The sequence below is a fragment of the Nocardioides cavernaquae genome, from assembly GCF_003600895.1.
Taxonomy (GTDB): Bacteria; Actinomycetota; Actinomycetes; order Propionibacteriales; family Nocardioidaceae; genus Nocardioides; species Nocardioides cavernaquae.
The window spans coordinates 1-55,541 of the sequence record NZ_QYRP01000002.1; the positions used below are offsets into that span (position 1 = coordinate 1).

At 69.7% G+C, this 55,541-nt stretch carries 58 protein-coding genes (1 of these 58 running past the window's edge); 31 read left to right on the plus strand and 27 right to left on the minus strand.

All coding sequences use genetic code 11. The features are described 5' to 3' along the window. The 4 genes from ftsL to mraZ form a co-directional block, all read right to left on the minus strand. On the minus strand, positions 1 to 721 hold a 721-nt coding region (ftsL, locus tag D4739_RS00055), incomplete at its 3' end, for a cell division protein FtsL (RefSeq protein ID WP_120058511.1). After that, the gene (rsmH, locus tag D4739_RS00060) at positions 718 to 1,677 is read right to left on the minus strand and encodes a 16S rRNA (cytosine(1402)-N(4))-methyltransferase RsmH (protein WP_120058513.1); all 960 of its coding nucleotides are present in this window, start codon (positions 1,675 to 1,677) and stop codon (positions 718 to 720) included. The genes rsmH and ftsL, both read right to left, overlap by 4 nt. Positions 1,678 to 1,685: 8 nt before the next feature. After that, entirely contained in the window at positions 1,686 to 1,832 is a 147-nt protein-coding gene (locus tag D4739_RS16715; RefSeq protein ID WP_182920237.1) for a hypothetical protein, read from the minus strand. Positions 1,833 to 2,017: 185 nt separating this feature from the next. Continuing rightward, complete coding sequence (gene mraZ / locus D4739_RS00065) at positions 2,018 to 2,446, minus strand: division/cell wall cluster transcriptional repressor MraZ (protein ID WP_120058515.1); 429 nt, start codon at positions 2,444 to 2,446, stop codon at positions 2,018 to 2,020. A gap of 205 nt (positions 2,447 to 2,651) precedes the next feature. On the opposite strand from mraZ, the gene D4739_RS00070 reads away from it, so the two are divergent. The 3 genes from D4739_RS00070 to D4739_RS00080 are packed head-to-tail and all read left to right on the plus strand — an operon-like array spanning position 2,652 to position 7,148. Beyond that, the gene (locus tag D4739_RS00070) at positions 2,652 to 3,626 is read left to right on the plus strand and encodes an AAA family ATPase (protein WP_238473439.1); all 975 of its coding nucleotides are present in this window, start codon (positions 2,652 to 2,654) and stop codon (positions 3,624 to 3,626) included. A 10-nt stretch (positions 3,627 to 3,636) separates the two neighbouring features. Then, positions 3,637 to 4,881: a DUF58 domain-containing protein gene (locus D4739_RS00075; RefSeq protein ID WP_120058519.1), complete on the plus strand. Its 1,245-nt coding sequence runs from the start codon at positions 3,637 to 3,639 to the stop codon at positions 4,879 to 4,881. Beyond that, positions 4,878 to 7,148: a transglutaminase TgpA family protein gene (locus D4739_RS00080; RefSeq protein WP_120058521.1), complete on the plus strand. Its 2,271-nt coding sequence runs from the start codon at positions 4,878 to 4,880 to the stop codon at positions 7,146 to 7,148. Before D4739_RS00075 ends, D4739_RS00080 begins: the two co-directional genes overlap by 4 nt. Positions 7,149 to 7,169: 21 nt before the next feature. Here D4739_RS00080 and D4739_RS00085 read toward each other — a convergent pair whose 3' ends face one another. The 3 genes from D4739_RS00085 to D4739_RS00095 all read right to left on the minus strand — a co-directional run bounded on the left by D4739_RS00085 (position 7,170) and on the right by D4739_RS00095 (position 8,846). After that, positions 7,170 to 7,511, minus strand: coding sequence for a DUF3040 domain-containing protein (locus D4739_RS00085; protein WP_120058524.1), 342 nt, complete (start codon positions 7,509 to 7,511; stop codon positions 7,170 to 7,172). A 104-nt stretch (positions 7,512 to 7,615) separates the two neighbouring features. Beyond that, positions 7,616 to 8,386, minus strand: coding sequence for a methyltransferase domain-containing protein (locus tag D4739_RS00090; RefSeq protein ID WP_120058526.1), 771 nt, complete (start codon positions 8,384 to 8,386; stop codon positions 7,616 to 7,618). Positions 8,387 to 8,411: 25 nt separating this feature from the next. Continuing rightward, positions 8,412 to 8,846 carry an SAV_6107 family HEPN domain-containing protein gene (locus D4739_RS00095; protein ID WP_120058529.1) on the minus strand — a complete coding sequence of 145 codons (435 nt, stop codon included), beginning with the start codon at positions 8,844 to 8,846 and terminating at the stop codon, positions 8,412 to 8,414. Positions 8,847 to 8,982: 136 nt separating this feature from the next. Here D4739_RS00095 and D4739_RS00100 point away from each other — a divergent pair, with 136 nt between their 5' ends. The 4 genes from D4739_RS00100 to D4739_RS00115 are packed head-to-tail and all read left to right on the plus strand — an operon-like array spanning position 8,983 to position 11,749. Further along, on the plus strand, positions 8,983 to 9,453 hold the full coding sequence (locus tag D4739_RS00100; RefSeq protein WP_120058531.1) for a YbaK/EbsC family protein: 471 nt from the start codon (positions 8,983 to 8,985) through the stop codon (positions 9,451 to 9,453). Further along, positions 9,454 to 9,813, plus strand: coding sequence for an ArsC/Spx/MgsR family protein (locus D4739_RS00105; RefSeq protein WP_238473440.1), 360 nt, complete (start codon positions 9,454 to 9,456; stop codon positions 9,811 to 9,813). A gap of 21 nt (positions 9,814 to 9,834) precedes the next feature. After that, positions 9,835 to 10,428, plus strand: a complete 594-nt coding sequence (locus tag D4739_RS00110) for a DUF4126 domain-containing protein (protein WP_120058533.1) — start codon at positions 9,835 to 9,837, stop codon at positions 10,426 to 10,428. Between the two features lie 16 nt (positions 10,429 to 10,444). After that, entirely contained in the window at positions 10,445 to 11,749 is a 1,305-nt protein-coding gene (locus D4739_RS00115; protein WP_120058535.1) for a phytoene desaturase family protein, read from the plus strand. Positions 11,750 to 11,759: 10 nt separating this feature from the next. On the opposite strand, the gene metF is transcribed toward D4739_RS00115, so the two are convergent. After that, positions 11,760 to 12,641, minus strand: coding sequence for a methylenetetrahydrofolate reductase [NAD(P)H] (gene metF / locus D4739_RS00120; protein WP_120058537.1), 882 nt, complete (start codon positions 12,639 to 12,641; stop codon positions 11,760 to 11,762). Between the two features lie 76 nt (positions 12,642 to 12,717). Here metF and D4739_RS00125 point away from each other — a divergent pair, with 76 nt between their 5' ends. After that, positions 12,718 to 13,815 carry a polyprenyl synthetase family protein gene (locus D4739_RS00125; RefSeq protein WP_238473441.1) on the plus strand — a complete coding sequence of 366 codons (1,098 nt, stop codon included), beginning with the start codon at positions 12,718 to 12,720 and terminating at the stop codon, positions 13,813 to 13,815. Positions 13,816 to 13,910: 95 nt separating this feature from the next. Here D4739_RS00125 and D4739_RS00130 read toward each other — a convergent pair whose 3' ends face one another. The 3 genes from D4739_RS00130 to D4739_RS00140 are packed head-to-tail and all read right to left on the minus strand — an operon-like array spanning position 13,911 to position 15,224. Next, entirely contained in the window at positions 13,911 to 14,345 is a 435-nt protein-coding gene (locus tag D4739_RS00130) for a barstar family protein (RefSeq protein ID WP_120058539.1), read from the minus strand. Then, positions 14,342 to 14,833, minus strand: coding sequence for a guanyl-specific ribonuclease (locus tag D4739_RS00135; RefSeq protein ID WP_120058541.1), 492 nt, complete (start codon positions 14,831 to 14,833; stop codon positions 14,342 to 14,344). The genes D4739_RS00130 and D4739_RS00135 overlap by 4 nt, the downstream gene beginning before the upstream one ends. Before the next feature lie 16 nt (positions 14,834 to 14,849). Further along, positions 14,850 to 15,224 (minus strand): Rv2175c family DNA-binding protein, encoded by a 375-nt coding sequence (locus D4739_RS00140; RefSeq protein WP_238473442.1) that lies wholly within the window; start codon positions 15,222 to 15,224, stop codon positions 14,850 to 14,852. 206 nt (positions 15,225 to 15,430) lie between these two features. Here D4739_RS00140 and D4739_RS00145 point away from each other — a divergent pair, with 206 nt between their 5' ends. From D4739_RS00145 to D4739_RS00170, 6 genes are all read left to right on the plus strand, one after another. Then, positions 15,431 to 16,255, plus strand: a complete 825-nt coding sequence (locus D4739_RS00145; protein ID WP_120058546.1) for a transglycosylase SLT domain-containing protein — start codon at positions 15,431 to 15,433, stop codon at positions 16,253 to 16,255. 56 nt (positions 16,256 to 16,311) lie between these two features. Next, a complete protein-coding gene (gene pknB / locus D4739_RS00150) occupies positions 16,312 to 18,282 on the plus strand; it encodes a Stk1 family PASTA domain-containing Ser/Thr kinase (RefSeq protein ID WP_120058548.1) in 1,971 nt (656 codons plus the stop codon). A gap of 14 nt (positions 18,283 to 18,296) precedes the next feature. Further along, positions 18,297 to 19,199, plus strand: a complete 903-nt coding sequence (locus D4739_RS00155; protein WP_120058550.1) for a deoxyribonuclease IV — start codon at positions 18,297 to 18,299, stop codon at positions 19,197 to 19,199. Between the two features lie 112 nt (positions 19,200 to 19,311). Further along, positions 19,312 to 19,824, plus strand: a complete 513-nt coding sequence (locus D4739_RS00160; RefSeq protein WP_182920238.1) for an SRPBCC family protein — start codon at positions 19,312 to 19,314, stop codon at positions 19,822 to 19,824. 56 nt (positions 19,825 to 19,880) lie between these two features. Then, a complete protein-coding gene (gene aroF, locus D4739_RS00165) occupies positions 19,881 to 20,930 on the plus strand; it encodes a 3-deoxy-7-phosphoheptulonate synthase (protein WP_120058554.1) in 1,050 nt (349 codons plus the stop codon). Between the two features lie 4 nt (positions 20,931 to 20,934). After that, positions 20,935 to 21,825, plus strand: a complete 891-nt coding sequence (locus D4739_RS00170) for a zinc ribbon domain-containing protein (protein WP_182920239.1) — start codon at positions 20,935 to 20,937, stop codon at positions 21,823 to 21,825. Positions 21,826 to 21,837: 12 nt separating this feature from the next. Here the strand turns inward: D4739_RS00170 and D4739_RS00175 are convergent, their stop codons facing one another. The 3 genes from D4739_RS00175 to D4739_RS00185 are packed head-to-tail and all read right to left on the minus strand — an operon-like array spanning position 21,838 to position 24,976. Further along, the gene (locus D4739_RS00175) at positions 21,838 to 23,196 is read right to left on the minus strand and encodes a class II 3-deoxy-7-phosphoheptulonate synthase (protein ID WP_338016249.1); all 1,359 of its coding nucleotides are present in this window, start codon (positions 23,194 to 23,196) and stop codon (positions 21,838 to 21,840) included. Positions 23,197 to 23,222: 26 nt separating this feature from the next. Then, entirely contained in the window at positions 23,223 to 24,308 is a 1,086-nt protein-coding gene (locus D4739_RS00180) for an S-adenosylmethionine:tRNA ribosyltransferase-isomerase (RefSeq protein ID WP_120058560.1), read from the minus strand. Further along, entirely contained in the window at positions 24,305 to 24,976 is a 672-nt protein-coding gene (locus D4739_RS00185; RefSeq protein ID WP_120058562.1) for an SDR family NAD(P)-dependent oxidoreductase, read from the minus strand. The genes D4739_RS00180 and D4739_RS00185 overlap by 4 nt, the downstream gene beginning before the upstream one ends. Before the next feature lie 82 nt (positions 24,977 to 25,058). Here D4739_RS00185 and soxR point away from each other — a divergent pair, with 82 nt between their 5' ends. Beyond that, on the plus strand, positions 25,059 to 25,535 hold the full coding sequence (soxR, locus tag D4739_RS00190; protein ID WP_120058564.1) for a redox-sensitive transcriptional activator SoxR: 477 nt from the start codon (positions 25,059 to 25,061) through the stop codon (positions 25,533 to 25,535). 4 nt (positions 25,536 to 25,539) lie between these two features. Here the strand turns inward: soxR and D4739_RS00195 are convergent, their stop codons facing one another. Next, positions 25,540 to 27,003, minus strand: a complete 1,464-nt coding sequence (locus D4739_RS00195) for an APC family permease (RefSeq protein WP_120058566.1) — start codon at positions 27,001 to 27,003, stop codon at positions 25,540 to 25,542. Positions 27,004 to 27,089: 86 nt separating this feature from the next. On the opposite strand from D4739_RS00195, the gene D4739_RS00200 reads away from it, so the two are divergent. The 4 genes from D4739_RS00200 to D4739_RS00215 all read left to right on the plus strand — a co-directional run bounded on the left by D4739_RS00200 (position 27,090) and on the right by D4739_RS00215 (position 32,418). After that, entirely contained in the window at positions 27,090 to 28,439 is a 1,350-nt protein-coding gene (locus tag D4739_RS00200; RefSeq protein ID WP_120058569.1) for a MurL-like N-terminal domain-containing, read from the plus strand. Then, positions 28,426 to 29,742, plus strand: a complete 1,317-nt coding sequence (gene murD, locus D4739_RS00205) for a UDP-N-acetylmuramoyl-L-alanine--D-glutamate ligase (protein ID WP_182920240.1) — start codon at positions 28,426 to 28,428, stop codon at positions 29,740 to 29,742. The genes D4739_RS00200 and murD overlap by 14 nt, the downstream gene beginning before the upstream one ends. 117 nt (positions 29,743 to 29,859) lie before the next feature. After that, positions 29,860 to 30,498, plus strand: a complete 639-nt coding sequence (locus tag D4739_RS00210; RefSeq protein WP_120058574.1) for a hypothetical protein — start codon at positions 29,860 to 29,862, stop codon at positions 30,496 to 30,498. A 264-nt stretch (positions 30,499 to 30,762) separates the two neighbouring features. Next, on the plus strand, positions 30,763 to 32,418 hold the full coding sequence (locus tag D4739_RS00215; RefSeq protein WP_120058576.1) for a hypothetical protein: 1,656 nt from the start codon (positions 30,763 to 30,765) through the stop codon (positions 32,416 to 32,418). 62 nt (positions 32,419 to 32,480) lie between these two features. Here the strand turns inward: D4739_RS00215 and D4739_RS00220 are convergent, their stop codons facing one another. Further along, positions 32,481 to 33,716: a hypothetical protein gene (locus D4739_RS00220; protein WP_147384740.1), complete on the minus strand. Its 1,236-nt coding sequence runs from the start codon at positions 33,714 to 33,716 to the stop codon at positions 32,481 to 32,483. Continuing rightward, a complete protein-coding gene (locus D4739_RS00225; protein ID WP_120058580.1) occupies positions 33,709 to 34,221 on the minus strand; it encodes a SigE family RNA polymerase sigma factor in 513 nt (170 codons plus the stop codon). Before D4739_RS00225 ends, D4739_RS00220 begins: the two co-directional genes overlap by 8 nt. 204 nt (positions 34,222 to 34,425) lie before the next feature. Here D4739_RS00225 and D4739_RS00230 point away from each other — a divergent pair, with 204 nt between their 5' ends. After that, positions 34,426 to 34,662, plus strand: a complete 237-nt coding sequence (locus tag D4739_RS00230; protein ID WP_147384741.1) for a hypothetical protein — start codon at positions 34,426 to 34,428, stop codon at positions 34,660 to 34,662. Positions 34,663 to 34,782: 120 nt separating this feature from the next. Then, positions 34,783 to 36,246, plus strand: a complete 1,464-nt coding sequence (gene glpK, locus D4739_RS00235) for a glycerol kinase GlpK (protein ID WP_120058584.1) — start codon at positions 34,783 to 34,785, stop codon at positions 36,244 to 36,246. A gap of 6 nt (positions 36,247 to 36,252) precedes the next feature. Here glpK and D4739_RS00240 read toward each other — a convergent pair whose 3' ends face one another. From D4739_RS00240 to D4739_RS00260, 5 genes are read right to left on the minus strand one after another with little or no spacing between them, the layout of a single operon-like run. Then, on the minus strand, positions 36,253 to 37,113 hold the full coding sequence (locus D4739_RS00240) for a hypothetical protein (protein ID WP_238473444.1): 861 nt from the start codon (positions 37,111 to 37,113) through the stop codon (positions 36,253 to 36,255). Next, positions 37,113 to 37,760 carry a response regulator gene (locus tag D4739_RS00245; RefSeq protein WP_120058589.1) on the minus strand — a complete coding sequence of 216 codons (648 nt, stop codon included), beginning with the start codon at positions 37,758 to 37,760 and terminating at the stop codon, positions 37,113 to 37,115. The genes D4739_RS00240 and D4739_RS00245 overlap by 1 nt, the downstream gene beginning before the upstream one ends. A gap of 19 nt (positions 37,761 to 37,779) precedes the next feature. After that, entirely contained in the window at positions 37,780 to 38,292 is a 513-nt protein-coding gene (locus D4739_RS00250) for a flavin reductase family protein (RefSeq protein WP_120058591.1), read from the minus strand. A 9-nt stretch (positions 38,293 to 38,301) separates the two neighbouring features. Beyond that, positions 38,302 to 39,441, minus strand: coding sequence for a MacS family sensor histidine kinase (macS, locus tag D4739_RS00255; RefSeq protein WP_238473445.1), 1,140 nt, complete (start codon positions 39,439 to 39,441; stop codon positions 38,302 to 38,304). Continuing rightward, positions 39,419 to 40,135: a lysophospholipid acyltransferase family protein gene (locus D4739_RS00260; protein ID WP_120058595.1), complete on the minus strand. Its 717-nt coding sequence runs from the start codon at positions 40,133 to 40,135 to the stop codon at positions 39,419 to 39,421. The genes macS and D4739_RS00260 overlap by 23 nt, the downstream gene beginning before the upstream one ends. A 112-nt stretch (positions 40,136 to 40,247) precedes the next feature. Here D4739_RS00260 and D4739_RS00265 point away from each other — a divergent pair, with 112 nt between their 5' ends. Next, positions 40,248 to 41,018 (plus strand): alpha/beta hydrolase, encoded by a 771-nt coding sequence (locus tag D4739_RS00265; RefSeq protein WP_120058597.1) that lies wholly within the window; start codon positions 40,248 to 40,250, stop codon positions 41,016 to 41,018. Next, positions 41,018 to 41,437 (plus strand): hypothetical protein, encoded by a 420-nt coding sequence (locus D4739_RS00270; protein WP_120058599.1) that lies wholly within the window; start codon positions 41,018 to 41,020, stop codon positions 41,435 to 41,437. The genes D4739_RS00265 and D4739_RS00270 overlap by 1 nt, the downstream gene beginning before the upstream one ends. Here the strand turns inward: D4739_RS00270 and D4739_RS00275 are convergent. Next, positions 41,434 to 42,498 (minus strand): ROK family protein, encoded by a 1,065-nt coding sequence (locus D4739_RS00275; RefSeq protein WP_120058601.1) that lies wholly within the window; start codon positions 42,496 to 42,498, stop codon positions 41,434 to 41,436. The genes D4739_RS00270 and D4739_RS00275 overlap by 4 nt on opposite strands. 161 nt (positions 42,499 to 42,659) lie before the next feature. Between D4739_RS00275 and D4739_RS00280 the strand changes: the two genes are divergently transcribed. Together D4739_RS00280 and D4739_RS00285 are read left to right on the plus strand one after the other, a co-directional pair. Continuing rightward, a complete protein-coding gene (locus D4739_RS00280; protein ID WP_120058603.1) occupies positions 42,660 to 43,076 on the plus strand; it encodes a TadE/TadG family type IV pilus assembly protein in 417 nt (138 codons plus the stop codon). Next, positions 43,064 to 44,761: a pilus assembly protein TadG-related protein gene (locus D4739_RS00285; protein ID WP_120058606.1), complete on the plus strand. Its 1,698-nt coding sequence runs from the start codon at positions 43,064 to 43,066 to the stop codon at positions 44,759 to 44,761. The genes D4739_RS00280 and D4739_RS00285 overlap by 13 nt, the downstream gene beginning before the upstream one ends. Before the next feature lie 10 nt (positions 44,762 to 44,771). On the opposite strand, the gene D4739_RS00290 is transcribed toward D4739_RS00285, so the two are convergent. The 4 genes from D4739_RS00290 to D4739_RS00305 are packed head-to-tail and all read right to left on the minus strand — an operon-like array spanning position 44,772 to position 47,803. Further along, positions 44,772 to 45,713 (minus strand): ROK family glucokinase, encoded by a 942-nt coding sequence (locus D4739_RS00290; protein WP_120058608.1) that lies wholly within the window; start codon positions 45,711 to 45,713, stop codon positions 44,772 to 44,774. Then, complete coding sequence (locus D4739_RS00295) at positions 45,710 to 46,177, minus strand: hypothetical protein (protein WP_120058609.1); 468 nt, start codon at positions 46,175 to 46,177, stop codon at positions 45,710 to 45,712. Before D4739_RS00295 ends, D4739_RS00290 begins: the two co-directional genes overlap by 4 nt. Beyond that, positions 46,174 to 47,355 carry an ArsA family ATPase gene (locus D4739_RS00300; RefSeq protein WP_120058612.1) on the minus strand — a complete coding sequence of 394 codons (1,182 nt, stop codon included), beginning with the start codon at positions 47,353 to 47,355 and terminating at the stop codon, positions 46,174 to 46,176. Before D4739_RS00300 ends, D4739_RS00295 begins: the two co-directional genes overlap by 4 nt. A gap of 13 nt (positions 47,356 to 47,368) precedes the next feature. Beyond that, entirely contained in the window at positions 47,369 to 47,803 is a 435-nt protein-coding gene (locus D4739_RS00305; RefSeq protein WP_120058614.1) for an SRPBCC family protein, read from the minus strand. Between the two features lie 127 nt (positions 47,804 to 47,930). Between D4739_RS00305 and D4739_RS00310 the strand changes: the two genes are divergently transcribed. From D4739_RS00310 to D4739_RS00335, 6 genes are all read left to right on the plus strand, one after another. Next, entirely contained in the window at positions 47,931 to 49,730 is a 1,800-nt protein-coding gene (locus D4739_RS00310) for an AMP-dependent synthetase/ligase (protein WP_120058616.1), read from the plus strand. Positions 49,731 to 49,951: 221 nt separating this feature from the next. Next, positions 49,952 to 50,689: a Flp pilus assembly protein CpaB gene (cpaB, locus tag D4739_RS00315; RefSeq protein ID WP_120058618.1), complete on the plus strand. Its 738-nt coding sequence runs from the start codon at positions 49,952 to 49,954 to the stop codon at positions 50,687 to 50,689. Positions 50,690 to 50,696: 7 nt separating this feature from the next. Next, positions 50,697 to 51,887, plus strand: a complete 1,191-nt coding sequence (locus D4739_RS00320; protein WP_120058621.1) for a CpaE/TadZ family protein — start codon at positions 50,697 to 50,699, stop codon at positions 51,885 to 51,887. Continuing rightward, on the plus strand, positions 51,884 to 53,380 hold the full coding sequence (locus tag D4739_RS00325) for a TadA family conjugal transfer-associated ATPase (protein WP_120058623.1): 1,497 nt from the start codon (positions 51,884 to 51,886) through the stop codon (positions 53,378 to 53,380). The genes D4739_RS00320 and D4739_RS00325 overlap by 4 nt, the downstream gene beginning before the upstream one ends. Next, positions 53,380 to 55,302: a type II secretion system F family protein gene (locus tag D4739_RS00330; protein ID WP_120058625.1), complete on the plus strand. Its 1,923-nt coding sequence runs from the start codon at positions 53,380 to 53,382 to the stop codon at positions 55,300 to 55,302. The genes D4739_RS00325 and D4739_RS00330 overlap by 1 nt, the downstream gene beginning before the upstream one ends. A gap of 1 nt (position 55,303) precedes the next feature. After that, positions 55,304 to 55,541: the 5' end (the start) of a type II secretion system F family protein gene (locus tag D4739_RS00335; RefSeq protein WP_120058627.1), read on the plus strand. Its footprint extends 683 nt past the window's final position; 238 of the gene's 921 nt are visible here — the first part of the coding sequence; the start codon lies at positions 55,304 to 55,306; the stop codon falls past the right edge of the window.

Consider the following 55,541-nt stretch of genomic DNA (forward strand, 5'->3'; position numbering starts at 1 on the left):
GCTCCCCCGCGACCCGGTCCCCGCGGGCCCTGGGACGGGCCATCGGCGGAGGCTCTGCCCGGAGACCGGGCGGGGCGGCGCGGTGCGGGTCGACACGTGAGTCCTTCGGAAGGGTCGATGGGCCCAACAGGTCAGTTGCCGGAACTCCATTAGACCGGGCGCCACGGGTCGTTGCGGTCTGCCCGGAGGGCGTGTCGCCGGTGTTCTGGGTGGTGTTCGTCGCGGTCTGCTTCGCCGCGGCATCGACCGGCTTGAGCTTCACGACCGTGCGCTCGGGAACGAGCGAGTCCGGGCGACGCGGCGCCGGCGGGCGTACGTCGAGGGCCTGGGACGGCTCGCCACAGCTCGGGGTCAGCTTGTTGGTGCCGAGGTAGAGGAAGCGGGGGCAGGCCGGCACCACCATGCCGAGCTTCATCGCCCGCTCGCCGATGCGCTGCGGGTCGCGGAGCTCGTCGAGGTCCGCCTGGAGCGACTGCTCCTGCGAGCGGAGGTCCGCGGCCTGCAGCTCGAGGTCCTCGGCGGTGAACGAGTTCTGCTGCATGGTCGTGTTGAACATCAGCAGACCGACGACGCCGGCCAGCAGGATCATGCTGACCAGCATCACGAAGGGCACCTTCGGTGCCCGCACCCGACTGCGCGGCACCACCCGCAGGCGGGCACGCTCGACGGCCTCCTCCGCAATCCTCTGGACGCGGATGCGGGACTGCTGCGGGGTGCTCACGAGAGGGCTCCTTCACGGACGCGCTCGACGGCGCGGAGGCGAACGCTGGCGGCTCGGGGGTTTTCGGTCAGCTCGGGCTCGACGGCCTTCTCGGCACCGCGCGTGCGGTTGACGAAGACCGGCTGACGGTCGGCGGGGACCACCGGCATGTCGTGGGGTACGTCGAGGCGGGTCACGGCGGTGAAGGCCTGCTTCACCAGCCGGTCCTCGAGCGAGTGGTAGGACTCGACGACGACGCGGCCACCGACCGCCACCGCCTTGAGAGAGGCCGGGATGGCGCGACGCAGGACGTCGATCTCGTCGTTGACCTCGATGCGGAGCGCCTGGAAGGTGCGCTTGGCGGGGTGCCCGCCGGTGCGCCGCGCGGGCGCCGGGATCTCGGCGTACAGGAGCTCGACGAGGCGACCCGAGCGGGTCCACGGCTCCTTCTCGCGCTCGGCGACGATCGCGCGGGCGATCTTGCGCGCGAACTTCTCCTCGCCGTACCACTGCAGGATCCGGGCGATCTCCTCCACGGGGTACGTGTTCAGGATGTCCGCTGCGGTCATGCCCGTGCCGTCGTTCATACGCATGTCGAGCGGAGCGTCCTCGGCGTAGGCGAAGCCCCGCTCGCGGACGTCGAGCTGCATGGAGGAGACACCGAGGTCGAACAGGACGCCCTGCACGGACGGCAGTCCGAGGTCCGCGATCACGTCGAGGATCTCGTCGTACACCGCGTGGACGCCGGTGAACCGGTCACCGAAGGGAGCCAGGCGCTCCCCCGCCATCCGCAGCGCGTTGGGGTCGCGGTCGATGCCGATGACACGGGCGTTCGGGCACGCGCTCAGCACAGCCTCGCTGTGGCCGCCGAGGCCGAGCGTGCAGTCGACGAGCACGGAGCCGGGCTGCTCGAGGGAAGGCGCCAGCAGCGCGACGACCCGGTCGAGGAGGACGGGGACGTGGCGGGGAGAGGTCATGGTGCGGACTACCCCTGCCCGCCGCTGGCGATGATCAGGAGCAACGCGAGGCTGCAGACGACTGACAAACCTGCCGAGAGCGCCATCACGGCCAGGACCTCGCGGGCCTGCTCGCGTACCCGCGGTGCGGGTGCGTCCGTGACGTTGGTGCTCATCTCGACCCTTCAGGTGCGGGGCGACGAGTCGCCCCATGACGTGATGCCGATTCGCCGGACCAGGTCCCTGCCCACTCCCGTGGTGGGGGAAGTCGTCGCCTGGAACCGGGGAAGGTGCCCCAGGGGACGGACAGGAGTGGGCACGAGACCTCGTCCTGCGAATCAGCTTTGGTGTTGTTGGTGGATCAGATCCCCGGGAAGACCTCATCCGAGAGCTCGGAGAACTTCTGCTCCTGCTCCTCGGAGTAGGTCGCCCAGGACGTCGGGTCCCAGATCTCGATCCGGTTCATCGCGCCGATCACCATGACGTCCTTCTCGAGGGACGCGTAGTCCCTCAGGACGGACGGGATGGAGATCCGGCCCTGCTTGTCGGGGATCTCCTGCGACGCGGCCGCGAACAGCATGCGGACGTAGTCACGAGCTCCCTTGTTGGTGACTGGCGCCTCGCGGAGCCGGTCGGTCATGCCTGCGAAGTCCGACATCGACCAGACGGTGAGGCAGCGCTCCTGACCACGAGTCACCACGAGCCCCTCCGCCAGCTGATCCCGGAACTTGGCCGGAAGGAAGAGACGCCCCTTGTCATCGAGCTTGGGGGTGTAGGTGCCGAAGAACATCTCGCCGCACCCCTTTCCCCCACTCTTCCTCCACTGCGCTCCACTTTACTCCACTACCCACCACCGTCAACCATCTGAGGCGCAATTTGCTCCCTTTTTCAGGGAGTAGCCGTTGCCGATGGAGCCGCACGGCGGGAGGTGTCGATTCGGACGCACTTTTCGAAGCGCTCTCCGGCTCCCTTCGGCGCGGCGCTACGGTGGCCTCGTGGCAGTGGAGACAGGCGACCTCGAGACGCTCACGCGTGTCACGGGACGGGTTCGCCAGAACATCGAGCGCGTGATCGAAGGCAAGCCCGACGTGGTCGGGACGGCACTCGTCGTGCTGCTCGCCGAGGGGCACTTGCTGATCGAGGACGTGCCCGGCGTCGGCAAGACGATGCTCGCCAAGGCGCTGGCCCGTTCGATCGAGGGCAGCGTCAAGCGCATCCAGTTCACGCCCGACCTGCTCCCCTCCGACGTCACAGGGGTCAGCGTCTTCAACCCCGACACCCGGACCTTCGAGTTCCATCCGGGCGTTGTCTTCGCCAATGTCGTGGTGGGCGACGAGATCAACCGCGCCTCACCGAAGACGCAGTCCGCGCTGCTCGAGTGCATGGAGGAGCGCCAGGTCACCGTCGACGGCAACACCGTCGAGCTCGAGTCTCCGTTCCTCGTCATCGCCACCCAGAACCCGATCGAGATGGAGGGCACCTACGCCCTCCCCGAGGCGCAGCGCGACCGCTTCATGTGCCGGGTCTCGATGGGCTATCCCCCACTCGCCGCCGAGCTCGCGATGCTCGACAGCCACACACGCCGCAACCCGCTCGACGACCTCGAGCCGGTCACCGACGCCGCCGAGCTCCGGAAGCTCGTGCACATCGTCGGCTCGGTCCACGTCTCTGACGCCGTTGCCCGCTACGCCGTGGCCCTGACCACTGCCACACGCACCAGCCCCGACCTCGTGCTCGGCGCATCACCCCGCGCGACACTCCACCTGGTCCGCGCGGCGAAGGCCCACGCCGCGCTGCAGGGGCGCTCCTTCGTCCTGCCCGACGACGTGCTCGACCTCGCACCCCTGGTGCTGACCCACCGCCTCATCCCCAACGTCGAGGCGTCGCTGTCCGGGCGCACTCCGGCGTCGATCCTGAGCGGCATCGTGTCCCGGGTTCCCGTCCCGGCCAGCAGCACCTCCCACGGCTGAGGGCAGCACCATGCGCAGCGGGCTCGGCGCCCTCACGACTCGGGGTCGCACGCTCCTGGCCGGCGGGATCACCGCCCTGTTCTGTGGCATCGCCCTGGGCCAGGTCGCACTGAGCCGGGTGGGGCTGCTCCTCGTCGTACTTCCCGTGGCGAGCGCTGCGCTGATCGGCCTCAGTCGCTACCGGCTCTCGCTGGCCCGCGCCGTGGAGCCCCGACAGGTTGCCGCAGGCCAGTCGTCCCTCGTCACCCTCGAGATCAGCAATGCAGGGCGCGCCCTGCTCGGCACGGTGCGGCTGGAGGACCAGGTGCCGTGGGCGCTCGGCTCGCGCCCCCGCTTCGTGCTCGGCGGACTGACTCGCGCCTGGGAGCGCCGGGTGGACTACACGGTGCGGTCCGACGTGCGTGGGCGCTTCGTCCTCGGGCCGATGACCGCCCGCGTCACCGATCCGTTCGGGCTGGTGGAGCTCTCCCGGTCCTTCCAGACCCAGGCGGAGCTGATCGTGACGCCGACGGTCGTCCGCCTGCCGATGACGGGCCTGAGCGGAGCGTGGACCGGCGCCGGCGACAACCGGCCCCGCGCCTTCGCGAGCGGCAGCGCTGAGGACGTCACCGTTCGGGAGTACCGCCACGGCGATGCGCTCCGCCGCGTCCACTGGCGCAGCAGTGCCCGCACCGGCGAGCTGATGGTGCGCCGCGAGGAGCAGCCCTGGCAGTCGCGGGCCACGGTCTTGCTGGACAACCGGGTCTCCGCACACCGGGGCCACGGCGCCGCGTCGTCACTCGAGACGGCCGTCTCGATGGCAGCCTCGATCGTCACGCACCTGGCCGAGCGCGGCTTCACCGTCCGCCTGGTCACGGCCGACGGGGCGAACGCAGCCCGCAGCGATGCGTGGCACGAGCGGAGCTCCGGCCCGGACACGCGCCGGCTCCTCGAGGAGCTGGCCGTCGTGGACGGCGTACGCCGCGGGGTGCTGGAGACCAGCTGGGTCGCTGACACCGCGCGCACGGGGATGCTCATCGCCGTGCTCGGCGAGGTGACCGAGCACGACCGTGCAGCCCTGCACCGGATGGTCCACCACTCCGAGTCTCCCCTCGCGATCGCGCTCGACGTCGACGGGTGGCTCGGCCGGCCGGCCGCCGACCCGGCACTGTCGCTACGCACCCTGGGCTGGCGGGCCGTTGCCGCAGGCCCCGGGGTCTCACTCCCGCAGCTCTGGCAGGACCTTGCCTCCGCACCCACCCGGCGCAGCTCATGAGGCGTGCCGGAGCACAGCCGCTCCTGACCGCTCTCACCGCGCTCACCTCGTGGGTCATCCTCGTTGCGTGGGAACGGCTCAGCGAGCTGCCGGGCGACCTGCTCGGACAGGTCTTCATCGGCATCGCCCTCATCGCCGCCACCGGCGCCCTGCTCCGCCTCGCCTCCCTGTCCTGGCTCGTGGTGCTCAGCGGCCAGCTGCTGGTTGCGCTGCTCGTGGTCCATGGCTTCTGGGGCTCCGGCGGGTTGCCGACGCCGACCTCGGTCCGGGCTGCCGTCGAGGCGGTCGCAAGCGCCGTCGACTCCGCGGGCACCTACCGAGCGCCGGTCGGCGACGACGTTCCGACGATCCTCCCGCTGCTGCTGGGCGGTGCCCTGGCCGTCCACCTGGTCGTCGACCTGGTGGCCGTCACCCTCGGCCGCGTGGCGGTGGCCGGGCTGCCGTTGCTGATGGCCTACACGGTGCCGGTGAGCATCCTCGGGACCCCGACCGCCTGGCCCGCCTTCGTGATCGGCGGTGCGTGCTTCCTGGGAATGCTCTTCGCTGACGAGCGCGGCCGGCTCGAGCGGTGGGGCCGCCGGATCGAGACCGGCGACCGACCACGCGGCGGAGCGCTGATCGGCGCCGCGGCGCTGACGGCGGCAGTCCTCGTCTCCGCAGTCCTTCCCAGCCAGCCCACGCTGACCCTTCCCGGGTTCGGCACCGGCAACTCCGGCCCGGTCCGGATCACCGACCCGATCGCCGACCTCAAGCGCGACCTCGTGCTCGGGGCGGACATCCCACTGCTCCGGGTGAAGGTGACCTCAGGGCCCAGCACCCCCGCCCCGTCCTACGTCCGGCTCACCGTGCTCGACGAGTTCGACGGGAAGTCATGGCGACCCGGCGACCACCCGCGGCCACAGAGCCAGTCGGCGACGGGCGAGATCCCGCTGCTCGGCCTTGACCCGAGCCAGCCCGGTGAGACCATCGGGTGGCAGGTGAGCGTCACCGAACGCCTCGCGTCCTCGTGGCTCCCGACCCCGCGCTACCTCCGCTCGATCGAAGCCGGCTCCGACTGGCGCTACGGCGCGGACACCCTCGACTTCCGCGCCGTCGACGACGTGACCACGGCTGGACTCTCCTATCCCCTGACCGAGTTCCGTCCCACCCTGACCGCCGACCAGCTCGCGGCGGCGGGTCCGGCGCCCGACCAGATCCAGGACGACTACACCCGGCTCCCGCGCGCCGCCGACAGCCTTCGCACCGTGGCGGAGCGGGAGACCCGGGGAGCGTCGACGGACTACGACCGCGGGGTGGCGTTGCAGCGGTTCTTCCAGTCGGAGTTCACCTACTCGACCCGGATCGCGCCCGGCAACGGGCTCGCCGCCCTGGAGCACTTCCTCAGCCCGGACGGCCGCGAGGGCTACTGCGAGCAGTTCGCTGCGGCAATGGCGGTGCTCGCCCGAGAGCTGGACATCCCTGCCCGCGTCTCCGTGGGGTTCCTGTCCGGCGACCGCACGACCACCGACACCTATGAGTTCAGCAGCCACGACCTGCACGCGTGGCCGGAGCTCTACATCGCAGGTGCCGGGTGGGTGATGTTCGAGCCGACGCCCACCTCGCACACCGTCGCCGTTCCCGGCTACACCCGCCCCACCGCGCAGCCGTCGAGCGGGCCCTCTGCGACTGCCACCCCGTCGACCGTTCGGCCGTCCATCTCGGCCGGCACGAAGCCACGCCCCGAGACCGGGTCGTCCGGGCAGGACACCTCCAGCGAGCTCCTCACGACCTGGCTTCCGGCAGTCGGCGTCGGCGCGTTCGCCCTGCTCCTGCTCGGAGCGCTGCCACGGGCACTGCGTCGCCGCCGCCGGGCCCGTCGGATGGCAGCAGCGACCCCCGAGGAGATGTGGGCCGAGCTCCGCGACACCGCTATCGACCTCGGCGTGCCGTGGCCCGAGGAACGGTCACCCCGCGCCACTGGTCTCGCGCTCGCCGGCACCGTCAACTCGGTGCCCGAAGCCCCGGCCGCGCTGCGACGACTGGTGACCACGCTCGAGACCGCGCGCTACGCGCCGGCCGGGGAGCAGCCACCGCTCGACGACCAGCTCGCCGTGGACACCGAAACCTGCCTCGAGGCGTTGCGCGACGGCGCATCGCCGGCAGCACAACGCCGGGCTCGCTGGTGGCCACGCTCACTGCACCGGCGTACGACGCGCAGCGGCGCACGCGTCAGGCAGGAACATGCTTCGGGCGTGGTCGATCAACTCGACCCGCCGGCAGACGCCTGAGGAGACGGCGCCTGAGGAGACTCAGTCCTCGTGGCGGTGGCGCCAGCGGTCCATGCGGTCGTGGAGCGAACCCTGGTCATGCGCCGACGGGGTCGGGCGGGCGCGCAGCGCAGAGAGCGCATAGGTCGCGCTGAGCAGCATGACCACAAAGCCCAGGACAGCAACCGGGATGAGCTCGGTCACCGCCCCCGTCATCAGCAGGGCGACTCCACCGAGGAACGCGACCCCGGCCAGCAGTGCACGCTGACGAGCGGCCCGACGAAACGAGCTGCCACGCAAGGTGGACGCAAACTTCGGGTCCTCTTCGGTGAGTGCGCGCTCCATCTGCTCGAGCAGGCGAAGCTCCTCCTCCGACAGTGGCATGGCTCCTCCTCACCTGGGCCGCACGGATGATCTGCCATCAGTCTAGGCAGCCGTTCTCGCCGGTGGTAGCCGCCGGTCCGGAAATTTCGTGAATGTCTCGCGAATCAGTGCGTTGCGAGCACGTGGATCTGTGTTGCCAGAGGCAGGTACTCCGGTCTTTCGGCGACCGCTTGCTCGAGCTCGAGGAGCGCGTCAGCTGCCCCGACCTCGGCGTCGAGGACGGCGCCAGGAACCAGATCGGTGAAGACCCGCACCGCATGCTGAGCGGTCACCGCGAACCCAGCCGCGTCGAGCAGCGCGACGATCTCGGCAGCCGTCCAGCGGCGCCCGGTGCCACGCCCTCGCGCCGGCACCTCACCCGGACCACCGTCGAGGAGGGTCAGCGCCTGGCCGAAGTGGCCGGCCATCGCGCGGGCCAGGACGGCCGCATGGCGCTGCGCGACGAGCAGGCTGAGCGTGCCGCCCGGTCGCAGGACGGTGGCGATGGTCGCCAACGCGGCAGCCGGGTCATCGCTGACCTCCAGCACCCCGTGGCACAGCACGACATCGACACTGGCGCCCGGCACGAGCTCCAGCAACGTGGAGAGGTCGCCCTGCTGGGCAGTCACCCGCTCCGCAACGCCTTGCTCCTGCGCGCGTCGGCCAAGTGCGGCCAAGGCGTCCGGGCTCGGGTCGACCACGCGAACGTGATGCCCCAGCTCGGCGACCCGGACAGCGAAGCCACCCGTGCCACCGCCGATGTCGAGCACCGTTGCTCCGGGCTGGCCTGCCAGAACGGCGTCGAGAGCGTTCCACACCACTGTCGTGCGTGCGGCCGCACGGCGTTCGCCGGGTCGCTCGCGCTCGCTGCCTGCCACTCCACCGGTGCCTGCCATGGATCCCACCCTAGTAGGACAGAGATCAGGCGCCCGCGCGAAGCGCGGGCCGGAACACGATCTCCTCCTCGACCGGCAGGTGCGGCGCCAGGCCCAGCGCCTGCTCGATCACGGAGAGGAAGCGGTCTGCGTCACGCACGAGGTCGTCCGCATCCCGCTCGGACACCGCACGACGCGAACCCGCCTCGGCTGCCGCGCGCTTGGACGCACCCGCGGCGAAGAACGCGGACCACTCCGTCAGCTCGGGCGCCACCTCCGCGAGCAGGACCCAGGCGTTCTTCTGGCGCCGGCGCTTGGGGTCCGGGTGGGCCCGGGCGGCGAGCAGTGCCGCCGCGGCGCGCAACGCAGCGACATGGGCGTGGGCGTAGCGGGTCGGGACGTCACTCGTCGTGATCGCTTCACGCAGCGACTCGGCAGCGCGCTCGAGGTAGGCGTGCGTCGTCGCGGGCAACAGCATCATCGGGAATCTCCTTCGGTCGTCGACCCGCCTGATCGAACAGTTGTTCGAACAAGAGGAACGCTACACCTGCCCTCCGACAACAGGACAACCTCGACCGCGTGCCCTGGGGAAAACTGGTCCGACTAGGGTCGAGGGCATGGACGAGCACCCCTCGATCACGAGTTTTCGCGCTGAACTGGAGCGTCTCGGCGGCACCGGCGAGGTGATCGTCCTCCCCGAATCCGCGCACACGGCAGCCCTGGCCGCCGCCGCGCTCGGCTGCGAGGTCGGTGCCATCGCGAACAGCCTGCTGTTCTCCAGCGACAACGAGCCCGTCCTGGTCCTCACCAGTGGCGCACACCGGGTGGACACGACCGCGACGGCCGCGCGCATCGCCGTACCGAAGCTGAAGCGGGCTGACGCCGACTTCGTCCGCAACCACACCGGGCAGGTGATCGGCGGCGTGTCCCCCATCGCGCACCCCAGCCCGATCCCGACCTGGGTCGACATCTGGCTGCAGAAGCATCCCGTCCTGTGGGCAGCGGCCGGACACCCGTCGGCGGTCTTCTCCACGACCTACGACGAGCTCCTCCGCCTGACCGGCGGCACCGCGATCGAGGTGGACTGAATGATCGAGATCTGGCTCAACCCTGCCTGCTCCAAGTGCCGCACGGCCGTCAGCGAGCTCGACGCCACCGGCGCGGACTACACCGTCCGGCGCTATCTCGACGAGCCGCCGACCGCCGCCGAGCTCGAGGATGTCCTTGCCCGCCTGGGCGTGGACCCGTGGCACATCGCGAGGACGGGCGACGCGAAGGGGCTCGGCGTGACGCTCCCACCCAGGGACGAGGCGCACCGCGGCGACTGGCTGGCGCTGATGGTGCACAACCCGCGCCTGATCCAGCGCCCGATCATCACCGCAGGCGACGGCACGACCGTGGTCGGGCGCGACGCCGAAAGCCTGGCAAAGGTCATCGCCGCAGGCTGAGCCGCCCGTTAGATTCAGCGCGTGGAAAGTCTTGCGCTCGTCTTCTCCAGCGGCTGGGCCAGCGGCGTCAACAGCTACCTCGTTCTCCTCGTGCTGGGGCTCGCGGAGCGATTCGGGACGTTCGGCCAGCTCCCCGACGTCCTGGGACGCTGGGAGGTGCTCGCCGCGGCCGGGTTCATGTTCGCCATGGAGTTCGTCGCGGACAAGATCCCCTACGTCGACTCGACCTGGGACGCGATCTCCACAGCGATCCGCCCCACCGTCGGCGCAGTGGTCGGTGTCCTGCTCGCCGGCGACGCCGACAGCCTGAACCAGGCCGTCGCGGGTGTCGTCGGAGGCAGCTCCGCGCTCGCCGCCCACAGCGTGAAGGCCGGCACCCGGCTGGCGATCAACGCCTCCCCGGAGCCGGCCACCAACATCCTGGCCAGCCTCGCCGAGGACTCGGCGGTCTTCGTCGTGATGCTCTTCGCCCTGCACCACCCCTACATCGCCGCGTCGATCGCCGCGACGCTGCTGGTGATCGGACTGGTCGTCCTCTACTACGCGATCAAGCTGATCCGGCGTGGCTGGCGGAGGTGGAAGCGGACGGACCGCCGTCCATCCGCCTACGCCTGACCCCTAGGGTGCGCTCATGGCACGTATTGCAGTGATCGGCGGCGGGTTCGGCGGACTCGCCTCCGCAGCCCGGCTGGCCAAGCTCGGCCACGACATCACCCTCCTCGAACGCGGCAAGCACCTCGGCGGTGCCGTCAGCACGATCGAGTCCGAGGGCTTCACGTGGGATGCCGGCCCGACCTCGACGCTCCTGCCTGCCGTGATCCGGGACCTGTTCCGCAAGTCGGGCCGACCCCTCGAGAAGGAGCTCGACCTCGTCCCCCAGGACGTCGTGCGCGAGCACTGGTTCGAGGACGGCACCACCGTCGCGCTGCGCGGCGGCTCACGCGGAGTGCAGTACGACGCGTTCGAGGAGCTCGCCCCCGGCCTCGGCGACGCCTGGTGCGAGCACGTGTCGTCGTACGCCGATGACTGGGAGCTGCTGCGCCGGGAGTACCTCGAGCGACCCTGGCGTCCCGAGTTGGCCGACAAGGCGACCGCCGCCCGGATCTTCACCCGCGAGACCCTGGCCAGGCGCCTGCGCCGCACCCTCCGCGAGGAGCGGTTGAGGCTGGTCGCGGCCCACCCCTTCGTGGCCGACGGGCATGACATCCGCAACGTGCCGGCGTGGATGGGCATGCAGGCCTACGTCGAGCAGAACTTCGGCGCCTGGACCGTGCCCGGCGGCATGGCGGGGCTCTCGACTGCACTCGCCGATCGCCTGGAGACGCGCAAGGTCGACGTCCAGCTCGACACCGGGGTCCGCGACATCGTGGTCCGCGACGGGCGCGCAGTCGCTGTCGCGACCGATGCCGGAGAGGTGGACGCCGACTTCGTGGTCTGCGCGATCGACCCGCGCACACTGCCCGTCCTCAAGCAGCACGTCATGCGCACGATGCCCGCGATGCCCCCAGTGGTGGTCCACCTCGGGCTCACCGGCGACGACATCCCGGAGCTCGGCCCCGAGACCGTCTTCCACGGCGACCCGACCCTGGTGGTCCGCACCGGCGGCACCGCTCCCGAGGGCGGTCAGGCGTGGACGATCCAGGGTCGCGGCAAGCTCGCCGAGGACGTCGTCCTCGCCCTGTCCCGCAAGGGCGTCAACGTCCGCCCCCACGTCGAGGTGCGCATCGACCGCTCACCCCTCGTGCAGGTCGAGCAGAACGGCAGCTCACCGTTCGGCGTGCTCTGGCAGGGCCGTGACACGCTCCGTCACCGCCTCGGCCCGACCACCCCGATCCCGGGCGTGTACGCCGCCGGCGCACACGCCACCCCGGGTTCGGGACTCCCCTATGTCGGGTTGTCCGCGAGCCTGGTCGCCCAGGAGATCGGCCCCGCCTGACCCGGAAGGGTCAGGACAGACCGAGCGCCTCGAAGATCTCGCGCGTCGCCTTGGAGCGGTTCAGCGTGTAGAAGTGCAGGCCGGGCGCACCACCGTCGAGCAGGTCGCGGCACAGCTGGATGGCGAGCTCGATGCCCTTGGCGCGGATGTCGGCAGGCTCCTGCAGGCCGGCGAAGGCGTCGACCACGTGTGCGGGCACCGAGGTGCCGATCAGCTCGCCCTGCTTGGCGATCGCGTTGAGGTTCAGGATCGGCATGATGCCGGGCAGGATCGGCATGTCGACGCCGTGCTCGCGGACCCGCTCCACCAGCGCGAAGTAGTCGCTGGCGTCGAAGAACATCTGCGTGACGGCGAACTCGGCACCGGCACGGGCCTTGTCGACCAGCACCTCTGCGTCGTGCTCGAGCGACTCGGCGGACGGGTGGCCCTCCGGGAACGCCGCGACGCCGACGCTGAAGCCGCCTCGCGAGGCGGCGAGCTGGACCAGCTCGACGGCATGCTGGAAACCGCCCTCGGTCGGCGTCCACTCGGCGCGGGGACCCTCCTTGGGGTCGCCGCGCAGGGCCAGCACGTTGGTCACGCCGGCAGAGGCGTAGGCGCCGAGGATCTCGTCGAGGTCGTCCTTCGTGTGTCCCACGCAGGTCAGGTGCGCCATCGGGAGCAGCGAGGTCTCCCGGACGATGCGACCGGTGATGTCGACGGTGCGGTCACGAGTCGAGCCGCCGGCGCCGTATGTCACCGAGACGAAGGTCGGCGCGTAGGCCTCGAGGTCGCGGATGGCCTGCCACAACTGGACCTCGCCCGCCTCGTCCTTCGGCGGGAAGAATTCAAATGAGAACGAACGCTCCCCCGAGCGAATGCGCGCCCCGATGCTGTTGCTGCCCTGGGTCATGACTCCATCGTAAGGAGTCCGGTCGGTGCTTCCGGGCCGATGTCCAGCAATCCGCGTCGATCGTTAGGCTCGGTGCGTGACCTCCGCCCTGCCAGCTGACCGGACCCCGTTCGACGCGGCCCTCTTCCGGGATTCCGTGCAGACGGTCCTCGATGCCTTCCTCGAGGAGCAGTCCGAGCGCCTCGCCGAGCTCGGCGCCGACGCAACCGCCCTGATCGCCGAAGCGCGGGTCGCGGTGAGCGGGGGCAAGCGCCTTCGCGCCGCGTTCTGCCACGCCGGCTACCGGGCCATCCAGCCTGCCAATGCAGGCACCGCGGAGGAGCTCGCGCTGCTGCGCGCCTGCGCCGCCCTCGAGCTGCTCCACGCGAGTGCCCTGGTGCACGACGACTTCATGGATGCCTCCGACACGCGCCGCGGCCGGCCCGCGACCCACCGCGTCTTCGAGGCGTCACACCGCGAGGCCGGCTGGGCCGGCGACCCGGTGCAGTACGGCGCGGCCGCAGCGATCCTGCTCGGCGACCTCCTGCTGACCTGGGCCGACGAGATGCTCCGCCGCTGCGGCCTCCCCCTCGAGCGCGTGTCCGCTGCCCTCGACGTCTTCGACCTGTGCCGTTCCGAAGTGGTGGCCGGCCAGTTCCTCGACGTGTCCGTCCAGGCGCGTGGTCGGGCCGACGTGGCCACCGCGATGACCGTGCTGCGCTACAAGTCCGCGAAGTACTCCGTCGAGCGACCGCTGCACATCGGGGCCGCGCTCGCCGGCGCCACCCCGGAGCAGCTCACCGCCCTCACCGACTTCGGGCTGCCGCTGGGCGAGGCGTTCCAGCTGCGCGACGACCAGCTCGGTGTCTTCGGCGACCCGGCGCTCACGGGCAAGCCCGCGGGCGACGACCTCGTCGAGGGCAAGCGCACCGTGCTCGTGGCACTCGCGCTCGATGCCGCTCCCGCGGCCGAGGCCGAGCTGCTGGACGGCGCCCTGGGCAGCGAGCTCTCCCCCGAGCAGGTCGACGAGCTGCGTCGCATCATCAGCTCCTCGGGAGCCGACCAGCAGGTCGAGGAGATGATCGAGGCGCTCGCCGCCCAGTCACTCGAGGCGCTCGACCGGTCGCCGGTCGACGAGTCCGCGAAGGGCACGCTGCGCGACCTCGCGGCCGCGGCCACGCGGCGTACGACCTGACCTGACTCCGCCGCAACTGGTCTCACGTGGCAGGTTCGCAGCGCGAAGAGCTGCCGATTCAGACCAGTTGCGGTCGCGTTGCTCGGTCGAGTTGCTCAGTCGAGCGAGGAGACGGACTGGAGGTCCGGGCCGTCGCCCCGCAGCAGCACGACGAACGGCGCCTCGTCGGGTGCTTCCGCCCGCTCGCGCAGGACCTGGAGCGCGAGGTTGAAACCGCGCTCGTCGGCGTGGGCGAAGGGGCCCCACCCTTCCCAGAGCACGACCGTGCCTTCCACGCGCTCGGAGGGCAGGTCGGCCAGGCAGTCGGCGAGGGCGTCGAGGTTGTGGCCGTAGTAGGCAGGGAGGGCCAGGGCTTCCCCGATGCGCTGGAGGAAGTCCGCCTTGGAGTCGGTCGGCCAGGCGTCGAGCAGCGCGAACCGCCAGCCGGCGTGCTCGACCGTGTGACCGACATCGGAGGCATCGAACGCAGCGTGCCACCGGAAGACGCCGGGCTGTTGGCGCCGGGCCAGGAGAGCAGCGAGTCCGCTCATCGGGCGATCCTCTCGAAGGAGGCGTAGTGGTCTCCGGTCCAGTAGTACTCCCCCGGGCCGCCGGTCACAATGCGTCGCGCTCCGCGGTCGTCCTCGCCCGGGGTCGGCACGGTGTACTCGTGGTAGTAGCCGCGGTCGTGGTCCGGCAGGATCCCCTCGCGGTTCTGGAACACCACGCCGTCCCGCTCCTCCGGGAACGGGCCGTCGGAGTCGATCAGCTCGAGCGTCTCGCCTGCCTCGTCGGGCAGCTCCGCGACCGACACCCAGGGCAGCCCCGACTCCCGGTCCGTGCCGGACGACCCGCGGTCGGTGGTGGTCGACGCGCTCTCCGGCCGATCCGGCACCGGCGCGGCCGAGTCGCGGTTCTGGAACCACCAGAAGGCGAGAGCGACGACGGCCACGAGGATCGCAGCGATCCACTGCGACCGCGTGCGCGGGAGACGCGTCGGGAAGCCGGCGGGGAGTCCGTTGCGCGATGGACGGGCCATGTCAGATCGGCACGCCTCAGTGGGCCAGGACCTGGGCCCGGCGCTTGACCTCGGAGCCGCGGTTCTCGCGGAGCGCGTCGATCGGGCGCCCGGGCAGGTCGAGATCGGTGAAGATCCACTCGATGGCCTCGCGGTCGTCCCAGCCACCGTCGTGGAAGATCGTCAGGAGACCCGGGAGGCCCTTGACGACCAGGCCGTCCTGGATGAACTCCGCAGGCACGCGCTGGCCGGCACCCTCACTCGGGACCGCCGCGGCGAGCTCGTGCTCGCGGATCATCGTGCGCACCTTGTTCACGCTCACACCGAGGGCCTTGGCGGCCTCGGACCAGTCGAACCAGTCGGTCACAAGGGTGGCGAGATCGGGCGCGGGGGTGGGGGAAACGTCGTTCACACCCCTACTCTCCCACTCCCACTGCTTTTCGCGAGAACCCGTGGACGCGGCGCCGAATGGAAAGGCGGTCTCCCCGAAAGTTCACCTGCGCCCCTTGAGTCACATCAGCACCACGGGTTACGGTCGACAGGTTGCGTGGCCGCCTTCCCCAGGGGATCTACTCGGAGATTCCCGGCTCCGCGCGGCATGACGGAGGGAAAGGTCCGATGACCTCCACCCGAGTTCGAAGCCTGACAGCCACCCTGACAACCACCCTGGCCACCGGACTGATCGCCACCGGACTGACCCTCGCCACCTCCCCCGCAGGGGCCGCGCCGGCATTAGCGGCGGCGCCCACCACGGACACCGGCTTCCCCGGCCCACGCAACCTCGTGGGCCACGTCGTACGCCCTGGTGAGACCGCCAGCGGGCTCGCGGTGAGGTACCACGCGTGGACCGCGGAGCTGATCCGCTACAACCACCTCGGCTCGACCGGGACGCTGTATGCCGGCCAGCGGATCACCATCCCGGTCGTCCCGGAGTCGCTCCGCGACAGCGCAACGACCAAGCCGGCGAGCAAGCCGAAGAGCAAGCCGGACAAGGCTCCCCAGGCGACGAAGCGGACCTGGCGGCACGCCGATCCTTCCCGTGCGGCGGTGCGCAGAGAGATCATCCGGACCGCGCGGGCGCACGGGGTCGACCCGCGGCTCGCCCTGGCGGTCTCGTGGCAGGAGTCCGGCTGGCAGATGCACCACGTCAGCCACGCCGACGCCATCGGCGCGATGCAGGTGCTGCCCGGCACCGGCACCTGGATGAGCCTGTACGCCGACCGGCCGCTGGAGCTGACCCGCCTCGAGGACAACGTGCTCGCCGGGATCCTGCTCCTGGACTTCCTCGACGACAACACCAGCAGCACCCGGAACCAGGTCGCGGCGTACTACCAGGGGCTCCGGGCGGTGCGTGAGCGCGGTCTCTACGACGAAACCCAGGCGTACGTCGCGAACGTGTTCGCGATCCGTGACCAGATCGCACGCGGGTGGAACCCCGCCTGAGGAATTGGGCGGCGCGCCGGACACCGCCAGGGGCCAGTGGCCCGCGGATCCGTACCATGGCCCCCGTGGACTCACGAGACGAACGGGACTCCAGCGACCCGTTGATCGGGCGTCTGCTGGACGGCCGATACCGCGTCGGCGCGCGCATTGCGCGCGGCGGGATGGCATCGGTCTACGAGGCGATGGACGTCCGTCTCGATCGGGTCGTGGCGGTCAAGGTGATGCATCCCGGGATGGGAGACGACGGCGACTTCGCCGCGCGCTTCGTCCGCGAAGCCCGCGCCGCCGCCCGCCTCTCGCACCCCCACGTCGTCGCGGTCCACGACCAGGGCGACGACCACGGCACGGTCTTCCTGGTCATGGAGTACATCCCCGGCCACACCCTCCGTGACGTGATCCGCAGCGAGTCGCCGATGGCGCCGGGCAAGGCGCTCGCGCTGCTCGAGCCGGTCCTCTCGGCGCTCGCCGCGGCGCACCGCGCGGGCCTGATCCACCGCGACATCAAGCCCGAGAACGTGCTGATCGCCGACGATGGCCGCGTGAAGGTCGCTGACTTCGGCCTCGCCAAGGCGGTCAGCGCCGACACGCAGCACACCGCGACCGGCGGCGTGCTGATCGGCACCGTCTCCTACCTCGCTCCCGAGCTGGTCGTCGACGGCCGCGCGGACGCACGTGCCGACGTCTATGCCGCCGGCGTGGTGCTCTACGAGCTGCTCACCGGTCGCAAGCCGCACGAGGGCGAGTCCCCGATCCAGGTGGCCTACAAGCACGTCCACGAGGACATCCCGGCGCCTTCCGCGCTGGTCCGCGGCGGGCTCCCGGCGTACGTCGATGCGCTGGTCGCCCGGGCGACCGCCCGTGATCGCTCGCTGCGTCCGGCCGATGCGCAGGTCCTGCTCCACCAGCTGCACCGGGTCAAGCACGCGGTCGACGCGGGCATCACGGACGACCCCGACCTCCTCGACGACCTCGCCCTGCCCGTCGCATCCGTCTACGAGGAGGAGCAGTTCGGCTCCACCTCGGAGATCCCGGTGCCGGCCGCGCCCGCTGCGGCGTACGACGACTACGAGTCCACCGGTGAGTACGACGAGCCGGCGACTGCGCTCGTGGCGACCCACCAGCCGAACTCGTGGGAGCGCGACCGCCCCCGGCGCAGTGCGGTCTTCCTGATCGGCGGGCTCGTGCTCGCCCTGGCGATCGCGCTCGGTGCCTGGTGGTTCGGGTTCGCCCGCTACACGAGCACCCCGGGGGTCATCGAGCTCCAGGTTGCGCAGGCCCAGGCGAAGATCGAGGACGCCGGTCTCGAGTTCGACGTGGCCCGCGAGGCCTACGACGAGAACGTCCCGGCCGGCAGCGTCATCTCGACCGACCCCGGAGCCGGTGAGCGGATCCTGCCCGGCGACACGGTCGAGGCCGTCGTCTCCAAGGGCAAGGAGCGCTACCAGGTGCCCGACCTCAAGGAGATGACGGAGGACGCGGCCCAGGCCGCGCTCATCGAGGCCAGGCTCACCTTCGGTCGATCCGTCCCGAAGTACCACGCGAAGGTCCCCGAGGGCCAGGTCATCACGACCACACCGGCCGCGGGTGAGTGGCTCAAGCGCAGCACTGCCGTCGACCTGGTGATCAGCCGTGGCCCGCGCCCGATCAAGATCACCGACTTCACGGGCAAGGACGCCAAGACCGCGGTGAAGTGGTTCAAGGACCGCCACCTCAAGACCGCGGTCACCGAGGAGTTCTCCGACGAGGTCGAGAAGGGCAAGGTCATCTCGCAGGACCCCAAGGACGGCGAGCTGTTCCGTGACGACACGGTCAACCTGGTCGTCTCCAAGGGGCCGGAGCTGGTCGAGATCCCCCGCCTCCGCGCGATGGGCGTCGAGGCGGCCCGCGACCGGCTCGAGGCGCTCGGGCTGAAGGTCAGCGAGAAGCACGCCGACATGTACCTCGGCCTCGGCTACGTCTCCTCCGTCTCCCCCGGCGAGGGCGAGTCCGTGCCCAAGGGCAGCACCGTCACGCTCTACCTCGTCTGATCGGACCCACCCACATGACTTCTCCCGAGATCTCGCGACCCATCGGGTCGCACGTCCCCGTCGGCAAGGGGCTCGTCGCCGGCGCCCTCACCACCGCGCGCGAGCTCGGCTACGAGACGCTCCAGGTCTTCGTCGGCAACCCGCGCGGCTGGGCGCTCTCGGCCGGCAAGCCCGCCGAGGACAAGGAGTTCCGGCGCCAGCTCGAGGCTGGTCCTCATGGCGGCACGCGGGCGTTCATCCACGCGCCGTACCTCGTGAACCTCGGCTCCCCCACCCCCGCGACGTACGAGAACTCGATCGCGGTCGTCGCCCACAACCTCAAGCGGGCCGCCGAGATCGGCGCCGAAGGCGTCGTCGTGCACACCGGGTCGTTCGTCGACCCGTCCGACTCCTCCGAGAAGTACGACGCGGCGATGCGCCAGGTCCGCGAGGGACTGCTGCCGCTCCTCGACGCTCTGGGCGACTCCGACGACGCGCCCTGGCTGCTGCTCGAGCCGACCGCCGGCCAGGGCCGCTCGCTCTGTGCGGGGGTCGAGGACCTGATCCCCTACCTCGGCGCGCTCGACCTCCACCCGAAGGCCGGCGTCTGCCTCGACACCTGCCACGTGTTCGCGGCCGGAGCTCCGCTCGACGAGGTCGGCGGGGCGACCGCAACCCTCGACCGCATCGTCGAGATCGGTGGGCCCGACCGGCTCCGGCTGATCCACGCCAACGACTCGATGGATGTCCGCGGCGCGTTCAAGGACCGTCACCAGCGGATCGGCGAGGGGCACATCGGCGCGGGCGCGTTCCGCGAGCTGTTCGCCCACCCGGCCACCGAAGGTGTGCCGTTCATCCTCGAGACGCCGGGCTCGCGCGAGGACCCGGCCGACCTGCACCTGCTCCAGCAGCTCCGCGCCGAGGCGCTCTCCCGATAGTCCTCACCACCTGGACCCTTTCGCGGCGAGATAGGGGTCCTCCTGTTGTGGACTGTCGGAGGGCGGAGCACGATGGAGGGCGCGGGGGTTCCGCACCCAAGGGAGGCCTGTCGTGACAGGTCATGTCATCCATCTCAACACCACCATCGACGCCAGCCCGGAGACCATCTGGGGAGTCCTCACCGATCTCCCCCACACGGCCGAGATCCTGAGCAGCGTGAAGTCGGCAGAGCTCATCACCGACGGCGAGTACGACGTCGGGACCACGTGGCGCGAGGAACGCAACTTCTTCGGCCACCACGGTGAGGAGGAGCTGCACGTCATCGAGTCCGAGCCGCCGAGTCGCACGCTCCACGAGACCCGGCTGCGCCACGACCGGATCCGCACGGCGTACCTGATCGAGCGCACCGCTGACGGCACCGCGAGCAGGTTGCTGATCACGGCCACGATGGACGTCTCCGGACGGACCAAGAGCGAGCTGATGCGCTGGAACGTGCTCGGCCGTCACAGCTTCGAGTCGACGCGCCGGATGCTGATCCGCGACCTCGAGGACATCCGGATCGAGGCCGAAAAGCGCGAGGGGCGGCCGCAGGAAGCCGACAAGGGCAAGCACCGGGCAAGCTGAGTCCGCCTGACGACAAGGCCCGCGGCGGCGAGAAAGCTGCGGGCTAGGATCCGTGCATGGTTGTGGTGATGGCCCCCGGGGCGACGGATGCGGAGATCGCTCACGTCGTTGCCCGCGTGGCGAGCGTGGGCGGCAACGCCAGCGTCTCCAAGGGCATCGAGCGCACCATCATCGGCCTGGTCGGTGACATCGACTCGTTCCACGGCCTGAACCTCCGCGCCCTGGCTGGAGTCGCGGACGTCCACCGGATCTCCGACCCCTACAAGCTGGTCAGCCGGCAGCACCACGCCGAGCGTTCGACCGTGTGGGTCGGCCCGGCCAGCCACCAGGTCCCGATCGGGCCGGAGACGTTCACCTTCATCGCCGGCCCGTGCGCTGTGGAGACCGCCGAGCAGACCATCGAGGCCGCTCGCATGGCGCAGGGTGCCGGCGCCACGATCCTGCGCGGCGGTGCCTTCAAGCCCCGCACCTCGCCGTACGCCTTCCAGGGACTCGGGGTGAAGGGCCTCGAGATCCTGGCCGACGTCCGCGAGGCGACCGGCATGCCGATCGTCACCGAGGTCGTCGACGCGCGTGACGTCGCCGTGGTCGCGGAGTTCGCGGACATGCTGCAGATCGGCACACGCAACGCCGCCAACTTCGGGCTGCTGCAGAAGGTCGGCGAGGCCGGCAAGCCGGTGCTCCTCAAGCGCGGCATGACCGCGACGATCGAGGAGTGGCTCATGGCTGCGGAGTACATCGCCCAGAGCGGCAACCTCGACATCGTGCTCTGCGAGCGCGGCATCCGGACCTTCGAGCCGTCGACCCGCAACACCCTCGACATCTCGGCGATCCCGGTCGTGCAGGCCACCAGCCACCTGCCGATCATCGTGGACCCGTCGCACGCCGGCGGCCGCAAGGACCTCGTGGTGCCGCTGTCGAAGGCCGCCATCGGCGTCGGTGCCGATGGTGTCATCGTCGACGTGCACCCCAACCCGGAAGAGGCGCTGTGCGACGGCCCGCAGGCGCTGCTCGGCAACGACCTGCGTGAGCTGGCCCAGGCCGTACGCCGCCTCCCGGCCGCGGTTGGCCGTGTCGATGCCCGTGAGCGGGAGCGCCGCGCCTGACCGCGTGGATGTGACGACGATGAAGTACTGCCAGCGCTGCGGGGCCGAGCTCGACCTCGGTCGGTTCTGCATCAACTGCGGTGCACCCGTCGACCCATCGACACCCGCACCTGCTCCGGTCGAGGCCCCGCCGGTCTACGGACCGGCGACGACGTACGTCCTGCCCGACCGGACGGTGCCGCCTGCCGCGACCCCCCGGGTCGGTTCGGCCGGTCGCCGCCGGAGCCCGGGACGGGCCAGCGGTCCCGGTGCCGCGGTGTGGATCTTCCTGCTGGTTGGACTGCTCCTCGCCATCCTGCTCGGCAGCTGCCTCGCTCTGCGGACCAGCGGATCCGATGGTTCCGCAGCACCCACCGCGGAGCCCAGCAAGACTCCGGAGCCGAGTGACCCGACGTCCGCCACGCCGACGGGCGTCGAGACCGGCCGTGCCGGCACCGATCTGGCTGTGGTCGCGAAGGCCTCCGCGCCCCGTCCGATGAGCGCCAGCCGGGACCTCGCCGGCAACCGGGTCTCCTACCCGGCCAGCAACATGCTCGACAACGACCGCGCCACGGCATACCGGCTCACCGGCGACGGGAGCGGCACCGTGATCCGGTTCGACCTCGGCAAGGACCGGGTGGTGACCGCGGTCGGGCTGATCAACGGCTACGCCAAGGTCGACGGTGCCACCGACTGGTACCCCCGCAACCGGCGCATCCTCAGCGTCGAGTGGCGCTTCGACGACGGCACCGTCGTCACGCAACGGCTCGTGGACACGCCTGACCTGCAGACGATCCAGGTGGACCCGGAGACGACCGGCTCGGTGCAGCTGCGGATCGTCGACGTGTCGAGGCCGGGGCGCCGGGGCGGCAAGAACACGACCGCCATCAGCGACGTGCTCCTGCTCGGCTCCTGATCCCGGTTTCGGTCAGTCCGTCTTCGGGCAGCGCGCCGCGGAGAGCATCTCCGCGACGAGGAACGCCATCTCGAGGCTCTGCACGCGGTTGAGGCGCGGGTCGCAGACCGACTCGTAGCGGTTGGAGAGGTCGTCGGCCGACAGCTCCTCGCCGCCACCGACGCACTCGGTCACGTCGTCACCCGTGAGCTCGACGTGCAGGCCACCGGGCCAGGTGCCGAGAGCCGCGTGGACGTCGAAGAAGCCCTGGACCTCGTCGATCACGTCGTCGAAGCTGCGGGTCTTGTAACCCGAGGAGGCCTCGAAAGTGTTGCCGTGCATCGGGTCGCAGATCCACGCGACCTGGAGCCCCTCGGCCTGCACCTTCTCGATCAGCGGCGGCAGGCCCTCACGGATCTTGCTCGCGCCGAAGCGGGTGATGAAGGTCAGGCGGCCCGGCTCGTTCTCCGGGTTGAGCTTGCGTGCCAGGGCGATCGCGTCGTCGGGCGTGGTGCTCGGGCCGAGCTTCACGCCGATCGGGTTCTTGATCTTGCTCAGCAGCTCGACGTGGGCACCGTCGATCTGACGGGTGCGCTCACCGATCCACACCATGTGCGCGGAGACGTCGTAGGGCTCCTGGGTGCGGCTGTCGATGCGGGTCAGGGCGTGTTCGTACTCAAGGACGAGCGCCTCGTGGCTCGAGTGCACGTCGGCCCGGTGGAACTCGTCCGGGTCGGCGCCGATCGCCTGCATGAAGGTCAGCGCGCGCTCGATCTCGCTGGCCAGCTTCTCGTAGCGGCGACCCACCGGCGAAGAGCGGACGAAGTCGGTGTTCCAGGTGTGCACCTGGCGCAGGTCGGCGTAGCCACCCGTGGTGAACGCACGCACGAGGTTCAGCGTGGCGGCGGAGTTGTTGTAGACGTCGACCAGGCGCTGCGGGTCCGGGATCCGCGACTCCTCGGTGAAGTCGTAGCCGTTGACGGCGTCGCCGCGGTAGGCCGGAAGCGTCACGCCATTGCGGGTCTCGAAGTCGGAGCTGCGCGGCTTGGCGTACTGACCGGCGATGCGGCCGACCTTCACGACCGGCACGGACGCGGCGTACGTCAGGACGACCGCCATCTGCAGCAGCACGCGGAGCTTGTTGCGGACGTTGTCGGCGGTGACGCCGGCGAACGTCTCGGCGCAGTCGCCACCCTGGAGGATGAAGGCCTCGCCGCGGACGACGGCCGCGATCTTCTCCTTGAGCTCGTCGCACTCGCCGGCAAAGACGAGCGGCGGCGCGGTGCGCAGGCGCTCGACCGCGGCGTCGACGGCGGCACGGTCGGGGTACGTCGGCTGCTGGGCCGCGCCCATCGAGTGCAGGGAAGCAAGATCAGGGATCGAGGGTGTCACCTGCCTAGGGTACGCGGGTCGCGTTGTTACTCGCGATTCGGTAACAGGAGGGCGCTGTCCCCGAACTCGTGCCATGCGTACCCGCCACCCACCGCCGCGTCGTACGCCGCCTGGGCGATGTCGACGCCGGCCACTGCCTCGACCAGCAGGAGGTGGGAGGCGCCCGGGTCGTGCCAGCCGGTGACGAGTCCCGTGACCACGCGCGGCGGGTCGGCGGGAGTGACGACGCGGTCGGTCCAGCCGCTGCGCTCGACCACGCGTACGCCGTCGCCCGAGCGCAGCACGGCGGACTCCAACGCGCGGGTGACCGTGGTGCCCACCGCGACGATGCGGCCGCCGCCCGCGCGCACCGCGTTGACCAGGCTCGCAGTCGGTGCCGGCACCGAGAACCACTCGGACTGCGGCGCCTCCCCCGCCTCCTGGGAGCTCAGTCCCGCGTGGAGCGTGACCGGTGCGACGGAGACGCCGCGTGCGACGAGCGCGGTGACGATCTCAGGAGTGAACGGTCGTCCCGCTGACGGCATCTCCGCGCTGCCCGGCCGCACCCCGAAGACGGTCTGGTAGGCGCTCAGCGGGTAGCGGCGGTCGAGGTAGCCGTAGGCGATCGGCCGGCCTCGTCGCGCGAGAACCCGGTCGAGCGATCCGGTGAGCCGCGCACGCCAGAGCCGGTTGCCCTCCCCCGTCGGTGACGATTCTTCCGGATAGGGCGCGAGGAGCTCGAGGCTTGCCGGGCCGGTGCGCACGATGTCTCCCGGCGCCGCGTCGAGGACCGAGCGGGCGGCGTCGGGTGCGGTGCGGAGCTCGACGACGCGGGTGCCGTCATCGAGTCGATGGGCCGCGTGGAGAACCACTGTGCGCCTGCGGAGGCCGGTGCCGATCAGCTCGGCGTCGATCTGGCCGTTGACGGTCGCGGAGTCGTTCACGACGAGCAGGTCACCCGCGCGGAGGTGGTCGGTGATCGCCGTGAAGCGGCCATGGGTGACCGCACCTGGCGTTGCGACGAGCAGTCGTACGTCGTCGCGCGCCAGCCCGCGGGACTCGGGTGGCGAGGGTGCTGTGTTCGCTGCCGGTGCCGGGAACGAGGTGCTGGGTCGTTCGACGAGGTGGGTCATGCGAACACTCCAGCGGCCCGGTAGCGCCCGCTTTCCGGCTTCGCGTCGAGCAGTGCCAGCAGCTGCGGCACGACGCTCTCCGGAAGCGGCCGGTCGGAGATGTCCTCGCCGGGGAAGGCGTCCTGGTGCATCCGGGTCCGCATGTCACCCGGGTCGACGGCGTACGCGGTGAGCGCCGGGTTCTCTGCGGCGTACTGCAGGACGAGGTGCTCGAGCGCGGCCTTCGACGCGCCGTACAGGCCCCAGCCCGGGTAGTGCTCGACGGCCGCGTCGGAGGTGATGCCGACGAGCGTTCCGTGCGAGGAGACAAGCAGCGGGAGCACGAGCGAGGTCAGCACCAGTGGCGCCCCGATGTTGGGCCGCCAGACCGACGTGAGGTCCTCGATCGTCAGCTGGTCGAGGCGCGGCAGCGGTGTCGGGCCGAGGGAGCTGGCGTTGTGGACCAGCAGGTCGAGTCCGCCGAGCCCCTCGAGCGCGCTCAGCAGATCGGCGCGGTGGTCGGCGTCAGTGATGTCGCCGGCGATCCTGACGATGCCGGGTCCGTCCACCTCCTCGAGGGTCTCCGCGTCGCGGCCGTCGATGACGACGCTCCATCCGCGATCGGCGAGAGCCAGGGCGAGGGCCCGGCCGAGCCCGCGGGATCCTCCGGTGACGAGTGCGACAGACATGTGCGGTTCTCCCTTGATCAGTTGGCGTTGTAGTGCCACTGTTCAAGTTGAAGTTAACTTGAAGTCAAGGGGTGATCCGGAAATGGCCGGGATCGACGTGAAGGCACCACTGACGGTGACCCAGGTCGCCGAGCGCAGCGGGTTTGCGGCGTCAGCCCTGCGCTACTACGAGGCACAGGGCCTGATCAACGCATCGCGTACGCCGGGTGGCCGACGCGTCTACGACCGCGAGGTCCTGCGACGGCTGGCCTTCATCCGTGCAGCGAGCAACGTCGGCCTCACCCTCGACGAGATCCGCAGCGAGCTCGACACGCTCCCCTCGGGCCGCACGCCCAACAAGGCCGACTGGCACCGGATCTCGAAGCACTGGCGCACGCGACTCGACGAGCAGCTGCGAGCCCTGGAGCGCCTGCGCGACGGTCTCGACTCCTGCATCGGCTGCGGTTGCCTGTCGCTGAAGCACTGCGGCATCGCCAACCCGGCCGACGTCGCGGCGACCTACGGCGAGCCGGGCGCGGCGTACCTGCCCGAGGTGCTGCGTCGCACCCCGGGCAGGTGACGCGTCAGCGCGGGTCGTCGGTCGGGTCGACGTCCATGTGGTCGATGTCGACGAAGTGCGGCGGCTCGTCGTCCTTGTTGACGACGCGGTTGATCAGCCACGTCACCAGCCACAGCCCCACCCCGATGAGCATCAGGCCACCAGCGATCTTGTAGACCACGCCGTCCCGATCGACCCATGGACCGACCAGGTAGAGGCACAGGAGCGCCGCGACGTAGGGCATCCACCGCGGCGTCGTGAAGAACGACTCGTCGTGGTCCGCGCGGCGGGTGCGCAGGACGACACAGGCCACGTTGACCACCGTGAAGACGCACAGGAGGAGCAGCGCGGTGGTGGACGACAGGTTCGCGACGACGTTGCTGTCCGGGTCGCTGGTGACGTACCAGATCAGCAGGAGCGCGAGGACGGTGCTGAAGAGGATCGCCGCCCAGGGACTACGGCGACCCGCGAGAACAGCACCGAGCTGCTTGGGGAGCACCCGCTGGTTCGCCATGCCGTAGACGAGGCGCGAGGCCATGAGCATGTTGATCAGGGCCGTGTTGGCCACCGCGAAGACCGCGAGGAACGGGAAGATCTTGTCGATCGGGAAGTCAGGCGAACCCTTGTGCACGACCTCCAGGAGAGCGCGTCCCTCCGACTCACGGATGCTCGCCAGCTCAGCCGGGCTGAGCACGCTGACCACGGAGACGGCGACCAGCATGTAGAGGATGACCGCGATCCCCAGGCCCATGAGCATGGTGCGCGGGAAGATCTTCTGCGGCTCCTTGGTCTCCTCGACCATGTTGACCGAGTCCTCGAAGCCGACCATGGCGAAGAAGGCGATCGAGGTGGCCGCGGTGACCGCAAAGACGAAGCCCATGCCCTCGTAGTCGTTGAAGTTCACCAGCTCACCCATGTCGGCCTTGCCCTGGGCGATCACCCAGAACCCGACACCGATCACGATGGTGAGGGCGGTCATCTCGACGATCGTGAGGATCACGTTGAACTTCACGCTCTCGCCGACGCCGCGGAGGTTGATCAGGGCGAGCAGCACCATAAAGGCCATCGCGGTGATCGTGATCGTTCCACTGCTGACCGTGCCGTCGATCCAGCCGTTGATCTCCATGCCGCCGTAGAGGTTCTGGGCGAGGGTGTTGGCCGAGGTCGAGGCGCTGGTGATGCCCGAACAGATGACGGCGAACGTGACCAGGAAGGTCACGAAGTGGATGCCGAAGGCCTTGTGCGTGTAGAGCGCCGCGCCTGCAGCCTGGGGGTACTTGGTGACGAGCTCCAGGTAGGAGAACGCGGTCAGCGTTGCCACGACGAAGGCCAGGAGGAAGGGCAGCCAGAGCAGGCCACCGACGTACCCGGCCATGGTGCCGGTCACGGCGTAGACGCCGGCACCGAGGATGTCGCCGACGATGAAGAGAAGCAGGAGCCCTGGTCCAAGGACCCGCTTCAGTTCCGGTTTTTCTGCGGTCTGGGTCATCAGACGTCCTTCCGGAGGGGTGAGGTGGCACCACTCTGGCCTCACGCGCACCGTCGCGCAACGCCCCGCGCCCTAGGATGGAGCGCGTGACCGACCTGCACGCTGACCTGCTCGGGGCCGACCCGCGCACGCTCACCTTCCACATCGACGAGCCGCAGATCAGCGAGGACGGCCAGAAGGTCGAGCTTCCCTTCCGGGTCACGGGTCCGTCCGATGAGGTGTCGTTCGTCGAAACGGTGACGCTGCCTTCCATCGATGACCCTCGGCCGGTCGATGACGCCTTCCGCGCTCTCACCCGGCTCCTCGCGCTTGCCGCAGGCACGTCGTACTACAAGGCCTTCGTGCCGTCGGTGATCTCGGTGGCCAGTGGTCTCAACCCTGCCGAGCGGGTCTTCCTGGCCGAGGTGGTCACGGGCGGGTTGGCCGAGTTCGCCTACCGCAACGACCTGCCCGACGCGCTCTTCCCTACGATCGAGGCGCCCGAGCTGGCTGCTCCCCCGTCGGCACCCGCCGTCGCACCGACGCACGACCGGGCACTCGTCGCGGTCGGCGGCGGCAAGGACTCGATCGTCACCCTCGAGGCCGTACGCCGCGTGGCCGACGTACGCCTCTTCTCCGTCAACTCCTACGAGCCGATCACCCGCACGGCCGAGGCGTCGGGCCTGCCGATCGACACCGCACGACGCTCCATCGATCCGCTGCTGTTCGCGCTCAACGACGCCGGCGCCCACAACGGGCACGTGCCGGTGACCGCGATCAACTCGATCATCGCCTGCCTCACCGCCCTCCGGGGCGGCCAGGACACGGTGGTCTTCGCCAACGAGGCCTCGTCGTCCTACGGCAACCTGCAGTGGCACGGCGTCGAGGTCAATCACCAGTGGAGCAAGGGCATTGGCTACGAGGAGCTGCTGCGGTCGCAGGTCTCGCCCTACGGCGTCGACTACGTCTCGTTCCTCCGGCCGCTGACGGAGCTGGCGATCATCCGCCGCTTCGCCTCCTTGGGCTACCTGGACGTGTTCACGTCCTGCAACCGCGCCTTCCACCTCGAGGAGTCGCGTCGCCGCAACTGGTGTGGCGAGTGCCCGAAGTGCGCGTTCGTCTTCCTGATGCTGTCGCCCTTCGTGCCGCAGACGCAGATGGACTCGATCTTCGGCAAGGACCTCTTCGCCGACGAGCTGCTGCGGCCTCTGTTCCTGGACCTGCTCGCGATCGGTGACGGGCACAAGCCCTTCGAGTGCGTGGGCGAACCGAGCGAGTGCCGCGCGGCGTACACACTGCTGCAGGACCACCCCGACTGGTCCGCGCATCCCTTCGTGGTCGACCCGGAGCTGAAGGTGGCCGTGGTGTCACCTGCCGAGGTGGAGGCGCTGTTCAGCTTCTCAGACGAGCACTTCCTCACCGGCGAGCTCGAGAAGGCCGCGCGTGCGGTTCTCTGACCTGGCCGGGCGCCGCGTCGCGGTGTGGGGGCTCGGGCTCGAGGGATCGGCGGTCGTCCGCCACCTGCGTGCGCTCGGGGTCTCGCCCGTCATCGCCCTGCCTGAGGCGGTCGAGGCACCGGAGGCCGAGCCGTCCGCCGTGGTCGGCGCTGCTGCGATCGCCGCCCTCGAGGCCGCCGAAGTCGTCGTCAAGTCACCGGGCATCCCGGTCGCGGCCGACCTCTACCGGCACCTTGCCCTGATCGGTGTCGAGTTCACCAGCGCGACGGATCTGTGGCTCTCCTCCAATGCGGGCCGCGCAATCGGCGTGACCGGCACCAAGGGCAAGTCCACGACGGCGTCAGCCATCGCCCACGTGCTCGCCGTCGCAGGGGCCCCCGCGGTGGTGGCTGGCAACATCGGCGTGAGCCTCCTCGACTCCCCCGACTCCGGGACAGTCGTGGCGGAGGTGTCGAGCTACCAGGCTCAGTCGATCACGGTGTCTCCGCGCGTCGCGGTCGTGACCTCGCTCTTCCCCGAGCACCTGCCCTGGCACGGCTCCGAGGCGGCGTACTTCTCGGACAAGCTCCGGCTCGTCTCGCAGGGCGCACAGCACGTCATCGCCCCGGGAGCGGACGAGCGCCTCGTCGCCCGGATCCGCGCGGTGCTGCCGGCCGGCGCGACCCTGCACCTCACTGGCCCCTCGACCGTGTACGCCGACGCGGCAGGCCTGCACTGGCCGGGCGTCGGCTCGCTCCCTTCGTCGGAGCTGCCACTGCTCGGTGTGCACAACGCGGGCAACCTCGCCCTTGCTGTTCTGGCATCGTCCGTCGCCGACGCGTCCCTCGCACCTGAGGCGTTGCTGGCTGCGATCCCGACGTTTGCCGCGCTCGACCACCGCATGACGACCGTCCCCTCGCGCGACGGCCGCCGGTGGATCGACGACTCCCTCGCCACCGCACCCGAGGCCGTCGTCGCCGCGCTCTCCGTCTTCCCGGACCAGCCGGTTGCGTTGATCCTGGGCGGCTCGGACCGCGGACTCGACATGACCTCGCTGGCGTCGTACCTCCAGAGTCGGTCCGCGCCCGTCCACCTGTTGCTGATCGGCGCCGCCGGCGCCCGGTTCGGCGACGAGCACGCCGACGGGCTGGGGCATCCCGCCACCCTCTTCGGCTCCATGGCCGCCGCGGTCGCGTGGGGGCTGTCCCCCGGCAACCCGGCTTCGGTCGTCCTGCTCTCCCCCGGCGCCCCGAGCTTCGACGAGTACGCCAACTACGCCGACCGTGCGCGCCATCTGCGGGAACTGGTCGCCCCGATCAGCTGAGGCGCCGCCTGCCCTGGACGTCGGGTTGGTCTCACCTGTCCGGAATCTGTAGTGGGCAACCGTTTGTCCACGTACGCTCCGAGGCGCCCACCCCCTCACGACTTCGGGAGTTCCTTCATGCGCTTTTCCAAGGCCAGCTTCGTCGCTGGCGCGGCCGCCGCTCTGGTGCTCGGCTCCGGCACGGCTTTCGCCGCGACCGGTGGCAAGTTCATCCTCGGCAAGGCGAACACCGCCACCACGGTCACCACGTTGACGAACAACTACGGCACCGCACTGACGCTGAACTCGAAGGCCGGCCAGCCGTCGCTCCGCGTCAACCGCAACGTCAAGGTTCCGAACCTGAACTCCGACCTGCTCGATGGCAAGGACTCGACCGCCTTCGCGCTCAAGTCTGGCCAAGTGGGCACCATCGTGGGCTGGGGCTACTACATCAACTACAACGACAGCAACGTCCCGGCCTTCGTTGCTGCTGACGCAACCTGCCCTGCAGGAACCAAGCTGGTGGGCGGTGGCGGCGAGGACTACACCGACGGCGGCAGCCTCTGGGTCACGGCGCCCTTCGGCAATGCCTGGAGCGTCGCGTCGAGCTGGTCTCCGGCTCCCGAGACCGAGGGTGGCAGCGACTACCCCGACCCGTCCGAGCTCCTCATCGCCACCGCTCAGTGCTGGAACCCGACCGGAGCCGTGCCCGGGGCCCAGCCGATGCCTCGCAAGGCGATGCAGGAGCGCGTCGCGGCGCGGATGGCCGCACGCTGACCGCTCGTTCCGTTTGCGCCACCGATCATGCCCGCGACTCATCAAGTCGCGGGCATGAGGCATTGGCGACCACTCCGTGGAGCGTCGGGTCAAGTGATTGCCAGCGCCAGACGGGGCGCGCGAGGTCGACGGGCGGACGTTTCAATGCCTGCGCCGCGCTGTCGAATGTGTCTTTGAAACCGTTACCTTTTCGTGATTCACAGGGTCTCTGATCAGGGCTGATCCGGGCCGGATGTTGTCGGTGGGTGGTGCTTGAGTGGGTGCATGGCCAACTCGGGCACGCGGTTCTCGGAGCTGTCGCGGAGGGATCTCCTCGACAGTGCTTCTGCGCGTGAGCAGGCCCGTCGCCGGGCCGACATCGACTTGTTGTTGATCGCGCGGGAGTGGGCCATCGCCAACGGCCCCGATGTTGTGCATCTGACGAGGGCGGGCAAGCCGGGTCGTGTCCGGCTGCGGGAGTACGGCGCGACCGGCACGCCGCTGGTGGCGTCCACCGCGGGTGCTCAGCTCGCCGCGAGGATGGGCCGGTCCACCGGCACCGGGGATCGGTGGATCGCGGACGTGGTCGACATCGAGCACCGCCTCCCGAGCATCTGGACCCGCACCCTGGCCGGTGCCGTGATGCCCTCCTATGCCCGCCACGTCGCCACCCAGACCCGGGCCCTGTCGGTCGAGGCCGCGGCGTACGTCGATGCCCGCGTCGCCGAGTCGGTCGATGGGCGGATCCCGTGGGGACGGTTCGAGGCCCTGGTGGCGGCCGCGGTCACCGCTGCTGACCCCGCGGCCGCGTCGGCGCGTGAGGAAGCGAACCGCAAGGCGCGGTATGCCCACAAGCACCTGTCGAATGAGGCTGGGATGGGCATCTTCACCATCCGCACAGACGCGTTCGGGATCGCGAAGATCGACGCCACCGTCGACTACCTCGCCCGGATCCTCAAGGACTTGGGCTCCACCGAGTGTGAAGACGACCGCCGTGCCACCGCCGCCGAGCTGCTCGCCGATCCCGCGGCCGTGGTGAAGCTTCTGGCGGCGTACGCCGGGTGGTGCGACCGTCCCGCTGACACCGATGACGACGCGCTTGCGCTGGCGTCCGATCGTGGTGGACGCGACCAGGACGACCGCATCGTCCTCGGTGACGCCGACGCCGACCCTGCCGGTGAGTCCCGTGGCATCGTCGACGCCGCCATCAAGCTGTGGGACCAGACCCACAACAGGCCCGACGACGGGCCCACTGACAACCCCAGCGACGGGTCCGGCGACGGGCCCACCGGCGGCGCCTGCGACGGCTCGTCTGGCGGCGGCAAGCCGGTCATCGACTGGTCGCGGTTGCTGCCGACGCTGACGATCTTTGTGCACCTCTACGGCGGCCGGATCACCCAGACCCCCGACAGGACCGGCAGCGGCCGCGCCGACGGGAGCACCGGAGGACGCACGGTGGTCGGTGCCGACCGCGACGGCTCACCGGACCTGGTGCGTATCGAGGGCATCGGGGTCGTGACGGAGGCGTGGTTGCGGGGGCACTTCAGCCTGCACCCGCATCAGAAGGTGCGGTTGACTCCGGTGCTCGACATCGAAGGCCAGGCTCCGGTCGACGCCTGGGAGATCCCTGATCGACATCGTCAGGCCGTGCGCCTGATGACGCCGGCCGACAGCTTCCCGTGGGGATCCAGCAGCACCAACCGGTCTGATGGATGGCGAAGCATGCAGATCGACCACAACAAACCCTGGACCCCCGATATCCCCGGGTTGTCCACGATCGGCAACTACGGCCCCCTGACGCAGTTTCACCACAACCTGAAAACCCACTGCGGGTGGGAAGTCCAGCAACCCTTCCCCGGCATCTACCTGTGGCGCGACCCCCACGGCGCCTACTACCTGGTGGACCACACCGGCACCCGCGCACTCGGCAACACCGGCTGAAACGGACGCGCGAACATGCCGACGATCGTGCGACGAGTCTCGACGCGATCGGGGCATGGAAGTCACATGACGCTGCGGCCGACTGCAAGAATCTGCTGCGCCGAGAGGCCACTTAGCCCATCCGACGTCTTGAGCCGATCAACCATCACTGTGCGGTAGTTCCCAGCCACATCGACCCAGTCGAGGCGAATCACTCCGAGGCCGTTCTTCATGGTCGTCAACTGACCCATGACGCCGTGGACATCGACAGTCTCGATGTTGCTGAACGCGGGGTCCGCGGGAACCTCGAACTTGCCGACCCCTGGATTGAAGTCGACGGTCAGGTACGTCGCCGGGTGCACCGCCAGCGACCGAGGGTTGGCCGCGAGAGCTTCCGGGGTTGCAGTGTCGGCATTCGCAGGTCCGGCCAGGCGGTATTCGTGGTGCACAACGCCGTTGTCGTACATCCAGCTGTCCTTGAGGGACGCGATTGCGGGAAGCTCCGTCGGCGCACCCAGTGTTGTAGTTGTCCGGACGGGGGGCGCGTAGACGGAGGAGTCATCAGCACCCGGGCAACTGAACGTTTCGGGATCGAAGGCTTCCGGATCCGCGACGCGAAATGTTGCGGTCCCGCCGTCTGGGGCGGTGTAGGTCGCCCGGTCGCGGCTGGCGAGCGCGAATGTGGATCCCGGAATGGGCACCTTCACGTCACCTCCATCGAGCTTCCAGAGCCGTCCGTCGAACCGCGTGTAGTCGAGGCAGCCGTAGGTCGGGACGTACACATACGTCTCGCCGATCTGAGCGGCGACCACGTGCACCGGGTGATCGAACCGCAGCCGCTGCGTGCCCTTCACGCCGAACACAAGCCGGTACTCGCCAGGCGCCACCTGAGTCTCGTGGCCGAGCGAGTTGGGCACCGTGATCGTGGTCGACAGGCGGCCGCCGTCATCGATCTGGATTCGGTCGGATCCGACGCCTTGCTCACTCGAAGCGTCGACAGTCGCAACGGTGAGATCGACCTCTGCACCAGAGAAGTCGTCCAGGCCCACGACCGTTACCTCAACCTGGGCCCCGCGCACGGCTTCCGGCGGGCTGAGGGTCACGACAGGATTCGCGGAGCCAACTGGATCCTGCGAGGATTGCCGAGCCGCGGAAACGGCGAAGACGATCGCTGCGATCACCATGGCCGCGACAGCGAGTGCAGCGGCCGGGGCGAAGCGGCGCGACCAGGGGCGCGCTTCCAGCATTGCCTCGATGGGTGCTGGTCCGACCGGCGCACGGTCTACCAAGTCGTGAAGATGCTGCCTGATGTCAGTCATCAGATGCCTCCAGGGCAATTGTTGCCAGCCTGGGGTCGGCGCTGAGTGCCTCCAGGGCGCGCGCGAGCCGGCTCTTGACGGTGCCAGTTGGTACGCCAAGGACCTCGGCTGTTTCTCGTTCGGAGAGGTCGAGGAAGTAGCGCAGGACAACCACGAGGCGCTGCTGCTGGGTGAGTTGGCCCAGCGAGCGCTCGATGTCGAGTCGGATCTCCTGCATGGGATCGCTGATGCTTCCTTCGACGGGTTGCGCGACCAGCAGTTCGGAGTTCCGTCGTCGCCGCTTGGTGTCGATGAAGGCATTCACCAGCATTCGGTGCGCGTATGCCGATGGATTGTCAGCACGCGCGACTCGCGACCACTGTTGATAGCAACGGGTCAACGTCGTCTGTGCCAGGTCCTCAGCATCGGACAACGAGCAGCCCATCAAGATCCCAGCGCGAACCAGAGAGGGCCAACGACCGCCAGCAAAGTCACTGAACTCGTCGCGGTCGGATCTCTGTTCCACGTCGCCCTCCTAGGCAAGCTCGTCACCACACTGACGCATCGACAACGCGAATTGGTTCCATCCGAGCTCTCCCGACGTGAGCTGATCCGCTCGGTCATGCCGCATTGAGTTCGGATCGCCGTTTCTGCAACTGCGTTCCGCCAGCTCCAGAGATCAGATGTCAACTGACTGTGCAGCAGACCCTTCCGCGTAAAACTCGTGGCTATGGAACCGAGCGCCGAACACGAGTACATCAAGGCGACTTACTCACCGTTCGGAGTTCGCGATGGCGTCTTCTGGATTGCCCTTTTCGCGCTTCTCGGCGTTGTCAGCCAGTTCCGAGACGTCGACTGGTGGCTCATGGTCGCGGTCGTGGGCAGCGCGATCGGTTGGGAGTTCACGAAGGCGCGACTGAGGCGCAACGCGCGCGAACTTGCTGAGGCCTCCCGGCGAGCAGCCTGAGCCAGACGCGCGGTCTGACCGTTCGTCTACCGGCCTACCGCTACTCGTTCGATCCCAGCGATCCGGCCGCCATCCGCGCGCTCGCTGACGCAACGGCCGCGACTCGCTAGGGTCGCTCGCATGAGCGTTCTGGCCATCGATGCCGGCACCACGGGCGTCACGGCGGTCGTGGTCACACCCGACGGTTCCATAGCGGCGAAGGGCTACCAGGAGTTCGCCCAGCACTTCCCGCAGCCAGGTTGGGTGGAGCACTCCGCCGAGGAGATCTGGCAGGCCACCATCGAGGCCACGCGCCAGGTCCTCAAGCTGCACGACCCCAAGGACCTCAAGGCCATCGGCATCACCAACCAGCGCGAGACCATTGTGCTGTGGGACCGCGAGACCCTGGGCTCCCCCCGGCGCGCGATCGTGTGGCAGGACCGCCGCACAGCCGACATCTGCGAGCGACTCCGCACCGCGGGCCACGAGGAGCGCGTCAGCCAGCTCACCGGCCTGCGGCTCGACCCGTACTTCTCCGGCACCAAGCTGACCTGGCTTCGGGAGAACGAGCCGCACACCTGGGCGCTGGTCGAACAGGGCCGGTACGCCGTGGGCACGGTCGACTCGTATCTCATCGCCCGGATGACACGCGGCACCTGGCACGTCACCGACGTCTCCAACGCCTCCCGCACCCTGCTCTTCGACCTGGAGAAGGGTGACTGGTCCGACGAGCTGTGCGGCCTCTTCGGCGTACCCCGCGACGCGCTGCCGGACCTCGTGCCCAACTGGGGCGAGATCGGCACGACGGACCCGAAGACGTTCTGCGGCCTGGAGCTCCCGATCGCAGGAATCGCCGGCGACCAGCAGTCGGCGCTCTTCGGGCAGACCTGCTTCGAGCCGGGCGACTCCAAGTGCACCTACGGCACTGGCTCGTTCCTGCTCACCAACACCGGCTCAACCGTCGAACGATCACAAGCCGGTCTCCTCAGCACGGCGGCCTGGCGCTCCCCCAGCGGCGAGACCACCTACGCCCTCGAGGGCGCGATCTTCGTGACCGGCGCGGCCGTCCAGTGGCTGCGCGACGGACTGCAGATCGTCGGCACCGCCTCCGAGACGGCTGCGATCGCCGGCGCCGTTCCGAGCTCCGAAGGCGTCGTGTTCGTTCCCGCGCTCACTGGGCTCGGGGCTCCTCACTGGGACCCGCACGCGCGCGGCTCGATCTTCGGCATCACCCGCGGTACGACGCGTGGCCACCTCGTGCGCGCCACCCTCGAGGCCATCGCCTTCGAGGTGAGGGACGTGCTCGAGACCATGCCCCAGCTGGCCAGCCTGCGCGTCGACGGCGGAGCAGCGGCCAACGACCTGCTGTGCCAGGTGCAGGCCGACCAGGTCGGCGTACCCGTCGAGCGCCCGAAGATCGTGGAGACCACCGCCCTCGGTGCTGCGTTCCTGGCGGGACTCGGCACGGGAGTCTGGGACTCGACCGACGCGCTGCGCGAGACCTGGCAGCTGGAGCACCGCTTCGAGCCGGGCGAGCGCGACGAGAAGGCCTACGCCCGCTGGCGTGAAGCGGTCGAGCGCTCCAAGGGCTGGGCGCTGCTCTAGGCCGGGTCAGTCGGCGCCGAGCGCCGCGGCAGCGGCGTCCCGCGCCTTCTCGGCGGCGTCTGCCTCCTCGGTCGCGCTGGCCACGGCGTCGGCCGCCTTGTCGACGGCCGACGCTGCGTCGTCCTCGCGCTCCTCCAGCTCGGCCAGCCGGCGCCGCACCTCGTCGATCTCCGATTCGAGCTGGAGCGCCTGGGCCTGGGCACCCTGGTGCCGCGTCTTCGCGCGGGCCAGGGAATCGCGCGCGATGCGCAGCTCCTTCTCGGCGCGCGCAACGGCCTGCTTCTTCTCGCGCCGCAGCGCCGCAGCCGACGGATCCGGCACTGCGTGGAGCTTCATCGGCGCTGCCGACACCTCGTGACCGATCGCCTCCTCCACCGCCACGTACGACGCGGCGTCGAGGTCGCCGAGCCCCGTCGTCGCGAACGCCCGAACCAGCAGCCCGGAGCGCACCGCAGCAGCAGCCCCCGTGTCGAGCATGGCCGCGGTCAGCGTCGACTCGACCTCGTCGGCGACCGGCTCGGTGACCTTGTGCCCCTCAGCGAGCGCGTGCCGACGGGCAACGGTCGTGACTGCCGCGGTGAGCTGACGCCGCTGCTTGGTGAGCTCGCGCAGCTGGGCGCCGTCGAGCGACTCCGCCGCATCCCGCAAGGAGGCGCCGAGCGAGATCAGCTGCGCGACCTGGTCAGGCTCGCGGCGGACGAGCAGGTTGAGGACCCACGCCGCCAGCGACGGCTTCTTCAACGCCTTCACGGCGTCGGACAGCTCCCGATCCTCAGCGCGGAGCGCCTTCACCCGCGCGTCACGCGCAGGCGTGAACTCGGCCAACGGCAGCCCGTAGAGCGCCTCGGCCTCCTCGAGCAGCGACATCAGTCCAGGCCCTGCTCGATCGCGTAGCGGGTCAGCTCGACCCGGTTGTGCAGCTGCAGCTTGCGCAGGGTGTTCTGCACGTGGTTCTGGACGGTGCGGTGCGAGATCACCAGGCGCTCGGCGATCTGGGTCGAGGTGAGCCCCTTGGCCACCATCTTGAGCACCTCGGTCTCGCGCTCGGTCAGGTGCGGCGTGTTCGGGTCGGGCGCGTCGTCGATGCGGCGGTACTCGCCGAGGACCAGACCGGCCAGCCCGGGGGTGAAGACAGCTTCACCGGCTGCGACCTGGCCCACTGCGGAGATCAGGTCAGCGCTCGAGGCGGACTTCACCAGGTAGCCGGTGGCTCCGGCCTTCACCGCCTCCAGCACGTCGGCCTGCTCGCCGGACGCGGAGAGGATCAAGACCCGGGCGTCAGCGGAGACGGATCGGGTCACCTCGACACCATTGGGTGGCGGGATCTGGAGGTCCAGGACGACCACGTCGGGCCGCGTCGCCCGGCACCGGTTGATCGCCTCGGTGCCCGTGCTCGCCACCGCCACGACGTCGAATCCAGCACCTGCGAGATCGCGTTCCACCGCGTCGCGCCACATCGGGTGGTCGTCGACGATCATCACGCGGATCGCGGGCTGCTCCGGTTCCTGCTGCATGAGAAGGACCGTAGCCCGCTCAGCTCGGCGAGAGGTAGCGACCCCGCCGATGGACGAGCGGATCCGGCTCGTCGCCCAGGTGGATCTCGTCGAGCCGCATCACGACCTGCGCCGACCAGCCGAGCTCGGTGATCGACTCGAGGGACGCACCCGCCCACGACGTGGCGTCGGAGAGCCGCGGGCCCCAGGCGGTGTCCACGAACTCCGCCTGCTTGAACGCGCCGCCCGGGGCCGGAGTCAGACCGGCGAACATGTCGGCGAGCTGGCGGTGCTCCCAGCGCAGCAGCTGGACAACGGCCGCACCTGACTCCTCGACGGTGTCGCGCAGGTCCGAGTCCGGATCGACCAGCCCGACGACGTACGCCGGCTCCCCGGCCGCCACCATCAGGCTGGACACCGTGAGCCCAGCCCGATCGGCCCCCGAACCCGAGGTCCACAGGCTCACCGTGCCGCCCAGCCGGCCACGGAGCCGCCGCGCCGCGTCGCGCGACGAGTGCGGCTCGAGGAACGGGTGCTCGCTGTGGATGGTCACGCCTGCAGCCTAGGGCGAGCCCGGGGCGGGGACGCTGAGCTCCCACTCGGTCCCGTGCGCGCCGGTGCTCAGCTCAGCCGTGCCACCGATGTCGGTCAGCCGGCCGCAGATCGACTGGGAGACCCCGAGACGACCGTCCACCTCTGCCGCGGCAAGGCGGCCGGAAGGGATGCCCGGGCCCTCGTCGCGGACGCTGACGACCACGCGGTCGCCGAGGTCCTCGAGAAGCACCCAGGCGTGCGCGGACTCACCCACGTGGACAGCGACGTTGTCGAGACAGGCCGCGGCTGCAGCGACAAGCTCGACGGCCACCGCCCCCGGGAGGAAGACCGGGTGACCGGGTGCGGCGAGACTGACCTGGGGCGAGCCGCGGTGGGCGACCTGCGAGAGCAGCGCGGAGACGTCGAGCGTGCCCACGTCGCGCGCAATCCCTGCGGTCTCGGTGACGTGGACCAGAGCCCGCAGAGCCTGCTCCTGCTCCCCCGCGAGGCGACCGAGGTCCGCCCCCTCAGGGCCGAGCTCGGGCCCGCGGCGCTGCACCATCGCCAGCACCTGGAGTACGCCGTCGTGGACCGCCCGGCCCAGCCGGGCACGCTCATGTGCCAGCGCAGCAAGGCGTTGCGCCTCGTCACGCTCGGCCGCCACGCGCTGGAGCGACCCGCACAGGTAGCCGAAGAGCGGGCCGCCGATCATCAGCAGGAAGACGTTGCCGTAGTGGGCCTGGGTGATGTCAGGAAGGCGCGTCGAGATGTCGGCGGCCGAGACCACTGCCGCCGCCACGAGGCCACCGGTCCAGCGCCAGTGGACGCCCCAGGCGAGCACGACGACCATCACCCAGAAGCCGGGGACGGTGGCGTGCGGTCCCGACTCCTTCAGCCAGGGCGACACCAGGATTGCGCCGGCGGAGATGGCGAGGTCGACGCTCAGCAGCAGCCGCGTGCGGCGGTGCGCCGCGGCGTACGCCCAGACGGCGAAGAGCGTCCAGGCCACCAGCCCGGCGACCAGCACCAGCGCCGCGACCGGATGGGCGAAGTCCGCCCGGACCGCAAGGTTGAAGAAGATCAGGTTGAGCGTGACGACCAGGCGCAGCCACCGCAGCGCCCGGAACATGCCGTCCTCGACGGCATCAGCTGGCCTTACGGTCGCCACCCTTGCCGTGACCTTCGCCGCGGGCCTGCTTCTTGGCCTCGGCGGCGTAGATGTCGACGTACTCCTGGCCGGAGAGCTTCTGGATCTCGACCATGATCTCGTCGGTGATCTTGCGGAGCACGGCCTTGTCGCCCTGCTGCCCGGCGTACTGCGAGAAGTCCAGGGGCGTGCCGTACTTGATGATCGGGCGGGTCCACTTGCCGAAGACCTTGCCCGACGGCGCGAGGACGTCGGTGCCGATGACCGCGACGGGGACGACCGGGCAGCCGGTCTCGATCGCCATGACGGCGACACCGACCTTGCCCTTGTGCAGGCGCCCGTCGTGCGAACGCGTGCCCTCGGGGTAGATGCCGAAGATGTGACCCTCGTTGAGGATCCGCTTGGCGGTGATCATCGCGCCCTCGGCGGCTGTGGCGCCCGAGCGGTCGATCGGCACGTTGCCGGTGCCGGTGAAGAACTGCTTCTGCAGCCAGCCCTTGATGCCGGGGCCCTCGAAGTACTCCGCCTTGGCGACGTAGCGGACCATGCGCGGGAGCGACAGCGGCACGAAGAGCCAGTCGAAGTAGGACAGGTGGTTGCCGGCGAGGATGACGCCGCCCTCGGTGGGCACGTTGTCCTTGCCGGAGACCTTCGGCCAGAAGCCGAAGCGCAGGATCGGACCAATCGCCACGTACTTGAGGAAGTGGTAGAACACGCGTGCCTCCTGCGCCAACCGATCGCTTGAACGACCCTCAGCCTAGTGGCACCGGGGACCGGATCGCGCGGTCGGTCGTCGCCGTAGACAGGGTTGCGGCAGTATTCGTCTCGTGGACACTCTCGACCCCGCCCGTCCCTGGTCTGCCATCGCCCGCCCGGAGCTCACCGGCGGCCGCACGATCGGCGTACTGCTCAGTCACGGATTCACCGGTTCTCCGTTCTCGATGCGGCCCTGGGCCGAGTTCCTGAACGAGCACGGGTACGCCGTCGAAATGCCTCGCCTGCCCGGCCACGGCACGACCTGGCAGGACCTGAACTCGACCGGCTGGGACGACTGGTACGCCGAGCTGACGGCCGCTTTCGTCCGCCTCCAGCAGTCCTGCGAGCAGGTGTTCGTCTGCGGCCTCTCGATGGGCGGCGGGCTCGCGCTGCGTCTCGCCGCCGACCGCCCGGGCGACATTGCCGGGCTGGTGCTGGTGAATCCCGCAGTGAACTCCACCAACAAGCAGCTGCTCGCCCTGCCCGTGCTGAAGCACGTCGTCAAGGGACTCCCCGGCATCGGCAACGACATCAAGAAGAAGGGCGTCGACGAGTACGGCTACCCCAAGGTGGGGCTCCGGGCCCTGTCCTCGCTGCTGGCCGGCTGGAAGGCGCTGCGCGCCGACCTCGGCAAGGTGAAGGCACCGCTGCTGCTCTTCCGCTCGACGGTCGACCACGTCGTGGACCCGAGCTCGGCCCGGATCATCCTGGGATCCGTCGCTTCTGCGGACGCTCGTGAGGTCCCCCTCACGGACAGCTTCCACGTCGCCACTCTGGACAACGACGCTCCGGCGATCTTCGAGGGTTCACTCGCGTTCCTCCGGGAGCATGCGGCCGTCTGATGACCCCCCGTGACGAGCACCGTGACGAGGACGAGGTCTGGAAGGACATCGTCGACAGGTACGCCGAGGACCCGGCGTCCGAGGACGTGCCGGCTGCTGAGACGGCTCCCTCAGCGGACGCCCCGAGCCCCGACGTCTGGAACCCCGAGCCCTGGAATCCCGTGCCCTGGGAGGACGAGGGAAGCTTCGTGCCTCCCGTTCCGCCGCGGGTGGCGATGCCCGAGCCGCCGCGGCTGATCGCCCTGCTGGGCGTCTTCGGGGCGCCTGCGCTGCTCCTGGTCTTCCTGATCTTCGGCTGGCGCATGCCGGACTGGGCCAGCACGCTGCTGATCGTGTGGTTCGTCGGCGGGTTCGCGTTCCTGATCGCGACGATGAAGTCGGGGCCGCGCGACCCCGGCGACGACGGCGCGGTCGTCTAGCGCGGCGTGCGCCGCGGGCGACGCGTGCGGATCGGCAGCCAGCGCGGGCGCACGACCGGTGCGCCTGCCTGCATGCCGGCGCCTCGTGCCACGCGGCGCCTGCGGCGGCGCTCGTCCGTCCGGACCAGGGCGGCAGCCCCGATCAGCCCGGCCTCGGGGCCGAGCGCGGCGGCCAGCACCGGCGGGACCGTCCGATGGCCTGCGCCGACGAGCGCGCGATCGAGCACGCGCCGAGCCGGTTCGAGGAGTCGGTCGCCTGCAGCAGAGACCCCGCCACCGACGACCACGCAGCCCGGATCGAAGGCCGCGACCAGATCGGCGAGGCCGTGCCCGAGCCAGGTGCCGACCTCGATGAACGCCTCGCGCGCGACCAGGTCGCCGCTCTCCGCCGCGTCGGTCACCATCGGGCCGGTCAGCAGCGACGCGTTGCCGCCACAGATCTCCTCGAGGACGGTCGGCCGCACCCCGATCGCTGCCCGCGCGTAGCGCACGAGGGCGGATCCGGAGCAGTACTGCTCCCAGCACCCGCGGTTGCCGCACTGGCACTCGAGACCGTCGGGCACCACGCGCATGTGGCCGAACTCGCCGGCCATGCCACCCGCTCCGCGATGCAGTCGGCCACCCAGGACGATGCCGCCACCGATGCCGGTGCCGAGGGTGACCATCAGCAGGTCATCGCTTCCTCGCCCGGCGCCATAGGTGGCCTCTGCGTAGGCAGCAGCGGTCGCATCGTTCTCGAGGAGGACCGGCGCTCGCCAGCGAGCCGCCAGCCGGGCACGGACGGGCTCGTCACGCCAGGGCAGGTGAGGCGCGAACCGCACCCGCTCCCCTGCCGCGTCGACGAAGCCGGCTGCTGCGACACCGACGCCGGCGATCGGGTGGCCGTCGGCGGCTTCGAGGACCGCCTCGGTCAACGCGTCCTCGACCATGCGGGCATCGACCCGCCGTCCAGGCGTCGTACGCCGTGCGGTGCGGGTGACCCGACCGCGGTCGTCCACCACACCCGCGAGCACCTTGGTGCCCCCGACATCGACCCCGACCCAGACCGCTTCCTCAGCCACGGGCCCCAGTGTGGCAAACACTGGGGCAACCCCGGGATCGGATGGCCCAAGTGGTCCACTCCCCCAGTGCGCGCGGGTGGTGTGACCTCACCCGACCTCCCGATGGTCGTTTGACCTCATAGCGTCGAAGTTCAGTTGCTGGGGAAGTGGGGCACGGGGACATGCGAGTACGAGACAGGAATCAACGCGGCGCAGCGGCCGTCGAGTTCGCCCTGATCGCACCGCTCTTCTTCGTCCTGGTCTTCGGAACGATCCAGTTCGGCTGGTACATGTGGACCGCCGAGTACACCAACAGCGCCGCGCGTGAGACCGCACGGCGTGTGGTCGTGGGCGACTGCTGGGCGGACTACGCAGCCTTCTCCTCAAAGCAGGGCAGCCGGGTCACCGCCACGACCGTCAGCCCGAACCCCGCCACGCTCAAGGTGGGCGACCCGATCGTGGTGACGGTGACGGCCGACGCCGACCTCAACATCGACTTCTTCGGGTTCGGCCTGCCGACAACCGTCACCCGCACGTACGACGCTCGCATGGAGGTCGACGCCCAGGCGCTCGCTGTGGACGACTCATGCAAGGCCTGAGGCGGGCCTGCTCAGCGCGGGACGAGCGCGGCGCCTACTCGGTCCTGTTCGCGCTGCTCACCGTCGTGATGTTCGGTATCTCAGCTCTGGCGGTCGACCTGGGCAACGCCTTCTCCCGGAAGTCAGACGTGCAAGGCCAAGCCGACTTCGCGGCTCTCGCCGGCGGCCACGAGCTCAAGTCGTCGAATCCGTCCGCGATCTCGCCCGACGTGCTGGCGGCGGTCGCCAAGTCGTTGAACTTCAACCAGCCCGTCAACGGGACCTGCACCAGCTGTGTCACGACCAGCCAGCTCGTGAACGGCGACCTGGCTGACGGCGAGGTGCAGATCATCACGGGCAAGGGTCTGAGGGTCACCGCGCCCGCGTCCACCGTGGACTATGGCTTCGCCGGTGCCATCGGACAGGCAGAGGAGAAGGACGTCCAGGCAAGCGCGACCGTGCAGATCTTCTCCCCAGGAAACGGCTCGATGCCGATGTACGCCGCTGCTGGTTGCGACTACGGCCAGCAGATCCTCACCGATCCGTCGACCGGACACGTCAGCTCGACCCACGACAATCTCGCCTTCGGTGCCGACGACAGCGCCGCGGAGCTCTGGTCGATCACCAGCCCGTCACCGGCCGCGATCCCGCTCTCGACCGGCCCCGGGCCAATGCTCCGGGTCACGGGTGAGAAGTTCGCGATCGACGCACAGGGCCAGCGGCCCGCGTATCACGTGAGCAAGATCGGCTTCTTCCTCAACGACGGGACGACTCACCACGTCGTCAACGTGACTGCGCCGACCCCGCCTGCGGTGTGGGACCCCTACTTCGCCGAGATCCCGGCCATCCCCGCTGCGGTCGCGAGTGTCGAGGACGTGTGGTGGGTGCGGGTCTACCTGGTCGAGGACGGCGCAGCACCACCGCCGGGCGAGTGGTCTTCCGAGGGGGATGCCAGGCCGCTCCGGGTCGGCGCCGCCCAGCTCGAGTGCGACGCGGGTTCGAGCGACGGCAACTTCGGCACCCTCCGGCTGCCCCGTGCAGACGTCCCGTCCGGGTCGAACCTCTCGATGAACATTGCAGACGGCTTCGACGACCCGCTCTCCCTCGTCGTGCACGAGGGAGCGGACTCGACCGGACACTGCACCCCTGGTCTCCCCGCCCCGCCGCTTGACCCTGCGGTCGAGTCCGAGGAGCCAGACCGACTGCGCGCCGGGACGAACTGCGTGGGCACCGACCCGGGCCTCTCCGCCAACGACGCCGCGTCCGGCCTGATCGAGGGAGTGGGCAGCACGCCTGGACGCCTCGACGCACCCGCGGTCTGTGGCCCGAAGATCGCGAACCCGCTTCACCGCGGGCCGAGCACGATCAACGGCGACACACTCGAGTGCTTCCTCACCTCAGGCACCGTCACCGCGATCACCTCGCCGACCTACAACGGCGGTGCTGTCCTCACGCAGGAGATCTTCGACTCGCCCCGGTTCTTCTGGGTGCCGGTGCTGACCGCCGACGCCACCCGCGGCGCGAGCGAGCGTTACTCGATCATCGACTTCAGGCCGGCGTTCCTCAGCGATCTCCACGTGCAGGGCAACGACATCGACCAGGTCAAGGTCATCTTCTTCAACTGGCACGCTCTGCCGGGCAGCACCGACGGCGATGTGTCGCCGTACCTCGGTGTCGGCAAGCCGATCCTTCGACTGATCGACTGAGACAGTCCGATCAGCGCCGGGCGAGGTCGGCGGCGCCGATCATGCCGGCCTTGTTGCCCAGCCGGGCCAGGCGGAAGTCGGCCTCGGGGCGGTGCCCACGGCCGGTCAGGTTGGCCAGGAACGACGCTCGGGTCGGCACGAGCAGGAGGTCACCGGCCGCGGAGACGCCGCCGCCGAGGGTGACGACGCCCGGGTCGAGGACCGAGGCGAGGCTTGCGATGCCCTCCCCCAGCCAGGTCCCGAGCTCCACGAGGCGCGCAACGGCGAACGGGTCGCCCGCCTGCGCCGCCTCGGTGACCATCGGACCGGTGATCGCCTCGACATCACCACCGGCGCCCTCCAGCAGCGCGGCCGCGGCAGACGGGTCGGCAGCGGCTGCCTCCTGCGTCTGGCGCACGAGGGCAGTGCCGCTGCCATAGGACTCGAGACAGCCGAGCAGGCCGCACCCGCACTCGATGCCACCCCGAACCAGGCGGATGTGACCGATCTCGGCGGCGACGCCGAAGCCGCCCCGCACCAGCTCGCCGTCCATCACGATGCCGCCGCCGACTCCCGTGCCGACCGTGACCAGCAGCAGGTCCTCGGCATCGGCGCCCGCTCCGAAGGTGAACTCGCCCCACGCCGCAGCATTGGCGTCGTTCTCGACCACGACGGGGAGCCCGGTCAGTCGCTCGAGGTCCGAGCGGAGGTCGAGGTCCTTCCAGGCCAGGTTGGGCGAGAAGAGCACGCGTGAGCGGCTGTTGTCGATGAAGCCGGCGGCTCCCACTCCGATTGCAGTGACCTCGTGAGCGAGGCGCAGCTCAGCAACGAGCGATGCGATGGTGGCCTCGATCTCGATGACGCTGTCCGCCGGTGACTCCGTGCGCAGCTCGGCGAGGATCTCGCCCGAGTCGCTCACGACTCCAGCGGCGATCTTCGTGCCACCGACGTCGACGCCGATGGTCAGGCTCATCCGAAGGGACCCTCGAACGGGCCGAAGTCGTCCTCGGCCGCACCGTCGAGGTCGGGACCGCCGTCAAGGTCGATTTTCTCGACCGGCTCCTTGCGAGCGGCGCGCTGCTCGTCGGGCGCAGCGGTGGCCAGGACCGCAGCGGCTGCCTGCGCGATGTTGGCGGCGGCGAGTGCCAGGTGGGTGCGCACCTCGGGGCTGGTGTTCCGCACGACGTTGACGACGCGACAGAGCGGGCAGTAGCGGCAGTCGTCACCGTTGCCGATGTGGCTGCTGGCGTCGTGGAACGCGGAGGCTGCGCCTGCGGCGAGGTCGTTGACGCCGGCACCGAGGTCGCCGCCGTGCTCCTTCGCCCAGCCCGACAGCGCACCGAGGAGCTTCGCGGTCTCCTCCGCGACGGAGCCGACCTCGGGGTCGCCTGCAGCACCCGCTGCGGCACCCGCGTCGGGACGCTCCTGATCCGTCATGACTTCTTCTCCTCGAACCGCACCTGGAGCGCCCCGTCATCGACGCGGGCCCCGGTCACCTGGTGCCGCGCCAGCCCTGCGGGCAGCGACAACAGCCGGCGATAGGACCCGACGGTCACAACGAGTTCGTCTCCGTGTCGGGCCAAGTCAACCTCACCCCGGCCCACGAAGGGGAGAGCAAGTCTCAGCAGCGCCCCAGAGGTGGTGCGCGTCACGCTCAGGGGCCCCGGCCCGACGGGGGCAGCCAGCGGCTCGGTCCCGGCGTACACGTCGTCAGCAAACTTCTGCAGTGCAGCGACACCCACCGGTTCGCCGGTGCGGTACTCCGAGCGCCAGAGCTGGAGGCCAGCGAACGACTGCTCGACCTCGGCAAGCACCTTCGCCTGCGCCTCGACCCAGCCCGCACGCCAGCTGTCAGCGGGTTCGTCATCGGTCGGTGCCGGGAAGATCCGGTTGGCGACCACACCGTCGACCCGGTAGCCGTAGAGGGAGAGCGTGGTGAAGGAGCGTCGCGCCTCCGCGAGGACGACGTTCTCGGGCGTGAGCACCAGTCGCACGCTCGCGTCCGGGCCGGACAGGATCTGGCGGCACTCCTCGAGCTCGGCGTGCAACCGCTCGATCGCGTCGAAGGTCGTGTCCTCCGGCATGGGTACACCGACCGCGCGGGTCAGCACCGGCCGGAACGCCTTCACGGCCCGGCGGCCGAACGGGAATACCCGGTCCATGTACCACCCGAGAGCTTCGGGCAGCGCCAGCAGACGCAGGGTCTCCGCGGTCGGCGCACAGTCGACGACGATCGTCTCCCAGTCCCCCGACAGCACGTGCTTGCGCAGCTGCAGGAGCGCGAGCACCTCCTCGGCGCCCGGGATCACGGTCAGCTCCTCGGCCGCCACCGGATCGACTCCGGCAGCGTCGAGAACGCTCAGCAGGTACTTCTGGATGTCGGCCCAGGAGTCCTCGAAGAGGCGCTGGGCGTCGACCTGCTCGACGTACAGGTTGTCGGCGACGAGCGTCGGCGTGGATCCGATGGGCGTGCCGAAGGCATCGGCCAGGGAGTGCGCCGCGTCGGTGGAGAGGACCAGCGTGCGCTGGCCGCGCGACGCCGCGAGCACGGCCGTCGCAGAGGCAGTAGTGGACTTGCCCACCCCACCCTTGCCGGTGAACAGCAGGATCCGCACGTCAGTCAGGCGCTCAGAGCGACTCGACGCGCTTCTTGAGCCCCTTCAGCGCGGTGTCGATGAGGATCTTCTCGCCCTTGCGCTTGAGCATGCCGATGAGCGGGATCGCCAGCTCGGCAGAGAGCCGGTAGACGACCTCGGTGCCACCGTCGACGGCCCGCAGCTCGTAGGCGCCATCGAGGGCCTTCAGCATCTTGCCCTCGGCAAGCGTCCAGGTCACCGCGGTGTCGTCGACCCACGTATAGGCCAGCGTGTACTCGTCGCGGATCGGCGGGACGTCGACCTCGAAGTGCACCCTGTCGGCCCGCTGGCCGGGCTGGCTGGCGAGCACGTCGGCCCGGACGATGCCCTTGGCCCACGACGGGTACGCGGGGAAGTCTGCGATCACTGCCATGACCGCGGCAGGCGGCGCCTCGACAAGAATCGTCGAGGTGGTCTGGTCGGCCATGCGGTGTTCCCCTCACAAGCGGGCTGCTGCTGGGCTGAGGACGCGAGCGTACCGGATACCGGTGCGCGCCCGACGGCCGGTAACGTGCCCCGACAGCACAAGTGCGCCGCTCAACTGGAGGTTCCCCGTGCGCGAGTTCTCGACGCCACAGACCGTCGACATCCCCCGGGTCGGCAACCTCACCGACGCCGTGGTCGCCAACGCCCGCGACCACGCCTCCGCGCCCGTGCTGTCGCGCCGCGGTGGGGACGGCTGGATCGATGTCACCGCCGCCGACTTCCTCGCAGAGATCAGCGCCGTCGCAAAGGGCCTGATCGCCGTCGGCATCGAGCCCGGGGACCGCGTCGCGCTGCTCTCCAAGACCCGCTGGGAGTGGACCGTCCTCGACTACGCGATCTGGTTCGCGGGCGCGGTGACGGTCCCGATCTACGAGACCTCGTCGGTCGAGCAGGTCGGCTGGATCCTGGCTGACTCGGGCGCGCGCGCTGTCGTCGTCGAGGGTGCCGCGCTGCAGGCCAAGGTGGCCGAGGTCCGCGGCGACACACCTGACCTGGAGCACGTGTGGAGCATCGAGAACGGCGCCCTCGCCGAGCTGAGCATGCTGGGCACCGGGGTCGGTGACACCGAGCTCGAGCGGCGGCGTACGACGGCGACGCCGCTCGATCTGGCCACCTTGATCTACACCTCCGGCACGACCGGCCGACCCAAGGGCTGCATGCTCACGCACGGCAACTTCCAGACCGAGCTCGGCGTCGCCGTGAGCGAGCTCGACCGGCTCTTCCAGGCCGACGGAGCGTCCACGCTGCTGTTCCTTCCGCTTGCGCACGTCTTCGCGCGGATCATCCAGGTCGGCTGTGTCCAGGCCCGCGTGCGTCTGGGCCACTCCGCAGACGTGAAGAACCTGGTCGCCGACCTGGGCGATTTCCAGCCGACCTTCGTCCTGGCGGTCCCCCGCGTCTTCGAGAAGCTCTTCAACACCGCGTCGCAGCGCGCAGCCGCCGACGGCAAGGGCAAGATCTTCGAACGCGCTGCCGAGACCGCGATCGCGTGGTCGCAGGCGAAGGATCGCTCTCAGGGTGGTCGCGTCCCTGCCCGGATCGCTGCCAGGCACGCACTCTTCTCCCGTCTCGTCTACGGCAAGGTCCGCGAGGCTCTCGGGGGGCAGTGTGCCTACGCGATCTCGGGTGGTGCACCACTCGGCGACCGACTCGGACACTTCTACCGCGGCATCGGGGTGAGCGTGCTCGAGGGCTACGGCCTCACCGAGACGACCGCAGCGCTGACCGTGAACCTGCCCGACGCGCAGAAGATCGGCACAGTCGGACGCCCCCTGCCCGGCACGGCCGTCCGGGTCTCCGACGACGGTGAGCTCCTCTTCCGCGGTGGCACGATCTTCGCGGGCTACTGGGGCAACGAGGACGCCACCCGTGAGGCACTCGAGGCAGACGGCTGGTTGCACACCGGTGATGTCGGCGAGGTCGACGACGAGGGATTCGTGCGGATCACCGGCCGCAAGAAGGAGATCCTGGTGACGGCCGGCGGTAAGAACGTCGCGCCAGCCGTCCTCGAGGACCGGCTCCGGGCCCACCACCTGATCAGCCAGTGCATGGTCGTCGGAGACGGCCAGCCGTTCATCGCCGCGCTGGTGACGATCGACACGGACTCGTTCCCGACCTGGGCCGAGGCGCACGGCAAGAGCGCGGACATCGCGGACCTGGTCGACGACCCCGATCTCCGTGCCGAGGTGCAGAAGGCGGTCGACGACGCCAACAAGGCGGTCTCCCAGGCCGAGTCGATCCGGAAGTTCGTGATCCTTCCCGAGGACTGGACCGAGGAGGGCGGTCAGCTGACCCCCTCGCTCAAGCTGAAGCGCAACGTGGTGATGCGCGAGTTCCGGCACGAGGTCACCGCGCTCTACGCGCGCTGACGCCCGTGAGGGCGTGTCACCCGACCGGCCTGGCCCCAGCCGCTGGAGGACTAGCCGACTGGGGTTCGGCCTAGTCCGAAATGACCATATGTAGGGGGTCCGCACTCCCGACCCCGCCGGATGGTGCATTGTGATGCACGCAACTCGGGAGGGAGTTGCAGGCGGACGGGTCTGGGAGGGAACTCGGGGCGTCCGTTCATTTCACCAATGAAGAAGGTGTCATGGACCGTAGGAAGATTCTGCTCATTTTGGCGGCGGTCGTCGCTGCGCTGGGAACCATGTTGGTGTGGCTCTACGTGCGCGGTGCCGAAGGACGAGCCCAGGAGCAGTTCGACACAGTCAAGGTCATTGTCGCAACGCAGGACATCGCCGCAGGCGAGTCCTTCACCGCGGCGTCACAGGCCGGAAAGTTCGAGAAGCGCGACGTCCCGCAGAACGTGCGGTTGACCGGTGCGCAGACCGACCTCAACGGGCTCGACGGCAAGGTCGCGCTCACGCCGATCTACGTCGGCGAGCAGGTCATCAGCGCGAAGTGGGGCGGCACCGGAGATGTCGATGTCACCGCCAAGGTGCTCGCCATTCCGAAGGGCAAGGTCGCGGTCTCGGTCAACCTAACCGACGCGGCCCGGGTCTCGGGCTTCGTCACTCCGGGCTCCGAGGTGGCCGTCCTGGTCGCCATCGGCGACGACGGCGCCGGCTACACCCACACACTGATCAGCCCGATCACCGTGCTCGGTGTCGGCGGAACGTCCACCATCACCTCGACGACCACGTCGAAGGACGGCGAGTCGACCACGGCGCCGATCCCCCAGACGCTGGTCACGCTCGCGGTGACGCAGCGCCAGGCCGAACAGCTGCTCTGGGCCTCGTCGTACGGCCAGATCTCGTTCGCCCTGGTGAACAAGGACTCGGATCTCGGAAACACCCCCCGGGTGGCCGAACAGAATCTCTTCCAGTGAGGTCCTGATGCCCGTCATCGTCGAATCCGACCCGGGCACCGTCGAGGCGCTGTCCCGGGCCCTGCCCCCGGGATCCCACGCCGTCGACGGCGCCGAGCGGCTCACCGCCTGGCTCGCGCACCGCCCCGATGAGTACGCCGTGGTCATCGGCCCCGGCATGGAGCTGAGCGAGGCGATCGCGACCTGCGAGAGCCTGCGCCTGACCCGACCCATGACCAGCGTCGTGCTGGTCCGCAAGGACATCGACACCGAGGTCCTCTACCGCGCCATGCAGTCCGGCTGCCGCGACGTCGTCCTCACCGACGACGCGAACGGCATCCGGGCCGCCGTGAGCCGGGCCCACCAGCTGCACCAGGCGTTCAGCGGCCAGGGCTCCTCGGGGCCGCATGGTCAGCTGATCACCGTCTTCGCGCCCAAGGGAGGTGTCGGCAAGACCACCACCTCGGTGAACCTTGCCCTCGCCCTCGCGGAGGGTGGCTCGCGCAAGGTCTGCCTCGTCGACCTTGACCTCGCCTTCGGCGATGTCGCGATCACGATGCAGCTCTTCCCGAGCCACACGATCGAGGAGGCCGTGGGCGGCGAGGAGAGCATGGACGCGGCTCTCGTCGAGTCCCTGCTCACCCGCCACGAGGACTCCCTCATGGTGCTCGCCGCGCCCAACCTGCCGGATGCCCGTGACCGGGTGACCGCCCGGCTGGTCTCGCGCATGTTGCGCACGCTGCGCCAGCAGTTCGACTACGTCGTCGTGGACACCGCGCCGAGCTTCGACGAGCAGACCCTCCAGGCGCTCGACGAGACCGACGAGTGCGTCATCATCGCGACCCTCGACGTGCCGACGTTGAAGAACGTCAAGGTGGCGCTGGAGACCCTCGACCTGCTCAACATCGCGCAGGGCCACCGGCACCTGGTGCTCAACCGGGCCGACGAGGCAGTGGGGCTCGACCACGAGAAGGTCGAGCAGATCCTCGGGATGCCGATCGCCGTTCCGATCCCCTCGTCCACCGACATCGCGGCAGCCACCAACTCAGGCAAGCCGATCGTCCTGGCGAACCCTGACCACCCGGCCAGCAAGGCCTTCCGGCAACTGGCAGTCCAGCTCGCCGAGGCCACTGGCGACGAGCACCATCCCGCGCTCCACGAAGCCGCCGAAGGCGCGGCCCGTGGACGCCGCATGCGGATTCGGAGGCATGGCGCATGAGCAGTCTCGGAGACCGCCTGAAGGCGGCAAACGCAGTGGCGAAGGACCCGGCCCCGGAGCCTTCGCTGGCACAGCAGGTTGTGGCTGACAGCCCGGCCGCGCAGGTCGAGTCTGCATCCGTCGTACCTGCCGCCGCGCCGCCGGCGCCTGCGGGCAAGCGGATCGCGGAGCCCGCACAGACCAGCCTCACCGAGCGACGGGCAGCCGTCAGCGCCACCGGAAACCGGTTCGGCGAGCTCAAGACTGCTGTGCACACCGAGCTCCTCAAGCAGCTCGGACCGCAGCTCTACGACGCCGACGTCCCCGCCGAGGAGCTCGCCACGAAGGTGCGCGCCACGCTGAAGGACGCGCTGGCCGGCCAGGACCGTCCACTCTCCGCGGCTGACCGCAACCAGATCACCAAGGAGATCACAGACGACATCCTGGGCTACGGTCCGATCGAGCCGTACCTCTCGGACCCCGAGGTCACCGAGGTCATGGTCAACGGGCCGGACAAGGTCTTCGTCGAGCGCAAGGGCCGGCTGACCCAGGTCGACGCCCACTTCGACGACGACAACCACCTGCGCCGGATCATCGACAAGATCGTGTCGCGCATCGGTCGCCGGGTGGACGAGTCGTCCCCCATGGTCGACGCCCGTCTCCCCGACGGCTCACGTGTCAATGCGGTGGTGCCGCCGCTCGCCATCGACGGCTCGGCGCTCACGATCCGCAAGTTCTCGGCAGATCCGTTCACGGTCGATGACCTGATCACCTTCGGCTCGCTCTCGCGGCGTACGGCCGACTTCCTGGACGCCTGCGTGCGGGGCAAGCTGAACATCGTGGTCTCCGGATCCACCGGCGCCGGCAAGACCACGACCCTCAACGTGCTCAGCTCCTTCATCCCGATGGACGAGCGCATCGTCACGATCGAGGATGCAGCCGAGCTCCAGCTGCACCAGGACCACGTGGTCCGGCTGGAGTCGCGCCCACCCAACATCGAGGGCAAGGGCGAGATCTCGATCCGCGACCTGGTCAAGAACAGCCTGCGCATGCGCCCGGACCGGATCATCGTCGGCGAGGTCCGCGACGCCTCCGCGCTCGACATGCTCCAGGCGATGAACACGGGCCACGACGGCTCGATCTGCACGGTGCACTCCAACGGTCCGCGCGACACCCTGGCCCGTATCGAGACGATGGTGCTCATGGCCGGCATGGACCTGCCGGTCCGCGCCATCCGCGAGCAGGTCGCTTCGGCGATCGACCTGATCGTGCACCAGACGCGCCTCCGTGACGGCTCGCGCAAGATCACACACGTCACCGAGGTCGAGCGCATGGAAGGCGATCTGGTCACGCTCCAGGACATCTTCGTCTACGACCACTCGCTGGGCTTCGACGAGGACGGGGTCAGCCTCGGACGACTTCGGTCGACCGGTCTGCGTCCGAAGTTCCTCGAGAAGATGCTGCACGCCAATGTCCGCGTCGACCCGATCGTCTTTGCTCGGGACGGTGTGTGATGCGGCGCCTCCTCTGGGGGGCGGCCAGCACCGTGCTGGCGCTCTCCCCTGCCCTGTTCACGGCGGAAGCCCTCGCGGCTCCTGACGACAAGGCCACGATCAGTCACGTCGAGCCCGGTGCAGATGACGCGCTGAGCGTTCTCGTCTCCGTGCCCGAAGGCGCCCAGGTGGACCTCGACAAGGTCACCCTGACCGTCGACGGCACGGAAGTGGACACGACCGCCTCCGTCGCCGGCACCGCCGCCGAGAACCAGGTGCGCCGGACCACGATCCTCGCGATGGACACCAGTGACTCGATGAAGGGTGCCCGGTTCACGGCCGCCCGCACAGCCGCCGACACCTTCCTGGACAGCGTCCCTGACGACGTCAACGTCGGCATCGTGACCTTCGACGCCTCGGTCCGCACGGCACTCGCGCCGACGACCGATCGCGACGCGGCACGCGCCGTCATCAGCAAGCTCGCGCTCGCGCACGGCACCCGCCTGTACGACGGCGTGCTGACGGCGATCAAGGAGTCCGGCGACGAGGGTCAGCGCAGTGTCCTGGTCCTGTCCGACGGAGCCAACACCAACAAGACCCCCCTGAGCGCCGTCACCACGGCCCTCAGCGACAACGAGGTGCGCCTCGATGCGGTGGCGCTCGACCAGCAGGGCGCCGACCTCGGTCCCCTCGAGTCGATGGCCACCGCTGGCAAGGGCACCGTGATTCCGGCAGACGCAACGGCGCTGGCGGAGGCATTCGACGCCGAAGCTGCATCGCTGGCCCGGCAGATCCTGGTGACGGGCACGGTCCCGTCTTCCGTTGAGGGAACCGAGGCCCAGGTCGCGGTGGCTCTTCCGACCGCGAGCGGCTCACTGGTTGCCTCGACGTATGCCGAGATCCGGGTTGCAGCGGCTCCCAGCAACGAACCGACGGTCGCCGAGGCCAAGGAGGCGTTGCAACTCCCCCGGCCGGTGCTGTTCGGCGGGCTGGCCGCCATCGGTCTCGGTCTCCTGGTCCTGCTGATGGCCGTCTTCTCTGCGGCCGGCGCAGACCGGACGCAGCGCACCGTCGAGCAGCGGATCGCTGCCTTCGGCTCGGGCGCGACGGCGGTGCGCGGCAAGGTCGAGTCCTCTTCCTTCAACTTCGCCGAGGTGAAGGATGCGACGGCCACGATGCTGCACCGCAGCAAGGGCCTCGAGGCACGGATCGAGCAGCGGCTGGCTGCCGCGGGCAACGCCCTGAAGCCGGCCGAGTGGGTCCTGCTGCATTCCCTGATCGCGATCATGGCGGGCCTCACCGGCCTGCTGCTCGGCAACGGCAGCGTCTTGCTGATGCTGCTGGGCGTCCTGCTCGGACTGGCGATTCCATGGATGTGGCTCGGGCACAAGCGAAAGAAGCGGATCGCTGCCTTCAACTCGGGGCTGGCCGACACTCTCCAGCTGATCTCCGGCAGCCTCACGGCAGGCATGTCACTCGCTCAGGCGCTCGATGCCGTCGTCAACGAAGGAAACGAGCCGATTTCGGGCGAGTTCCGGCGGGTTCTCATCGAGAGCCGTCTCGGTGTCCCGCTCGAGACGGCCCTCGAGGGCATCGGGCAACGCATCGAGAGCGTCGACTTCGACTGGGTGGTCATGGCGATCCGGATCCAGCGTGAGGTCGGCGGCAACCTGGCCGAGCTGCTGACAACAGTGGCGGCGACGCTGCGGGAGCGCGATTACCTCCGCCGTCAGGTGAAGACGTTGTCGGCTGAAGGCCGCCTCTCGGCATACATCCTGATCGGTTTGCCGATCGGCATGGCCGCGTATCTGCTCGTAGCACGGCGGGAGTACATCGCGCCGCTGTACACGACCGGCCTCGGCTTCGTCATGCTCGCCGCCGCTGTCCTGTTGCTCGGACTGGGCTGGCTGATGATGAGTCGCATCGTGAAGGTGGAGGTCTGACATGGCACTGGCACTCGGCGCCCTGCTCATCTTCGGAGCACTCTTCCTGGCGTTCGCCGCGGTCGGCGGAATGACTCAGGAGCGGTCCGGAGTCTCGCGTTCCCTTGCTGTCCTCCAGGCCATGACCGATGCACCGGACGAGCTCAAGAGCGAGCTCGACCGCCCGTTCGGCGAGCGCGTGCTGGAGCCGCTCTACCAGCGCCTCCAGCGAATCGGTCGCCGGATCACCGGAGCCGACC

Excerpts from the sequence above, each read along its gene's own strand:
- D4739_RS00090 (WP_120058526.1), bottom strand. The coding sequence starts at position 8,386 with ATGGCAGGCACCGGTGGAGTGGCAGGCAGCGAGCGCGAGCGACCCGGC.
- D4739_RS00135 (WP_120058541.1), bottom strand. The coding sequence starts at position 14,833 with ATGGCCCGTCCATCGCGCAACGGACTCCCCGCCGGCTTCCCGACGCGT.
- cpaB (WP_120058618.1), top strand. The coding sequence starts at position 49,952 with ATGGACCGTAGGAAGATTCTGCTCATTTTGGCGGCGGTCGTCGCTGCG.
- glpK (WP_120058584.1), top strand. The coding sequence starts at position 34,783 with ATGAGCGTTCTGGCCATCGATGCCGGCACCACGGGCGTCACGGCGGTC.
- D4739_RS00180 (WP_120058560.1), bottom strand. The coding sequence starts at position 24,308 with ATGACCCACCTCGTCGAACGACCCAGCACCTCGTTCCCGGCACCGGCA.
- D4739_RS00210 (WP_120058574.1), top strand. The coding sequence starts at position 29,860 with ATGCGCTTTTCCAAGGCCAGCTTCGTCGCTGGCGCGGCCGCCGCTCTG.
- D4739_RS00295 (WP_120058609.1), bottom strand. The coding sequence starts at position 46,177 with ATGACGGATCAGGAGCGTCCCGACGCGGGTGCCGCAGCGGGTGCTGCA.
- D4739_RS00305 (WP_120058614.1), bottom strand. The coding sequence starts at position 47,803 with ATGGCCGACCAGACCACCTCGACGATTCTTGTCGAGGCGCCGCCTGCC.
- D4739_RS00080 (WP_120058521.1), top strand. The coding sequence starts at position 4,878 with ATGAGGCGTGCCGGAGCACAGCCGCTCCTGACCGCTCTCACCGCGCTC.
- pknB (WP_120058548.1), top strand. The coding sequence starts at position 16,312 with ATGGCCCCCGTGGACTCACGAGACGAACGGGACTCCAGCGACCCGTTG.
- D4739_RS00230 (WP_147384741.1), top strand. The coding sequence starts at position 34,426 with ATGGAACCGAGCGCCGAACACGAGTACATCAAGGCGACTTACTCACCG.
- D4739_RS00155 (WP_120058550.1), top strand. The coding sequence starts at position 18,297 with ATGACTTCTCCCGAGATCTCGCGACCCATCGGGTCGCACGTCCCCGTC.
- D4739_RS00245 (WP_120058589.1), bottom strand. The coding sequence starts at position 37,760 with ATGCAGCAGGAACCGGAGCAGCCCGCGATCCGCGTGATGATCGTCGAC.
- D4739_RS00095 (WP_120058529.1), bottom strand. The coding sequence starts at position 8,846 with ATGATGCTGTTGCCCGCGACGACGCACGCCTACCTCGAGCGCGCTGCC.
- mraZ (WP_120058515.1), bottom strand. The coding sequence starts at position 2,446 with ATGTTCTTCGGCACCTACACCCCCAAGCTCGATGACAAGGGGCGTCTC.
- D4739_RS00280 (WP_120058603.1), top strand. The coding sequence starts at position 42,660 with ATGCGAGTACGAGACAGGAATCAACGCGGCGCAGCGGCCGTCGAGTTC.
- D4739_RS00105 (WP_238473440.1), top strand. The coding sequence starts at position 9,454 with ATGATCGAGATCTGGCTCAACCCTGCCTGCTCCAAGTGCCGCACGGCC.
- rsmH (WP_120058513.1), bottom strand. The coding sequence starts at position 1,677 with ATGACCTCTCCCCGCCACGTCCCCGTCCTCCTCGACCGGGTCGTCGCG.
- D4739_RS00115 (WP_120058535.1), top strand. The coding sequence starts at position 10,445 with ATGGCACGTATTGCAGTGATCGGCGGCGGGTTCGGCGGACTCGCCTCC.
- D4739_RS00290 (WP_120058608.1), bottom strand. The coding sequence starts at position 45,713 with ATGAGCCTGACCATCGGCGTCGACGTCGGTGGCACGAAGATCGCCGCT.
- D4739_RS00270 (WP_120058599.1), top strand. The coding sequence starts at position 41,018 with ATGACCCCCCGTGACGAGCACCGTGACGAGGACGAGGTCTGGAAGGAC.
- aroF (WP_120058554.1), top strand. The coding sequence starts at position 19,881 with ATGGTTGTGGTGATGGCCCCCGGGGCGACGGATGCGGAGATCGCTCAC.
- D4739_RS00130 (WP_120058539.1), bottom strand. The coding sequence starts at position 14,345 with ATGAGCGGACTCGCTGCTCTCCTGGCCCGGCGCCAACAGCCCGGCGTC.
- D4739_RS00325 (WP_120058623.1), top strand. The coding sequence starts at position 51,884 with ATGAGCAGTCTCGGAGACCGCCTGAAGGCGGCAAACGCAGTGGCGAAG.
- D4739_RS16715 (WP_182920237.1), bottom strand. The coding sequence starts at position 1,832 with ATGAGCACCAACGTCACGGACGCACCCGCACCGCGGGTACGCGAGCAG.
- D4739_RS00320 (WP_120058621.1), top strand. The coding sequence starts at position 50,697 with ATGCCCGTCATCGTCGAATCCGACCCGGGCACCGTCGAGGCGCTGTCC.
- soxR (WP_120058564.1), top strand. The coding sequence starts at position 25,059 with ATGGCCGGGATCGACGTGAAGGCACCACTGACGGTGACCCAGGTCGCC.
- D4739_RS00100 (WP_120058531.1), top strand. The coding sequence starts at position 8,983 with ATGGACGAGCACCCCTCGATCACGAGTTTTCGCGCTGAACTGGAGCGT.
- D4739_RS00240 (WP_238473444.1), bottom strand. The coding sequence starts at position 37,113 with ATGTCGCTGCTCGAGGAGGCCGAGGCGCTCTACGGGCTGCCGTTGGCC.
- D4739_RS00285 (WP_120058606.1), top strand. The coding sequence starts at position 43,064 with ATGCAAGGCCTGAGGCGGGCCTGCTCAGCGCGGGACGAGCGCGGCGCC.
- metF (WP_120058537.1), bottom strand. The coding sequence starts at position 12,641 with ATGACCCAGGGCAGCAACAGCATCGGGGCGCGCATTCGCTCGGGGGAG.
- D4739_RS00185 (WP_120058562.1), bottom strand. The coding sequence starts at position 24,976 with ATGTCTGTCGCACTCGTCACCGGAGGATCCCGCGGGCTCGGCCGGGCC.
- D4739_RS00085 (WP_120058524.1), bottom strand. The coding sequence starts at position 7,511 with ATGCCACTGTCGGAGGAGGAGCTTCGCCTGCTCGAGCAGATGGAGCGC.
- D4739_RS00145 (WP_120058546.1), top strand. The coding sequence starts at position 15,431 with ATGACCTCCACCCGAGTTCGAAGCCTGACAGCCACCCTGACAACCACC.
- D4739_RS00215 (WP_120058576.1), top strand. The coding sequence starts at position 30,763 with ATGGCCAACTCGGGCACGCGGTTCTCGGAGCTGTCGCGGAGGGATCTC.
- D4739_RS00195 (WP_120058566.1), bottom strand. The coding sequence starts at position 27,003 with ATGACCCAGACCGCAGAAAAACCGGAACTGAAGCGGGTCCTTGGACCA.
- D4739_RS00220 (WP_147384740.1), bottom strand. The coding sequence starts at position 33,716 with ATGACTGACATCAGGCAGCATCTTCACGACTTGGTAGACCGTGCGCCG.
- D4739_RS00330 (WP_120058625.1), top strand. The coding sequence starts at position 53,380 with ATGCGGCGCCTCCTCTGGGGGGCGGCCAGCACCGTGCTGGCGCTCTCC.
- D4739_RS00075 (WP_120058519.1), top strand. The coding sequence starts at position 3,637 with ATGCGCAGCGGGCTCGGCGCCCTCACGACTCGGGGTCGCACGCTCCTG.